Here is a 55807-nt window from a genome sequence, read left to right as displayed (position 1 = left end):
ACCACCTCGCGCGCCGCGGCATTCCGGTCCAGTTCCTGCACGGCGCCACCTCCGTGCCCCAGCGCGAGGAGATGGTGCGTCGTTTCCAGGACGGTCAGTCCCCGGTGTTCCTGCTCTCCCTGAAAGCTGCCGGCACCGGCCTCAACCTCACCCGCGCTGGGCATGTCATCCACTACGACCGGTGGTGGAACCCGGCGGTGGAGGAGCAGGCCACCGACCGCGCCTACCGCATCGGCCAGACCCACCCAGTCCAGGTGCACCGGCTCATCGCCGAGGGCACCGTCGAAGACCGCATCGCCGAACTCCTTCAGGCCAAGCGCGCACTGGCGGACGCCGTCCTCGGTGGCGGAGAAGCAGCGTTCACCGAACTGACCGACGCCGAGCTCGCCGACTTCGTCCAGCTGCGGGCGGTGCGCCGATGAATCGCACCCCCGGCAACGACCGTGACCGCCGCCGTGTCTTCCGCCCGCTGCCCCCCGCGCGCGGCCGCCGCTCCTTCGCCGACACCTGGTGGGGCAACGCCTGGGTCGATGCCCTGGAAGGCCCGAGCCGCTCCGTCACCGGACGCCTCGCCCGCGGACGCACCTACGCCCGCGCTGGAAACGTCCGCGAGATCACGATCACCCCCGGCCGTGTCACCGCACAGGTCAACGGCAGTCTCCCCACCCCCTACCGCACTTCCATGGAGATCCAGCAGCTCACCACCCCCCAGTGGGACGCACTGCTCGACGTGGCCGCAGGCAGGGCCGGGCACCTCGCTGCCCTTCTGGACCACGACATGCCCACCACCTTGGCCGAGGACGCCGCCCAGGCCGGCGTGCAGCTCCTGCCCAGCAGCCGAGAATTCGTTCCGTCCTGCTCGTGCCCCGATGACGGCTATCCCTGCAAACACGCTGCGGCCCTCTACTACCAGGTCGCCCGACTCCTCGACCAGGACCCCTTCGTTCTTCTGCTGTTGCGCGGACGCGGCGAAAGCGAGCTCATGGCCGAACTCCACCGGCGCAACGCCGCCCGGGCCGCCGCGACCACTATGCCCGCTGAGGCCGCGCCGCGCGGGGTCTCAGCCCGTCAAGTCTTCGCGGCCGCGCAAGCCGGACTCCCGCCGCTGCCCGCGCCACCGCCTGTTCTTCACCACTCGGCGCCGATAGCCCAGTGGGCGACCGTGACAGAACCCGTTCCCGGCGTGGATGCGGAGGCTCTCGAGTTCCTGGCCACCGACACGGCGGTCCGCGCGGTACAGCTGCTGCGCCAGGCCCTCCTGCCCCAGAGCGAGCCGGTGGCCCCGACCGCGCTCAGCGTCGCTGACGACGCCGCGCGGCTCGCTGCGGCCGACCCGCCCCTGGGGATCTCCCAACGTCTGGCCTGGGGCACCCGCCGCACCCCCACCGCGCTGGCCCGGGCTGCCCGGGCATGGCGGTACGGCGGTGTGGCTGCCCTCGCGGTGCTCGACGAACCGTGGGAGGCGGACCCGCTGTATCTGCGGGCCGTTCGCGAGGAGATCAGACGGGCCTGGGCCGGAGAACGCGTTCCCCGCCTGGGGGTCGACGAGTCGTGGGTCACGGTGCTCGGCCACGACGCACAACTGCGCCTGGGGCGCGACGGATACCTGTGGTACCCCTACCGGAAGAAGCACGGTGCCTGGTGGCCCGCGGGGTTCCCGCAGCGGGACGTTGGCGCCGTACTGAGCGAGCTGGTCGCGCCGGACCTTGAGTAGTAGGCCGCCGGCCCGCAGCTGGAAAGCTGTGGGGGTGGCAGCATGGCCGCCACGATCAAGACCCGGCTTCGGCACACCTTCCGGCTAGTAGTTGCCCGTCCGATCCTGTTCATCGGGTGATGGCTCGGGCTGGAGGGAGATCCTGTCCGCAGCCCTGAACGCCCGCCGGGTGGCGCTGAGTTCGGCGCTCAACGCCTCCAGGTTTGTCTGGGCGAGCGCGTGTCTGGCAGTGCTGGCGCGCAGGTCGAGCAAGGCGTCGTTCTCCGGATCGGGCTCTACCGGCCTCCGGAGTTCGCCGAACTCTCGATTCAGCGCGACGGCTTCCTCGCAGACCGTGACCAGCGCGCTCACGCGACGCTCGATGGCACCCCAAACTTCCTCAAGATCCTGGCTCCGCCCTGGCATCAGGGCTGGCCCGTTCGCGACGGACGCCTGTCCCTCGGCGTCCGGTCGTCCTCGACGCCTATCCAGCCGAGGCGTCTGCTGCTGCCGGGGGGCGCTGGTCGGGAACTCGTTGAGGTCGCGCAGTGCGACCGTGATCTCCCAGAGCTCGCGCCCCAGCCCTTCGATTCGGTCTCGTTCAACGGAATCATCTCCGGATGACACGGCCTGCTGGGCGGTGCACAGCGCGTGATCGGCTCGGCCGATCAGTGTGCGTGCGCGCTCGCCGAGACCGTCGGTGATCACGAAGTGGGCACGCGCCGCGCGCAACTGCCGGCTTTCCGCTCGCTGCTGGAAACGGTGCATGACCTGGGAAAGCGACCAGGCCGCGAGCAAAGCCGGGGCGATCGTCCAGTCCGACCACATGCCGGGTGCTCCCACGCCATCGAGGAGCGCCTTGAGCGTCAGCTCCGCGTACCTGCGTGCATCGGGCGCGAACACCAGGTAGGTCGAATAGAGCAGCAGCCCACAGCCTGTCTTGGTGGACAGTGGCGCGAGGAGCGCCTGCCAAGGGCTGGGGCCCCCAACGGATTCCGCGTGCCGCAGCACGGACGGCTCAGTCTGCTGAATCCGTCGGCGCAAGTTCGCGCTCAGGTCTGGGTCGATCACGAGCCGCGGAGCAATGACCTGCTTCGCGAGCGATGGATTCTTCTGGCTCCGCCCCGAGTGCTCGGCGCTCATGGCTGAAGCTCCTTTCTGTGGAGGGGCGTTCACTGGATGCAGTTGACGCGGAAGCGGGAGGGGCTGACCCGGCCCCGGCCCGTGGACCCGACGGCGGCGGGGGTTTCTGGGCTCGCCATTCTCGCGCGAAGGGATGAAGTGCCGCGCATCGGAGCCTGCCGCCCTGTCCCTGTCTTAAGGGGTGTGGCGCCTCAGATGTGGCATGGATCGGGCGGGGCGTGCGGGTGAAAGCTCAGGTCAGGATGCGGAGCAGGATCAGGGCGATGGCGAGGCCGATGATGTACGCCCAGATCGAGGTGTCTGTCGAGCCCGGCCCGTGGCCTTCAATCCGGTCGTCAGGGATGTCGCCGACCGTGTGCTGGCGAGCGCGGTGACGGACCCGATGATCTTTGGCATCCCGCTCGCGCTCGTACTCCTCGGAGTGAACCTTGCAACTGTCGCAGTGATAGACCCAGGGCACGGCCCTGTCCCCCTCGTAGGCGCATTGGCGTTGACCAAGCAGGTTAAGCCCACGGAGTGGTGGAGTGGGGCCGATTCCGGCCGGTGCGGGGGAGTTGGCCGGGAGATGCTGCGCGTAGACGGCCGGTAGATGCAGGGAGATGGAGCGGGAGATTCGCAGGTAGACGCGGGGGGGAGATGGCATCTACCTGCGAATCGGGTCGTTCAAGCTGCCCCTCCTGGGGAGGGGCCGGAGACAGCCCCCAGGTGCCGGGCAATCAGGGTGGTGGGCAGGGCCTCCTCCGCGGTGGTCTGCGGGCCGGCTGCGGGAGTGGTGACGGTGCCCTCCTCACCCCCCTTCCGTACCTCTTCTGCGGGGTGCGGAAGGGGGGTGTTTCGGAGGGATGCGATGGCCTCAGGGATGCCCATTTGGAGGGTGGTGGTCAGCTCGTCGTAGCGGATGCCCCAGGTGGGGTTGGACCCGTCGACTTTGACGCTGCGGTTGGTAGGAATTCCGGCACCGTCGCACCACTTGCGCAGGCGGGTGACGTCCCACTCATCGAACCCCCGGTGCTCCTCTCGCAGTTGGTCGAGGAGGTAGGCAATGTGGACCCCCTTGCGCTTCTTCTCGTGGGCATGCTGCACGCTCTGGAGGATGACGATGCACAGCTCGCGCTCGGCGCGGGCCCGCACGTCAGCCGGGTCGGCGGGCTCGGTTTCCTGCGGCCTCTCCCCCAAAATTTTTTCATGATCGTTTTGGGGTGCGGGCGTTCCCCAGGGGAGGGGCATCCGCGATCCCACGACTCCGGCCGCGATCAACCATGCGCACGGCAGCCCGTACGTGATCAGCGTGCTGTAAGGCGCAAGGATCGGCAGCAGATAGGCGATGACGCCCCCCAGCCCACCGAGGATCACGCCCGCACCGACGATGAAGGCCATCACGGCGGAGACGAACCGGTCCTGCCTGGCGTCGGCGGAGTCCTGGTCCTTCGTGCCCGCGCCGCCCGGGCTCCCTTCACCGCTCGGCGCGGCCCTGGCGCTGGCAGGTGGCCTGATCAGAGCCTGCCAGGCATCGGCGATCCCTTGCAGAGCAAGCCGGAGGACCAGGTAACCGATGATGACCGATCCCCGCAGCAGGGTCTTCAGGAGCGTCCCGAACCCATCGAACGGCGTGCGCACGGCCTTCCACGCGGAGGTGGGCTCAGTCGATTTCATGAGGCACCTGCCATGTTCAGCACACTGGTGCGGACCATCTCGGTGACGACACCGATGTAGCCGCCCGCGCTGCCTGCGGACACGCCTGCCGCGATCCCGAAGATCGCCGGAATCCACAGCTTCTTCCAGCCGGGGCCAAACCCCAGCAGCAGAAAGACCAGCGTGGCGATGCCAGTGCCCGGGTCGCCCATGGGGCCGTTGACGACGACCGACGCGGGCAGATCGTGCACACCCTTGACCAGGTCCGACCAGGACTTTCCAGCGGCCATGGCCATCATCCCGAACAGGAATGCGGTTGCGGCAACGTACTTCTTGTCGGAATTGATGAACTGAAGGTCAGTGCCTCGAATTGCGAGAATCAAGACGATGAAGATCAGCATCGCGATACCTGACGCGGTAGCGGAGCCGAGGATATGCACGGACGTGCCTTTCTATTAAGAGAGTGAGATGAGAAAAAGGTCAGGATGCGGTCGTGAACATCGCACAGGCGAGAATGGAGCTGCTCAGCAATGCGCATGCCAGCCATCGCCACAGCCAGAACTTTCGGCGGACCAGCCACATCCACCACGCCATTGGGCCGATCAGACCGATCGCATTGGCAAGCAGTTTGGTGTCGTATGGAGAGAGCCCGGCCTTCGCGGTGTGCGGGTAGACAAGAGGAAGCGCATCCGGCCCGTAAGTTGACCCGAGCCACGCGGCCAGAACGAGCAGGCCGAAGAGGGCGAAGGGACTGAACTTAGTGGCTCGGAAGATCAGGACACCGATGGTGAATGCCACGAGCGTAATAGCGTAGGCCAGCACGCCATCGACTTGGTGGATTGGGTCATTGGCCCAAGTAGAGAACCAGACGCGAATACCTGCATAACTTCCAGCCGCGGCGGCCGTTCCCCAGAACAGCAGGAACCTGCGCCACGGAGTGTCCAAGAATCCGGGGAGATACCTGCTGCCAGGAACGTCGGAACTGAAGGACCGGGGATTGCGCTTCCTCAGCGGTCGGCTCTTCCTCTGCTTCGGCTCGCGAGGCTGAGCAACGTCCACCTCCTCTTCCTCTCGGGCGTCAGGAGCGAGGTCGTCCGCCCGCGTCCTGTTCCCCGCTTCGCTCCGTCGGCCTCGGCTGACGTTCCGCCGGGAGCGATCCGCCGCGACGTCGTCGTTCGCGGGTGAGGTCACCCGGCCCGCGTCGTCCGGATCTGCCTTGGACTTGACCGGCATTGGGGCGTCCTCGGGCGCCGAAGTGTCGTCGGGCTGGCTGCCCACGAGATCCACCAGGCGCGTGCTGCTGAGGAGCTGAGCCTTCTGGGGAGGTGGACCGGACTGCGTCCTGGTCTCCACCGTGCTCAGCGCGGCCGCCTCTCCATCCCGGATGACAGCGCGCAGCGCGGCCGCAGAGATGACCCTGGTAGGCCTGATCACCCTGCCGTCCAGGGGGACCGCCACGGTCTTGCCACTCCTCCCCTGAGGGGCGACGGCTGCCCCATTTGTGCCGCTGACCTGCGTGTCTACCGCATCTCCCGTTCCATCTCCCGTCGGCTGGGCCGCGGTTCCGGTGTCGTCAGTGGTGGTCACGAGCGGCCCCCCGGGTGGACGCCCATCGCGAGCAGCTGCTCGCGGATCCGGTCCTCGGCCGGGTCGTACTCACCCAGATCCGGGACGAGGCGCAGAGGCCGCCGGCCACGGACGAAGCCGCGGGGCGGGTCTCCTTCGGGGACGCTCCTGTACGTCGTGCCGGGCTGTGCAGCTGAGCCTGGCGGGGTGGCGTGCGTGGGCATGGTGGTGCTCCCTTCTTCTCTTCGTGGATGGGACGGCACTGTTCGAGGGCGCGCCGGGCCGCTCGGCCGGGCATGAGGGCTCGGCGAGGCGCGGGCCCGTGGGCCGCAGTGGGTGCTGCGGCATGAGCCAGCGGCGGCGTGTGGTCCCGGCCCCTGCGAGGAGCCGGGATCGTGCGAGGCTCGTGAGCCTCGCACGATGATTACGGAGTGTGATGAGTCGCAGTGCTGGTGAGCATCTGCTCGAGCCTCAACTCCTCGGCTCGGTCCCGGAACTCGGCGTCGCGATCGAGTCGCTTCGATGCCTCGCGGAGGCGGTCGCCGCCCCAGGTCTCGGCTTGGCCGTAGAGGCCGCCGAAGTCTTTGGCAGTGGGCCGCCTGTCCGCGAGGATGAAGCTCGCGGCGTGCAGTTCGGCGTCCTCGCGCTGAGCCTTCCGGGCCTCGCGGCTCGGCGGCCCCCCGCCTTGCGAGGGCGCCGTCCGCGAGCCTCGCGAGGCCGTGGGGCGAGTATCGGCGAGGCCGCCGCGCGGTTCGCGAGGCTGCTCCTGACCGGTGCGCGAGGTAACAAGCACAGCCTCGCGTCGCTCCGCTTCATGAGCTTTGACCTGCTCTTTTTCCTTTCTGCGAGCCTCGTCGTGTGTGCGACGCTCAGCCTCGATGCGAGCCTCGCGTTCGAGGGCCTCGGCCTCGATACGGGCAGCTTCGCGAGCCTCGCGAACCCGGGCCTCGGACTCTGCCGCGAGCCTCGCCATTTCCTGCTCGTGCGCCTCGCGAGCCGCCTCGCGCCCGGCCTCGCGAGCCTCGCGCTGGGCGAAGTCGCGAGCCTCGCGGTCCTCGCGCTCGGCCTCGCGACGCTTTCGCTCCTCCGCTTCCTGGTCCTCGCGGTCTTGCCTCGCGCGAGCCTCACGCTTGGCCTCGCGAGCCTCAGCCGCAGCCTGCTCCGCTTCCTCCCGCTCGGTCAGTGGAGGTGCGGGGAGTAGCTCACCGTAATCAGCGAGCCTGAGCGGAAGCGCTACCTCGACGGGGGCTTTGCGCTTGGACCCGAACCGGGCCCGCAGGCGGTAGAGGTACACGAGGCGCTCCTTCTCCCGCAGAAGGGCCGTCGCATAAGAGGTGATCTCCCACAACCGCATTCGGCGCCAAAGGCCGAATGTCCGCAGCGGGTCGAGAACCCACCGAATCGTGCGGACCTTGTCCATGGAGTCGTCTTCGGCCAACTTGGCCAAGCGGAGTACCGCATGCCGGGCAGCCTCCACAATCGCGATGAACGAAAGCGGCAGCACGGAGTGCATCCCCACAGCGACCGGATCATCCCACAGTGATGGATAGGGATTCACTGTGGTGGGCTGCGGAACTCCAGCATTGGCGTTGAAATAGATTGTCGAGGCCGTGAGAACCCAAGCAGCCCGCCGCATTAGCGGCATTGGGATTCGCATTCTCGTGAGCCAGAGATCCAGAGAAAGAAGAGCCACGATTCCAGCGTCTACGCCGATGGGTAGGAAATAGGAGAATTTTCCGAATCCCTTGTGTTCTGCAAGTTCCTTGAGGGAATCGTACGAACCAGCGAATCCGATGGCGCCTACGATGGCTGCGCCTATGATGATGGCGGCCGTGAGGAATCGGAAGGCGATGACGCTTCCTCGGCCGGGGGCCTTCGTGGAATTCGCGGTGGTCACTTCTCTTTCTCCCTGGGCTTTTGGTTATTGTTGCCGGCCGGGCGACGCCGGCCAGGGGTGTCGAGGTCCTGGGCGACGTCGTTCGGCCGGTCAGTTGGGGGGTGCCTGGGCACCGCTGACGGGGGCGATGACGGGGCTGCGGTGGGTGGCGCGGTTGAGGCAGGGCTCCCAGTGCATGTGGTGCGTTGAGCCTCGAGTGGCTTCCTCGCAGTCGGTCTGGGCGCAGGACCGGGCGGTGATGCCGTCTCCCGAGCAGTCGCGGCACTCGTTGCTGAGGGCGATCTCGTAGAGGTAGATCCGGAGCCGTCCGACGAACGCGTGGGCTTGCGCGCGGCGGTAGTGGCCTGCGTTCAGCGCGAGGGTGGCGGCGTGTTCGGCGCCGTGAGCCTGGGCGAGCAACTCCGCGGCGCTGCGGTCGGATACGGGGGTGTGCTGCATGGTCGTTCCCTTCGGCCGATCAGCTCGGCCCTCGTACTGAGCAACTGGGGGATCGAGGCCGGGGCGCCGTGTGGAATGCACGGTGCCCCGGCGACCGCCGGGCCTAAGTGGCGGAGGGCGTGGAACGCGCCGCGCGGATGCGGGCCGGGGGGTCTTGTCCCTGGGCCGCCGGGCTCGACGCGCTGCCCGTGTTGAAGTAGGCGTCCCAGTTCATTTCCCGGACCAGCCGCAGGTGAGGAGTCCTGGGCGGAGTGGCCCGGTCATGGCGTTCCGGCCTCGGTCGCGCGCCGGAGTTGAAGTAGACGTCCCAGTCCCAGGCCATTAGTGGCCACCACCGGTACACGTGATCTGCTCGCTGCTGAGGCGGGGGCCCTGGGCGCTGGCGGCGGCCTTGCGGATGCGGTCGATTCGTCGGGATGCGTCGTCGGTAAGGTTCAGCACTGCTGCGTCCTCCAGGTTGGTCTGGTGGGTGCGTGGCATGCGGGCCGGTGTGTCCTCACCGATCCGCGCCGGTTGTCCGGGCGGTGTGCTTCCCTCCGGGGTGGCCTGCCGGCCCGGGCGGCCGGGACCGTGCCCGACCCCGCTTCCATCGGGGTCGGGCACGGCACCAGGCGGTCCGGGTCAGCGCGTCATCCGCCGCAGGGGATCGGGACGTTGTCCTCGGTGGTGGCGTAGGCGAAGCGGACGAAGCCTTCGTATGTGCCCCACCCGCCGTGGCCGTCGCCGCGCGAGGTCTGTACCACCCACGCCAAGGTGGGGTCGTTGGGGTGGCAGCCGAGCACGGACGCCTCGTCCTTCTCGCCCATGAGGCCCTTGATGGCACCTCCGGCGTCGCGGAAGTAGAGGCCACCGGTGCCCGGCTTCGGGTGGATGTCGACGGTGGCCCCCTCGTAGCCGACGTACGACGGGTCGGCGGAGGCCGGTGCGGCGAGCGTGACCCCCATGAGGCCGAGGGCCGCAGCGGTGCCGGTGGCGACCGCCACCCGCCGTCGGGTCCGCTGCGGCTTCGCGGTAGTGCCCTTGTCGGGCTCAGCGAAACCGAAGTAAGCGCGCACTGTCATGAGTTCGTCTCCCGGATTGGGTTGCTGGAAGCGGATGGGTGAGCAGGTGGACGGAACCGCTGCCTCGTGGCGAGGGGTTGGTTCGTCAGGGCCTGCGCTGATCGCGAGCCCCTTCGGTGCATCGCGCCTCCTCGCTCGCGAACGGGTTGAGCGAGGAAGCCAGGGCGGACCGCTCTGATGGGGGCGGCCCCCGGCTGCGCCCCCGGTAGGGGCGAGTGCCGCAGGCGGCCGCAGAGCCTTTCAGGACGATGCGTTTCGGGCTCGGTTTCGGGCGGCGCGGCGCTTCATCGCGCGGCGCTCGTCCTCGCTGAGACCGCCCCAGACGCCGGAGTCCTGGCCGGACTCGAGCGCCCACTGCAGGCACTGCTCCATGACGGGGCAGCGACGGCAGACGGCCTTGGCTTCCTCGATCTGCAGCGGCGCAGGGCCGGTGGTGCCGATGGGGAAGAACAACTCCGGGTCTTCCTCGCGGCAGACGGCGTTGTGTCGCCAGTCCATGGCGTACCTCCATAGGTTGGGCTTGGCGGGTGGTGTCCGGCGCGGTGAGGCGCCGGTCAGAGGTGAACGGGGTGGTGCGGTCGGCGGGGTGGCTGGGCCACCAGCAGCCGAGGCCGTCGGTGCACACCGAGTTGAGCGGCTCGTTGGGCATCGACGACGTTGATTGCTGGTTGGTGCACGGCGATGCCGCGCGGTGATCTCTGGACGCGAGGCCGACTTCCCCGGGGAGATCCGCCCGGGAGGGTTGAAGCGTTCGGTCGCGTCGTTCTGCTTTTTGAGCCGGTTGCACGATGCGTCGTGGGCGTGCGCCCTTTCTCGGCCGGCTGGTCCCCACTCGCCTCCGCCGGCGTGGTCACTGTCGTCGTGCTGCGGTGGGTCGCGCTCTGGAGTTGTTGATCAAGCTGATTGCGCCCGCTCCGTCGGCCCTTCGCCGGGCCGGGAAGCGGTGTTGCGCGGGGCGCTGGGCTGCAACGAATCGATCGCATGCAGAACCCGGTGCCTCGTATTCGTCTAGTCGTCTAGACGAATGCCAGTCTGCACGTGTGCCAGGTGCTCGTCAAGGGATTCGTCTAGTCGTATGCTCTTGGTGCCTCAGACACCCGCCAAGGAGCCGCCGTGGACCTCTCGACCCTTCCGCAGCACCAGAAGGCTGCGACCGTGGCCCGCATCCTGCACGCGGAGATCCTCGAAGGGCGATACGGCGCTGACGGCCAACTGCCCACCGAGCCTGAGTTGGTGAAGCGCTTCGGCGTAGCCAGGGAGACCGTTCGCCGAGCGCTGCAGCTCCTCAAGGAGTCGGGCGTGGTGATGTCCGTCCAGGGCAGCGGGACCTTCGTGCGCCGCCGGCCGCGGCGGACCACGCTGCACCGCGAGCTCCAGCCCCAGGGCGGGCCTGCGGACTGGATCGATCACGGCTCCGAGTCGTGGGTCCCGCTGGGCCCCCCCGCCTCCTGGAGCAGGGGAGAGGTGCCGGTCGAGCTCGCTGACAGCATCGGTCTTGAGGGCCAGGTAGCCATCTGGACCTGCGCGCTGGGCATCGACGCAGAACCCCGCGTGCCGCTCCGGCTGGTGCGAACGTACGTCCCCGTGGACGTCGTCGAGGGCCTGCCCAACCTCGGGTCGGCAGCTTCGGGAGGATCTGCCGTCCTGGAGCGTCTCGCACAGGCAGGGGCCGAACTGTTCTGGACCCTTTCCGATGGTGCACGCATGCCGGAGCTGAGCGAGGCCACCGCCCTGGACAGCCCGATCGGGATCCCCCTGATCCAGACCCTGCGCATTACGCGCCAGGGCGGCACCGTGATCGAGGCCACCGAGTACGTGGTGTCCTCCGAGCGTTTCTGCCTTACCTACCGCCCTGACCAGGACGCCAACGGCCTGAATCTTGACTGACCCCCGGGGTGCGCAGGGCGGGAGTCGTCCGGGCGGTACCCCGCGTCGGCCCCCGCTGCGGGAGTTGTAGGCATGCCCGGCGGGAGGACGGGGGCCCGGACTGCACCCAAAGTCCGGTCCCGTGGCCGGTCGGTGTACGTCATCCTCACCAGCTCCACGGGCCTCTCCTTTCGCTCTCGTCCTTTGGTCCGCAGTAGTAAGCAGCCTGACGAGAAGGAAGATCGCGCAACAAGGTCCACGTGAATACTCGCGGTGGGTACACCCAGCGATCGCCACCGGTGCAGGAGTGTGCCCATGCACGAGCAGGTCACGGTCCCGGAGCGAATCCTGCGTGATCCCGGCATGCAAGTCCCGTGGCTTCACAGCCTTGTTCAACATTGTGAGGCGAGCAGGGATCTATCCCTCGCAGATCGCCCGCGCATGCAAGCTGACACCCAGCCGCGTGGCCGACGGCCTCCGCCCTCATGGCCTTGGCCAGCCGACCGCTGCCCGAGGACGAACTCCCCGGGCGGACTCAACACGCGTCGAGTGGAGCCGCCGCGAGCATGCGTTCGTGAGCACTCACCGTGCAGTGTTCGAGCGAGCCTTGGTCTGACAAGCCGCGGCGTCAACGCACTGCTGCTTCATTCAGCCCTGGTGTCGGAAGCAGTTGGTTCGAAGGGGTTGAGGCGCAGCGCGACTTCGCCGTCCTGCTGGTGAGCCTGCGACGGCAGGCTCAGGGCCTTACTCATTGCCCGATTGATCTGCGGATCGCGGCCCCGGACGTAGGACTCCACCAAGGTGTATCCGCAGCGGGCGTAGAGGGCGAGCGCGGCATGGTTCCTGACGCCCGTCTCCAGAATCACCTTCGTCATGCCGTGTTGGCGCGCATCTCGTTCCAGGGCTTGCAGGAGCCGCCGCCCGAGACCCCATCCACGGGCGTCCGGAGCCACGTACATACGCTTGACCTCGGCGGTAGCTGGTCCTGCGGTTCGCCACCCGCCGCAACCCACGCCGGTTCCGTCTGTACGACCTGCGACAAGAAACACGCCGCTGGGCGGCTCGAACTCCGCGGTGTCGTTGGCTCCGGGGTCGTCGGCCCGCCCGTAGGTCGAGAACTGTTCGCGCTGAAGGGCCTGGGTCAGGGCGCGAGCGGCTGGGCAGTCGTAGGGGACGGCGGAGACTGTCCATGCTTGTGCCGCGATCGGGAGCAGTTGGCTCATACCCTGAGAGTGCCTTGTCGATGGAGTCGAGCGCATCAGTTCAGTGCGATCGGCGGCACACAGTCTCCTGACCAGGCATGCTGGGATCACGGATTCTGCGATGCTGCCTCGTGGCCGTGGACGGGCTACCGCCCCGACTCGGACCACCGGCTGTGCGGGATCTGCCCCGCCCTGCGGTACGCACGCGAATGTTTCGTGATCTATGACCGACCATGACGCGAAGTACCCACCCTTCGACCTCGTCGATGGACACCGGTACACCCAGGCAGGAGAGCCGGCCTGCGTCCACCCACACCAGATCGGCCTGACGCCAGACCGAAAGCGTACGAGTGGGCTGGGGGAGGAGGGCCGAGTGGAAGGTCCCCTCTCGCAGGACAGCCGCCCAGCGGGAAGGCGAGGCCCAAGGGCACCTCCCGGCCCCGCGTACCGAACCGGAGTACGGCGTCGTCATCCAGACCAAGGGCACTCAGAACCACTGTTTCGCCCCCGCGGTGAGCACCGACGCCATGTCGAAGCTGGAGTGCCCTGTCCCCACCACCGCCGCATCCCGCTGACCGCCGAGTATCGCAAGTACCCAGACCTGCCGATGCGCCCGACCCAGACCGTGCACAAACCCCCGGTAGGGCGGATCGCTAAGCGTCTCGAAGCTTGCCGGTTCGCGGGCTGCCTCGCCCGCGAACGGGGCCCTTCGCGGGTAATGGCGGTGGTGTAGTCGGCGAACTCGCCCTGCGCGTGGGTGCTCTATGCGTCGGCGAGGCTGGCCGGGCACGTCCGTATCGCGCATTTCGTCCGGCTTCGAACCGCCTGGTCTGGTCAGTCCGGTTCCCTCGTGCGGGCCAGGGTGAGAAGTCCGCAGCCGTAGGCCTTTCCGCGGCCGATGCCGTGGGTGAGGGCGTGGCGCAGGGCTTCGGGGTCGGTGACGTGGAGGTGGCCTTCGTAGGTGACGGTGCGGATCCGGACGTTTCTGCTGCGGTGCTCGGCGGGCGTGCGGGTGAAGTCGAGCATCTGGTTGGCGGTCAGGGTGAGCTGGGGTTGGTCGGGCTGCTCGATTCGCTGGGGGATGGTGAATCCGGCCTTGGGTGCCCGGTCGAGAAGCCATTGGACTTGCTCGGTGGGGGTGGTGAGGGCGGTGCGGACGCTTCGGCGCCGACTGGGGTGGACGACATCGCGTGTTGGGTTGGCGGTCAGGCGGAAGTACAGGCGCGTGCCGGGGCGGAGCGCTTCGAGGAGCGGGGTGTAGGGGCGGGTGTCCCAGCCGGGGTTGTCCGGGTTGGTGTGGTGGGGCCAGCCGGCCTGTTCGATGACGTGGGTGAGGTCGGGTGGCGTGGAGCTGACCATGAGGAGGGTGGACTGGCGGTGCGGGTGTCGGGTTTCGTCCAGGCGCCACAGAACCCGGTGGCCGGGGGCTGTTCCGCTCGGGGGTGGGGGGAAGGCGGAGGCGACGGCGGCGTGGAGTCGCTGGGGGGAGGCGGTCAGGTGGCGGGCGCGGGCGGGGTTGAGGGGGCAGCGGGTCAGGTGGGTCATGCGAAGTCGTCCAGGGCGTCGAAGAAGTCCAGTGGGCCGGGGCGGTCCGGGCCTGTGGCAGGGGGGAGGGTGCGGGTCGCGACCGGCCGGGTGTGGTGGCGGCGGTGGCCGGGGGTGAAGTCGGCGGGGTGGTCGGGGTGGAGGCGGGCCGCCGGATTGGCCTGATCGGTGTCGTGGTGGAGGGTCATCCGGTGGCGGGGGTGCTGGTGCTGGTACCAGTTGGCGGCCTGCCAGGGCAGGGTTTCCAGGACGGCGGCGGGGTCGGTGGCCTCGGGGTGGATGCTGTGGGCGGGGTGCCGGGCCGGAGGGCACGAGCGGCGGCCGAGGAACGGCGGGTGGGCCGGGTTGAGCAGTGCCTGGTGTACGCGGTCGATGAGGGGGGCGGGTCCGGCGAGGGCGGCGGTGAAGACGGCGTCGGCGAGGTAATACCGGTCGGACAGCGGCATCGCTTTGCCGGCGCGGGTGTGGGTGGTGTGGAAGTCGCGGATGCGGGTGCCGGGTTGGTCGGTGCGTACGGCGTAGGTGAGGGCGGCGAGTTCCGCCAGGGCGGTGGTGTCGGTGCGGGCCAGGCCGGTGGCGGAGGCGAGCATGCCGATCACGCCGGACTTGGTGGGGTGTGGGTCGGTGTCGCGGAGGGAGTGGCGGCCGCTGCTGCCCCAGGACTGCATGGGACCGGCGAGAACGAGGACGAGGACGCTCACACCTGCTCCCGGAGGGTGTTCTCCCGGGTCCGCTGGGAGAGTTCGGCCGCCGCCTGGTCGGCGAGAGCGGCGAGGCTGTCGACGCGGGTGGCTGTGGAGTGCAGGGGCGCGGTGGCGTGAGGGTTGAGGGTGAGGAGCCAGGAGCGGGCGGTGGGGTCGCCGTAGGCGGTGTCGGTGAGCATGATGTGTTCGGCCAGGCGCGCGGCGGCGGCTGTGAGGTGTCCTCCGGCCTCGGTCTCGATCGGGGTTTCGAACGCGCCGACGTGGTTGAGAGGGTTGCCGGTGACGGTGGCGATGAGGACGTCGGGCCGGGTGGTGTGGGCGTAGGAGGTGATGTGCCCGGAGGGGACGGCCTCCGCGAACACACGGATGAACGCGGTGGTCACCTGCCGTACGTCCATGGCTCCGGCGTAGTCGGAGAGGTTGGCGGCGAGGTCGGGGCCGGTGAGGACGGCGTGCCGGTAGAGGGTGGGGGATAGGAACTCCCGCTGCCCGACCATGCCCGCGCTGTTGTCGTCGGCGGCGGCGAGGTCGTCGACGGCGGTGAAGAAGTCGACCTCGGTGGGGGTGCGGTGTACCGCGAGGGCGTGGGCGACCTGGACGGAGGCGTCCAGGGTGAGGTCGTCGCCGGTGGCGATCATGCGTCCGAACAGGGCGAGGTCGACCGCGTCGCGGGAGGCCGCGGCGTCCTTGACCGCGGTTGCATTGGCCTTCTTCTTCAGGAACGCGGCGATGTCGTCGGCACCTTCGGCGGCCAGTTCGGCGAGCCGGTCGATCTGGCGGAGCCCGAGGAAGAGGATCTCCCGGGTGACCGGCGCGTTGGCGACGGTGGTCTTACGGCGGGCGGAGGCGGTGTCGGCGCTGGCGCCGGTGGCGAAGGTCAGGACCGTTTCGGCGAGTTCGGCCGCCTGGCCACCGTCCAGGCCGGGGCAGCGCTCGGCGATCGCCGTGGCCAGCTGGCCGATGCCCTGCCGGGTGCGGGCCGACAGGTCCTGGGCCGGGATCAGGTCTGCGGTGGAGAAGCGGGTGCGCATCGCCCGCTTCCAGGACTGGGAGGAGACCCGGGCCCGGGGCACCCCGCCGTAGAGGGCGGTCTTAGGTGAGCCGAGCTCGTCCCGGTTGACGTTGCTGGGCGGCAGGGTGTGCAGGGCGTGGAGGGCGAGGTGGATGGTCATGCCGGATCGGCCTTTCCGTGGGCGGGGAGCGGGGTGGTGCGGCGGGTGCGGGCCTTGGCCTGGGTGAAGGCGTGCGCCCACCTCTGGCCGACGGTGAGAGATCCGCCGGGGGACTGGAGGGCGTAGAAGTCGCAGGCCAGCAGGGCGTAGTCGAGGCTGAGCGTTTCGTTGCGGCCTTGGTGGAGAAGGGACCGTAGGCGGGGGAGTACCTCGTCGAGGGTGTGGGACCGCAGGATGCGGGCGAAATCCCGCTCGGTGGCGGGGCGGGTGCGGGCCAGCCGGGCGGCGAGGGCTCCCAGGCTGTTGTGCCGGTCCGCGGAGCTCTTGCGGTGGACGATGCCGGTGCGGGCCCACAGCTGCGCGGCGGCGGTGGTCGCTGTCGCGGCCCGGACGTACGTCGGTGCGTCGAGGCCGTCACCGTGCGGGTGGAGGCTGCTGAGGTCGAGGGTCAGCCACAGGGCTGGGTCGTCCGGTGGGGTGTTGCGGCGCAGTGCGGCCGGAAGGTGACGGTCCACACCGTGCGGCAGGCGGCTCTGCAGGCTGGCCAGCACGGTGTTGGCCACGGTCTGGACCTGGGCTGCAACCGGGTCCCGGGGCCGGGGGGTCTGGGTCATGGGCGGGCTTCTTCCGTTGCGGGGCCAGGGACAGGGAGGCCGGGGCGGGGCAGCGCGCGCAGAGCCGCGCTGCGGATACGGGCGGCGGCCATCAGATCGTTTCCGGCGCAGCCCGCGACCTGTTCCACAGCTGTGGCCAGGGCCTCGGCCCACCGGTCGGCGCCCTGGTCCGGGTCCTGGCTGAACTCTTCCCAGGCGTGGCCCAGGTGGGCGGCGAGGGAGAGGCCCGGACGTGTGGGGGCGGCCGTCGGCATCAGGGACAGGGTTTCGGCGGCGGTGCGGCTGACCTGCCGCTGCAGTTCCCAGGGCAGACCCGCCGCCGCGACGAACGCGGCCCGCCGGCCCGGATCCGCGAGAACGCCGACCGGGCCCAGTGCGGCGCGGACCGGGAGGATTCCCGACAGGGCGGCCCGGTGCGCGGTGGTGTGCTCGGCCCGCAGGACCACCGTCTCCATCCGGGTCTCGGGCGGCAGGACGCCGCGCTCTGCGGCGGCGAGAAGATGGCCGAGGACCGCGCAACTGCCTGTCTCCGGTCCACCGTCGAGGAGCCGCGCGGGCGCCCAGGGCAGCAGATGCCGTGCGGCGTCCACGGTCGCCAGCCGGGTGCCGCGCCCGTTCGTCGCGGCGCCCGGGTCCCATCGGGCCGCGGCCGCGCCGGGGTCGGCTGCGCGGTCGCCGTCGTGCAGTGCGACGGCGCTCACGTGACCGGACTCGTCCTGCAGGAGCCGAATTCGGCGTGTCGGCCACGTCCACACATCCAGGACACCCGCCGGCTCGCGGAGCAGCATCGGCGCAGGAGGGGAGCCGCGCTCCCACACCGGCCGGTCCTGCGGGGTGCGGGTGCCGGGCGGGCAGTTCAGCAGCAACTCGTCCTTCAGGCATGCCCCGGTGATCCTCAGGTGCGTCACCGTGCTGAGCGGGGCGGGTTTGCCGCCGTAGACCTTGCCGCTCCGGGTGGCCGGGTCGGCCGGGTGCCCGCTCTGGATTCCTCCGGGATGCCAGGACTGGAGCAGGACCAGGCGTACGGCGGCGTCCGCCGGGTCCATCGGCTCCGGCGGCATCAGCAGGTGGGCCGCGAACTGCGCGGTGCCGGAGCCCCAGGACTCGATCTCCAGCACATCGACCCCCCGGTTCGCCGCGGTCACATCGGCGGACTGCCAGAACGGGTGCGTGGCACAGAAGAGGTCGAAGCGGTCGGCGTGGGCATCGAGATAGCCACCGATCCTGCGCGTATCCAGTGCGGACGAGCGCCAGGCCGCGTCCCACTGGTCGGCATCGGCCGGTCGGGCCGCCGCCGCGTACACCGCGAGCAGCAGGCGCAGCAGCGCCGTGTGTTCTTCCGGCCGCCCGGCGAGGCTCACCTCGTGGGCGTCATCCAGCGCGTTGCGCAGCGATATCCGGCTCTGGCCGTCCCGGGTCAGGACGGGCAGCCAGGGCCGGTCGAGCAGATTGAACGACACCACCACACCTCCTCAGCGGCGCCTGTCACGCCGCGGTACGCAATTGGGTCCGAATACCGTGGCACGCCAAAAATCAAATCGCAACTCAAACCGGTTGCGATTTGATTTGCGGGATGGTTGGCTCCCGTGGAAGGCCCTATCGACGTAGCAGGAGGTCCCCGCGTTGCACCGTCTTCGTCATCCGTCCGTGTCCCGGCGGCCGGTCTCCGGGCGGGCGGTCACCGTCCTGTGTGCGGGACAGCGGTACCATCGGCCCGACCGCCGCCGATCCCAGTCAGGGCCCATGACCAGCCGCGAGACCCTCCCCGAGCTCATCCATCGCCTCGTTGAGGCGAAGGGCCGCGTCTGGGTGGAACGGGAACTCGACTACGGCCCGGACGTGATCGACCACCACCTCGGCGCGTTCGCACGTGCCAGCAGGGCACCCCGGCCGGGGCCCGCCGATCCGCCCTCCCAGGTCACCCGCGAACCCGTGCCTCAGCTGCTCATCGCCTACCACCTCAAAATTCGGCGCGAGACCCTGTCGCGGGCCCTGCGCAACGACCCCTCGGCCCCCGCCCCCGTCCCGGCCCCCGATGCGGACGGCAAACGCTGGCTCTACGCCGAGGTCCATGCCTGGTGGCCCAACCGCCGTAAGCGCGGCAGCTACCCGCGCCCCTCCCGCCAGGCGTCCGCGCCCCGACCCCCGGGCGAGGAACCCGCATGACCGCCTCCCGCACGACAGCCGCCGTCACGCCGACGCACGCGCGGATCACCGTCCCCGACCTCGCGCACGGCACAGCGAACGGATGGCGGCGCCTGATCACCGCCATACCCGCCGACGCCGCCGGCACCCCCGGCCTCGACGGCCCCTGGCTGCCCCCCCGCGCCGTCGTCGAGGTGCCCATCGGCGCCCTCGTCCTGGCCGTCGACCACCACCGCGCCGCCCAGCGGTGGGAAATCACCGCCCTGCTGGCCACCACCACCGGCCTTCAGGACACCGGCCGCTGGAGCCGGCGCAGCCCGCTCGGCCCCCGCGAAATCCGCCGCCTGCGTACCCTGCTGGCCGACAGCGCGCACCAGCACACCGCCCGCGTCCTGATCACACCGAACCGCGCCGACGCTTCCTGCCTGCGCTGCAGCCGCGACCTGGCCGCCGGCGAAGGCATGGTGCACCACACCGTCGACGGCCGCCTCCTGGTCTGCCAGACATGCCCGCCCCGGCCCGCAGAGTTGCCCACCAACCCCCGCGCCGGCCGGTGCGCCGTCTGCCAGGGCTGGGTCGCCACCGCAGAGGGCACCGCAACTCTGCTCGGCGGCCACGGGGACACAGGCCGCTACCGGCCCATCCACCGCGCCTGTCCTGAGCAGCCTCTCCCCGGGCCGCCGCTTGCCGCCGACGCCTGGTGTCTGGACTGCCGCACCACCGTTCCGGCCGGCACCGGCTACTGGAGGCGGGGCGCCCATCACGCCCCCGGCACCTGCGCCGCGCCCTCCGACGGGCTGCCCCGCTGGATCGTGGCCGCACCCGCCCGCGAGAACAGCCCCTGGCAGAGAGGCGCCGTACGGCGGATCCACTACACTCCCCGCCACGGCGAACCCCAGCTACCGGCCGGCCTCCCCGGCGGCCGGATCCTCTCCGACACCGGCCACATGAGCGTTCTCGCCTACATCCTCGGCACCCGCACCACCGGCTCCGGCCGGACACTGGCCCTTACCCGGGCCGCGACCTGGACGGAGGCCGCACCCGTCCTGGCCGCCGAGCTCGACGCCGCCCTCGCTACCCGCCCCGACGGCGGCACCTTCCTCGCCCGCGAAGTCATCGAACGGATCCACGGCGACAAGGGCTGGGTCGCCGAGCTGACCGGCCACGACCCACGCCACGGACTCGCCCGCACTTTCCTGCGCCCCCAGACCGACTACGACCAGGCCGACGCCCGCGGACACCGCGGCGTCCTGGACGCCTGGACCCTGCGCCCTCGCAGGGTCTACGAGGTCTCCCGCCCTCTCAACCCCCCAGTGCCCAACTGGCGCACGGTGCGCCGCACCCTGGGGCCCCGGGCCCGCGTCACCGGCGAGCAGCGGGCATACGTACGCGTCACCGCCGAAGGCGACATCATCGAGATCACCCGCGAGGAGGTGGACGCATGGCTCGGCACGGCCTTGGAATGGATGTACTGACCGCGGCCCGTCAGCGGATCGCCCGGATCTTCACCGACTTCCCCAACGTCTACGTCTCTTTTTCCGGCGGCAAGGACTCCGGGGTCCTGCTCGAACTCGCGGCGAACGAGGCCCGCGCCCGCGGCCGCCGGCTCGGCGTGCTGATCGTCGACCTGGAGGCCCAGTACCAGCTCACCGAGGACTACCTGCGCCTCATGCTGAAGCGGCACGCCGACGTGATCGACGCCTACTGGGTCGCCCTCCCGCTCAACCTGCGCAACGCCGTCTCCGCCTTCGAACCGCAGTGGATGTGCTGGGAGCCCGGAAAGGAAGACGCCTGGGTCCGCCCCCGCCCCGAAGAAGCCATCGGTGATGAGGTCTACTTCGACTTCTTCGAGCGCGGCATGGAATTCGAAGACTTCGTCCCGAAGTTCGGCGACTGGTACGCGCAGCAGAACGGCGGCCGGATGACCGCCTGCCTCGTCGGCATCCGCACCCAGGAATCCCTCAACCGCTACCGGACCATCGCCAGCACCCGCAAGACCCGTCACGACGGCCTCGCGTGGACCACGATGATCACCGCCAGAACATTCAACGCCTACCCGATCTACGACTGGCGCGTCGAGGACATCTGGATTTTCAACGGCCGCGACAATGTCCCCTACAACGTCGTCTACGACCGGATGCACCAAGCTGGCCTGACCCTGCACCAGATGCGGCTGTGCCAGCCCTACGGCGACGACCAGAAACGCGGACTGTGGCTCTACCAGCTGATCGAACCCCACACCTGGGGCAAGGTCGCCGCCCGCGTTCAGGGCGCCGAGTTCGGCGCCCGCACCGCCCGCGAGGTCGGTAACGTCTCGGGCCGGATCAAGGTCACCAAACCAGACACCATCACCTGGGAGCAGTTCGCCCAGAACCTCCTGGAGTCCATGCCCCCGCAGACCGGGGAGCACTTCCGCATCAAGATCGCCGTGTTCATCCGGTGGCACCAGAAGAACAACGGCTACACCGACGGTGTCATCCCCGACGACGGGCCCTTCGACAAGCAGACCCCGTCCTGGAAACGGATCGTCAAGATGATGCTGTCGTACGACTACTGGTGCAAGGAGTTCTCGATGGCGCCGCCGAAGAACAAGAACTCCTACGAGGCCTACAAGAAGCGCATGCAGATCAAGAGGCAGGAGTGGGGGCTCCGTGGCACCGTCTGACCAGCACGACACCTCAGCGACGTACCCGGCGGTGACCGACGACGGACCGTTCGCACCTGGGCAGACATCCGGAAGCGAGCAGACCGCCCTCGACATCCCCTTCACCTCCACCCAGGCGTCCGCGTCCGCACGCACGACAGCACCGCGTCGCCGTACCCCGCCGCCCCCTGAAACCGGCACGGGCGCGCAGATCGTGGACGCAGCACGGCCCCTGATCGACGCGCTGGCCGGCCTGCCGCTCGACGAGCGCGTCACCACACTCAACGCATTGCGCGGCCTCCTTCACGAGCAGAGCCCCTTCCAGGGCGAGCCCGTCGACCTGGTCCTTTGGGAAAAGGCCGAGAGCGTGGAGGGTAACTCCTACAACCCCAACGCGGTCGCTCCCCGGCAGATGGAGCTCCTGGAGCACTCCATCACCGCGGACGGCTTCACCCAGCCAATCGTGGCCTGGCGCCCCCAGCACGACGGCTCCACCGTGAACGACACCGCGGCGCCGATCGAAGTGGTCGACGGATTTCACCGCCATCTCATCGGCAAGCACGCCTCCGCGGTCTCCGCGCGCCTGCACGGCTACCTCCCCATCACCGTGATCAACACCGACCGTGAAGCCCTGGAGGACCGCCAGGCCGCGACCATCCGCCACAACGCCGCACGCGGAGTTCACACCATTGAGGGCCTGTCGGAGATGGTTCTGCAACTGCGCAGAGAGAGGAAGCCCTTCGCGTGGTTCGAGAAGAACCTCGGAATGCAGCCCGACGAGGTCACCCGCCTCTCCCAGGTCAGCGGGCTCGCCGAGGCCTTCGCCACAGCCGAGTTCTCCGAGGCGTGGGAGGCCGACACCGACCCCTTCACCACCAGTAGCGACACCTAAGTCCCAACACGTCCCGGGACCACCACGGCACGGCGGCGCCGGCAAGGCCCTGCGAGGACCCGGGACCCTGTGATCGGAGACCCCATGGCCACCCAGCCCGAGCCCGTACTCCTCACCAACGGTGATCCCGGCTTCTACCCCGCCCTCGGCCCCTTCCTCGCCAGCCACGAAGTCCACCGCTTCATCGACGGCGTCCCTTGGGACGAGGACACCAAGATCTGGTTCGTCCTCAAGGACACTGCTGGGCAGCTGCGCGGATTCTGCGCCGTCAACCAGACCGCCAGCCGCACCCGCCGCACCCTGCTGGAAAGCCTCTACGTCCTCCCCGCACAGGAGCAGGAGGAGGCTCTCGACACTCTCGTCCAGGCCGCCGTCCACGAGTTCGGCCACGACCGTGACCTCCACGCCACCGTCCGGCACCACATCGCCACCGCGCACAAGAAGGCCGGCTTCCGCGAGGTGAAGACCACCAAGAACATGACCTTCCTGGTACGCCCAGCGGACATCCGGAGCGACCGCTGAGTTGTTGTACCAGTGACGACCCCGGATCCTCCCCTGCGAAGGTGGAAGACGAGTTCGGGAATGAGGCGCTCACGTTCGCAACCCGTGACCGATGATGATCAGAGATCAGTCGGCGGCCATGGTGCTGACAGCTGGATCACGCGAGGGTGCCCCTCCTGGGCCAACTCCGGCAGCGCCGCTGCGATGGCCATGTCCTGACGCGTCACGTTCGCCACCGGGATAGGCCAGTCTCGACGGGCCTGCCGCTCCAGACGGACCGCAAGCAACACCCGCAGAACCAGACCTCCGCCCGCGCGGACTCCAGCGCTTGGTCGCCCACGCGGCTCCCCTCGCCGGCCCGTGAGGCGTTCTTGGTGTGCGTCGTACGAGACGACTACCACGTCGGCAGCAGATGAGGCCATGGCCCGTGCCAAGGTCGACTTGCCGGATCCGCTTGCGCCCATCATGAGCACGCACCAGCCCGGCGTGAGCACTTCGGAGAGGGGCGTCGCCTCCGGTGCAAGTTGGTACACGCCGGAGTCCTCCTGCGGGGCGCGCATGGTCGGTCGTAGCCCTGCCTTGGGACTGGTCGGATCAGCGCTCGTCGTCGGCATCCGGATCGAGCCGGGCCTGGCTGAGGGCGTCCATGAGCCAGTCGGCGTTCGTCGCATCAGGGGCGTCACCTAGTGCGTGCGCGGCGTCGATGACCTCTTGCCGGGCTGCGGGGTCGGCGTCCCGCCAGCGGGCGGACAGCTGGTCCAGTCGGGCGGTGTCCCCGGGCAGCGGAACGGGGAACTCGTCGTCACGGTCATGGGTCATGGCCACGGTGTCCGTTCGGCAGCGGGTCTCATACGGTGTCGGCTCTGGTACGGGCCGCGAACCAGCCCAACCCGGGACGCTGAGGTGTTCGGCGGCTGAGTGAGATCAAGCGCCGCCACATAAACGATCAGCCGGTAGCGACCCACAGCCAACGAACTCACCCTACCCACGCTGCCCTCGCGCAGTCAGGCAGCTGACAGATGTGATTTTGCCTTGCCGCAGGACTGAGCCGAGCTGTTGTCTGACGGCCCGATTCGATGTGCAGCCACTTCCAGTCCCATGCGCTCCGATAGCGTGTAGCGATGGGACGTCGGAAAGCCAACAAGCAGCGTCGGGTGCGCCCGCAGCAGGAGCATGCAGCTCGAGCGGATCCGTACGAGGACCGTAATCGAAGGGCGCTGTGCCAAATCTGCGGCGGTGACCTGATCCGCGCCAAGAACATCCGCCAAGGCGTTGCCACGGAGACGTTGATCAGACACCTCGATGCCGACCGCGACGAGGGCCATCGGCCCGACCTTGTGTGGGTGTGGGATGAGGTTCAGTGCGACTTCTGCGGCGGGCGAGGAGTCGTATGGTCCTATCAGGTGGCCCCGCTCGCAGCGGCACGCCCCGTCTGGATCTCCCCGGAGGGCAATCGGGTGCTGGACACAGACGGCGCTGCGAACGAAACGCCTTGGACCGCCTGTGGCGGGTGCGCGGATCTGATCGAGGCCGGGAAGTGGGAGGACCTGGTCCAGGCTTTCACCACCCGGCACCTGAAGGAGACCGGCGAGTCTATCGATCCCGCTGGTGCAGCGACGATCAGGGCCACACAGCACCAGTTCGTGGCCATGCGGACCGGTGCCCGGGTCCTGTATGCCACTTCCGCTTAGGCCGCGCACGGAGAGCCTCTTCATCAGGCGCGCAGATGACGTACCCCGCCGCTCGACAGCGTCGGATCAGCACGCGTCCGCGCAGGGGAACCAGCCAGGCCTGGCGGAGAACGGCCATGAGCTATTGGACGTTCGTCACGCAGCCCATGCGCAGCTTCGATTGCCTCTTGTCCCACTGCGGGGGTTGCATCCCGCAGTGGGTGGAGAGGTGGTCCACCGGGCGGTGGCCACGGTAAGCGGATCGAGCATCTCGTCGTCACATCATGCGTCATTGCCAGGGTGCTCTGTGCAGAGCTGCACCGCATTGCCGACTGGGGCACGTAGCTGTGCGCCGACGTCAGGTTGGAGAACCAGGTCGTCAGGGCGGGAGGGGTAGTGGCGGGGTTCGGTCAGCGCCGTCGCGGTCGAGGAACACGGCCTCGCTCTGAAGGCGGGCGGTGCCGAGCAGGAGGGGTAACGCGGGGGCGAGCGCCTGTATGTGCGTGTGGCCGGCAGGGTCACGAGCCAGCTCCCTCAAGATCACGAAGCAGGCGGAAGCGGTGGGCCGGGGCGACCGGCCGGTATCTGGCGAACATCGGCCCGTACGCGGCCAGCGCGGCGTCGCGCTCCAGGAGGGTGTAGTCCAGGAGATTTTCGACGATGCGGTGCTCGGCGAGGAGATGCTCGGCCTGCTGGAGCAGGACGGTGTCGCCGAGCGCGGTCAGGTGGACACCGTCGCTCCACAGGCCGACCGGGTCGCCGGTGAGCCGGGCGGCGGTTGTGAACGGGTTCCATACGTCCAGGAACAGCGCGCTGTGCGCGTCGGCGGCCTGGGCGGTTGCCGTGTTGTAGCGGGCGAGTTCCGCGTTCATGGCGGTGACGGTCTCGGGGTCCTCGATCGGTCCGAACGGGGTCTCGGAGACGACGACGATACTGCGCGGTGAGGTCTGGGACGCCTGGCACGCAGCTCACACACCGGCGGAAGCCGTCAGCTGACCGTGCACGTGGATCAGCTGAACCGACCGCTCTTGGGCGGCTGAGCCGCGACGACCGCACGAAATGACCGACGTCGGCACATGGTGCGTATCGGTTAGCGCTCACACGGCGTCCGGTGATCACTTCGGGCCAAGAAGCCGGGTCAGCCTCCGAGCGGGATCTCAGCGATGGGCTCCCACGACATGTGCCAGCCGCCGGAATCGGCCGCGATGTCGTAGCGGACATCGAGCAGGTGGAGGGTGTCGACCCGCAGGGGAGCCCGGCGCGGGGTGAGGGCTCGCAGTGCACTGTTGAGCCGGTCGGAGTTCGCCGTGTCCCAGCTGTAGCCCAGCGAGCAGTGGATCCGGCCGCCGTTGTGCTGCAGCGCGGCATCCCCTCGAGTCGCTCGGATCGCGGCGCGGACCCGGTCCTGCAGGGCCACCGCTTGGTCGTCGGGCCACACGTCGAGCACTGCACCGGCGATATTCCCGATGGGCGGCCCGACCTCGGTCACGAACGGGGACACCCCGGCCAGCTCGTGGTGCAGCGCCTTGACCAGGTCCGCGCGCTCGCTGGCGCTGATGTCGGCGGCGGGGGCGTCGGCGACCATTTCGATGGTCAGGTGCAGCGTCCCGGGGTCACCGGCCTCGGGCGGGCAGGCCAGGTCGATCGGGTAGTCCAGGAGCGCGGGGCGACAGGCGTGCGCGAGGGAGATCAGCTCGTCGTCGACGCCGACCCGAGGCAATACGTACGCGTGAACGACCCCCATTCCCTCAGTCCATGGCCCACCCTGGAATTTCGGGTTGAAACGCTCCACCGGAAGTACCTCCTCAAGCCAGGGCGTCACCACCCTGCAGCGACCGGATCGGCCCTGATGCCGCCCACGGGGGTGGGGCCACATCAGGGCCGTCAATGAGGGACATTAGCTGTCAACCTGACTGAGGACACGGCGAATTGGCAAGGTCATGCTTGCCGCCAACGGGGACCGGCCGACAGCCAGGGGTTGCAGAGTCAGCCGCGGCGGAGTTCGCCGCGGAGGATGCCGCCGATGAAGGCGTCGTATTCCGCGTCGGTGAACAGGTGTGGCGGGACCGTGCCGATGTTCTTGGAGTCGCGCAGTGCCACGATGCCGTCGTCGAGGAAGGCGATCTGGACGCAGGTCGTGCCGCCGCTGCTGCTGGTTTGCCACTGGGCGTCGCGCAGCTGGGACTCGACCCAGGAGGGGTCGAGGTCGTTCTTGTTCATGCAAGGTCCTTGGCGATGGTGGTGAGTAGTGGAACAGACGCCTTCTGGGAGAGAGCGTCGCCTTTGAGCAGGTCACTGGTGGTGCGGTAGACCTCTACCGCCTCCGGCTCGTTCAGGTGGAGCAGGGCCCGCATGGACTCGATGCACACGAGGTCGCGCCCGGTGGGGAAGGACATGAGCATGAACGACCCGTCCATCCCGGCGTGGGCGCCAGCCCGGAACGGCAGTACCTGGATGGTGATGCTGGGGTTGGTGCCGGCGAGGTTGATGAGGTGCTCTATCTGGGCGCGCATCACGGTGCGTCCGCCGACTTCCTGTCGCAGGAGCCCTTCCGGCAGGACAGCCCAGATCTTGAGCTCGGGTTCGCGCTCCAGCATGTTGGTCTGGTGCTCCTGGCGCATGGCCACGAAGCGGTCGGTGGCGTCGGGGGTCTTCCAGGCCCGACTGCCCCTGGTCACGGCCTCGGCGTATTCGGGGGTCTGGAGCAGGCCGTGGATGGCGACGGGGTTGAAGACGAACAGGCTGCTGGCGCTCTCCACCAGGGAGAGGTAGTCCCCGAGCGGGTCGTCGACCGCGCCCTCGTACCGCTGCCACCAGTCCGCTTCCCCGGCCCTGCGGACGAGGCTGCGGAGTTCTTCGCGCAGGGGGTTGTCGGTGATCCCGTATACCTCGAAGAAGTGCGGCAGTTGCTGGATCTTGAGCCCCTGGACCCCCTTCTCGATCTTGCTGACCGTCGAGAAGGAGCGGTAGCCGAGGCGCTTGGCCGCTTCTTCCTGCGTCCATCCGAGTGCCTCACGGATGCGCCGGAGTTCCGCGCCCAGGCGGCGGCGTCGCGGGGTTGGCTCGACGGGCATACCCACCTCCATGTGTTGCGCGAAAGAGTAGCGCCTTCGCCAGTTCGGGAATATGCCAGTTCCCCGAGAGGAAAGACTTTCCTCAAGGACTGCTTGCTTACAGGGTAGTTGGCGGTCCATTATCGAGGCTCGCCTATCGGACGGTGGCGTATCGGTTACACCGTGCCACCGCGTTCGAGTGCACGTCCGCGCCGTTTGGAGGGCCAGTGCCTGGGATGGTGATCAACCTGGTGCGGCAGCACCACATGGTGCTGCCGGGGATCGGCCCCGATGCGATGGAGCCGGTGCGCGAGATCGTGCGGGTCCTCCTGCGGATGTGGTGCAAGAGCGACCTGAGCTTCGTGGCCGAACTCGGCGTCACCGAGCTGCTGACGAACGTGTGGAAGCACACGCCGGGCGACTGCGAGCTCCTGATCCGCGAGATGCCCGACGGCGTCCTGGTCGGCGTCACCGACTTCAACAAGGCGCTCCCCGCGGTGAAAGAGCCGGCGGACGACGCCGAGTGCGGCCGGGGACTGTTCCTGCTGGCCGCGCTCGCCGAGGAACTGCAGACTCAGCCGCTCCTCACCGGGAAGCAGGTGTGGTTTCGCCTCGGCCTCACCCTCGCCGACAGCGAAGAAGGAGCGGGCCATTGCTGACCGATCGCGAAGGACCCGCTCGTCAGCAGCGGTCCCTCGTTGCCAGGAGTACATGTATGCACGCTGTTCCCGCCGTCCGGGCCGACCTTCCCGCGTGGCTGCGCCTCGCGAGCGAGGTCGAGGATCTGTTCGGCCCCATGGTCGACGATCCGCAGTTTCGGGCGGCCGTGGAACGCAACATGGAGCGCGGCACCGCCCTGTGCGTGCGCGCCGCAGGGGGCGAGCCCGGCGAGCTCGCCGGCGGACTGCTGATGTCGGTCCAGCCCCCTCGATACGAGATCAGCTGGCTGGCGGTCGGCCGCGCCTGGCGGGGCCGGGGCATCGGCGAACTCCTGGTCCGCACCGCCCTGCGCGACCTCACTGTTGCTCCGGGCACGGTCGAGGTGACGACGTTCGGGCCGGACCACCCTGGCCGCGGCGCCAGGGGCTTCTACGAACACCTCGGCTTCGCACCGGCTTCGCACCTGTCCGCGGACGGCACACGCCAGACCTACCGACTCCGCCTGCCGGATGTGTGACGTCCGTTCCCAGCCATGTTCCGCAGACCCGCCGTCTTCGTCAGCGCAAGAAGAGACCATGCCGATCATCCATCGTTTTCCGGCAGCTGCGCTGGGCGGCTACAGGCGCCGACAGAGTTCCGGCCGTGCGAGGAGGAGAGTGCCGTGAGGAACACCAGAGCCCATACCGCCGCCCCGGTGGTGATCGTGGGCGCGGGTCCGTGCGGGCTGGCATGCGCTCACGAACTCCAGCGCCTCGGTCACCGCGAGTGGGTACTGCTGGAGGCCGCCACGACAGTCGGGGGCTTGGGGTCCTCGGTCGTCGACGAGGCCGGCTTCACCTGGGATCTCGGCGGTCACGTGGTGTTCTCCACGATGAAGAGCTTCGACGCGTTACTGGAGGGGCTGTTCGCGCCCCATGAACTGCTGCACCACGAGCGCTCCTCATTCGTCCGGCACAGCGGGCGATGGGTGCCCTACCCCTTCCAGCAGCACCTTGACCACCTTCCCCGGGCACGGGCCCAGAAGTGCCTGGAGGGCCTCGTCGCGGCTCAGGCCCATGGGCCTGGCCCCGCGGGAGCGGACTTCGGTGCGTGGCTGGAAGCCACTTACGGCACGGCCCTGGTGGAGGAGTTCTTCGCCCCGTACAACCGCAAGATCTGGGCTACCGCCCTGAGCGAGATGTCCGCCTCGTGGATAGCGGAGCGGGTCGCCCCCGCAGACAGCGGTGCGCTGCGCCAGCGGCTGGTGTCGCCAACCGCGCCGACGAGACGGTGGGGCCCCAACGCACAGTTCGCCTTCCCTGCGTCGGGTGGTACCGGCGCGATCTGGAAGCGGCTGGCCTCCCGTCTGGAGGGAGATGTTCGGACCGGTCAGGCCGTCCTGCACATCGATGAAGTGACGAAGACCCTGCTGACCTCCGACGGCAGCGTCCTGTCCTACGGGAGCCTGGTGGCCACCGGCGCCCTCGACAAGCTCGTCGCGATGACGTCCGGCGCGCCCGCGCAGGTGCGCCAGGCCGCCACGGTCCTGAAACACACCACGGTGGTCATGGTGGGCATCGGCTACGAGTCGCCGACCACCGACGGGCGTTCGTGGCTGTACTTTCCCGGCCGCGAGACGCCGTTCTACCGGGCGACGAACTTCTCCCGGTACGCGCCGGCCAATGTCCCGGGTTCCGACCCGGGCCGGTACTCGGCCTGGATGACCGAGACGTCGCTGCCCGCCGGAACCCTCCTCGATGGGGCGGCCCTGGTCGAGGAGTGCGATACAGCCCTGCGGCGCTGCGGTCTGGTTCCCGATGGCGCCCGGCGCGTCAGCGGCCACCTGGAGCTGATCCCGTATGCCTACCCGATACCGACCACCGGCCGGGACGCGGCCCTGGGGCTCATCCAGCCCTGGCTGGAGAGCCACGAGATCTACGCGCGCGGACGCTTCGGCACCTGGCGCTACGAGATCGGCAACATGGACCACGCCGTCACCATGGGCCAGGACATCGCCCGGCGGCTCGTCCACGGCACCACCGAGAGGATCTACACCGCTCCCCGCCCGACGGCCCGCTCAGCGACGCGGGAGGCGGTCCATGGGGGATGAACTCCGCCTCGACGCCCATTCGGTGACGAACTGGCTTCTGCTCGGCGCCGCACCCGAGAGCACCCTCGCCGTGGACGAGCTCCTCGACCGGGGCGTCACGCACGTCCTGGACTGCCGGACACCGCGCCGGGTGCCGCCGCCCGCGGCCATCCGCCCTGGCCTGGTGTGGTGCTCGGCGCCCACCGCGGACGACGGCGCCTCGCGCGGCACCGACTGGTACACCGCCTGCGTGAGCTTCGCAGCACTGGCGGCACGCGAGAACAGCGCCCGGCTGTACGTGCACTGCGCGGCCGGCGTCAACCGCTCACCGGCTGCCGCGTACACGATTCTGCGTTCGCGCGGATGGGCAGCGTCCGCCGCGCGGGCCCGCATCCTGACCAGCCGCGTCCAGGCCCGCCCCCGTTACTTCGAGGACGCCGAACTGTGCCTGGCCGAGCTGGGCCTCGCCGAACAGGAGAGACCGTGATTCGTGTCAGCCGGCTGCTCGCCGCCGCCTACACCGCCCGCGCCCTCTATATGACGGCCTCCCTGGCCCTGTCCTACCGGTCTATGCGCGTCGAGGCCGACCGTCCCGAGGAGGAACTCCCCGAGGAGACGCCGGGCTTGACGGTGATCATTCCTGCGCTGCGGGAGCAGGCGGTGATGCCCCGCTCGCTTGAGCATTTCGCCGCGCTCGCCGCCCGCTGGCCCACGTTGAGGGTCCTCATCGTCTCCGCGGCACGCGAGGCCAGCGAAACCCCCAGCGGCACGTTGACCACGGAGGACGTCTGTCGGCGCCTTGCCGACCAGCACAACACCACGCTGGGCGGGGAGGTCTTCAGCGTCGTGTCCTACCCGGGAGGGGGCCGTCGGGCATCCCAGCTCAACTACGCCGTAGCGGCGCTGGACGACCTGTTCCCGCCCGCGGACGACTACGTTGCGGTGTTCGACGCCGACGCGGTCCCCGATGCCCGCCTCGCCTCCCAGTTCGCCCGCGCCGCGCATGGTCGGCCCGCGATGATCCAGCAGCCGATGCTGCCCGCCTTCCCCGGCAGTAGCAGCGGGCGGCGCTCGGCGGTGATGTCCGGCCAGGATCTTGCCGCGTTCCGCCGAACCCTGGGCATCGAGTACCGCCGTATCCAGGTGGCCCGCTGGTGTGGTCCGGGCCGGCGCCCGCGGCTGCTGGCCGCGCTCGCGCGCCCGATGGTCTACGGGGTGGGCTCCGGGCTCATCGTGCGCCGCGACAAGATCGAGGACATCGGGTACTTCCAGGAACCGCACGACGACCTCGCCGTCGGTCACCGCCTGAGCATGGCCGGCGAGCCGATCGCGGTCCTGCCCTCGGTCAACATCGTCGAGCCGTACCAGAGCGTGGGTGCCATGGCGCGCGCGTTCAGCAGCGTGGCCTTCGCGAACGCCGCGACCCGCCACGACTACCGCTTCGCCGCCGCGCACCCCACCCGGCTCTCCGCTACCGGGCAGCGGTTGCTGGCGGCCCGCGCCCTGGCCGATGGGGTGGCCTGGGCGCTGGGACCGGCGGTGATGGGGGCCGCCGCCGCCCACCTGGTGGTGAAACGGCAGTTCAAACCGTTGGTGGCCGCCGCTGTGGCAGCGGGCCTGCTCGAGCCGGTCGTGGCCTACCGGCTGCGCGGACGTGTCCTCGACGACTTCCGGGCGAGCGGGCCTGCCGGCGGCACCTGGCGGCAGCCGGCACCGGCTGCGGCCATCGCCACCTACATGCTGCAGCCCGCGGTGAGCGCGCTGGGTCCATGGCTGCTGGGCGTGCGCGCCTGTGCCGCCCGGCTCACCGGACGGGACCTGAGGTTCACCAAGACCGAGCACCTGGGCGAGATCGCCCCCGACACCCGAGGAGGCACCGTTCATGGGTGATCTGGATATCGGCTGGGCCGTGCCCACCGCGTTCCCCGAAACCGGCTGGAGCCGTGCGTCGATCGACGAGCACCTCGCGCAGGCCCGGGGCGAGATACCGGCCTGGGACGATCCCGAGCAGACCCGGCTCGGCTTCGCGATGGCCGCTCCGCATCCGGAGGCGGTCCGTGTCCTGGGCGACTGGTCGGCGGTCAACACGAACAACGTCGGCACCCACACCCGCTTCGGCGAGGGCAAGGCAGGCACCCGGCGGCTGGAGAAGGAATCCCTGGCAGTCCTCGCCGGCCTCTATCAGGGCGGTGCCCTCGACGGACACCTGACCAGCGGCGCCAGCGAAGCGACCCTCGCCGCCCTGCGCATCGCCCGCAATCTACTGCGCGCCGACGGCCACCAAGTCCGCGTGATCACCTCCGACCTGTGCCACGCCTCCGTCGGCAAGGCCGCCGAGATCCTCGACCTCGACCTGGTACGCCTGCCCGCCGGACCGGCCTGGACCCTGAACCGGGAGCAGGTCCGCCAGGCCGCCCACGAGGCGATGGCGGACGGGATCACCGGCATCATCGTGGTGGCCACCGCCGGCTACTACAACAGCGGCTTCGCCGACCCCGTCGACGAGCTCGCCGCTGAGCTGCGCGACCTCGCTTTCCAGCGCCCCGGACACACTCGCTGCTTCCTGCACGTCGACGCCGCGCACGGCGGCTTCATCTTCCCCTTCACCGCCCCGGAGCTGCCCTTCGACTTCCGCAGCCCCGGAGTGCACTCCATGGCCGTCGACCCCCACAAGGCCGGCCTCATGCCGTACGCATGCGGGGCCCTGCTCGTACGCAAGGGACTGCTCGAACACGTCACCCGCATCGACCCACACACCCGGATCCCTGACGACACCGTCCTGGGCTCCCGCCCCGGCGCCACCGCGGCAGCCCTGTGGGCCACGCTGCACACGCTGGGCCGCACCGGCTACACCGCCCTCACCACCCGCTGCCTCGAACGCCGCGACCAGCTCACCGCCGCCGTACGGGCCGCCGACCCCGACGCCTTGCTGGTGCCCGCGCCGCAGGCGCCCGTCGTCTCCGCCGCCTTCAGCCACCCCGGCGGGCGGCTGCCGACGGAGTTGTGCGACCGCTACCGGCTGGTCCCTCTCAGCCTCCCGGACCCGCACGGGGGCGGGACACGCCTCTTCTACCACTTCTACGCCTCCGGCTCCCTGACCGATGCCCAGATCACCGCGTTCACCGGGCACCTGGCCGATGCCACCGCCCAAGCCCGCACGACGGCTCCCGACGTGCGCGGCAGTGGCCGGAGCATCACCTCCGAGGTCGTCGCGGACACCCGCACCCACACCGACTGCTTCCGTCACTTCGTCGTCCACCCCGACGGACGGCGTGACCCGCAGGTGCCGGGCTACTCCTTCCACACCTTCGCCCACCGCCGTGCCACCGGCGAGCAGATGCAGGACCTGCGCTGGGGACAGGCACGGGCCGGCGGCGACCTGTGGGTCTACGCCCCCGACCTGAAGAATCCCTTCGCCCACGAGCTGATGGGCGTACGCACCGGGCACTACTTCCTCGAAGTCCTCGACCTCCACCAGCAGCAGCTGTCCCTGGTCGGCTCGATCCACGCCACGATGCTGCTGCCGGGCTCCCTGCGCGTCCTGCTGAACTTCGAAGCGGACGGCACCTTCCGCTCGGCCGAGTACAAGGCCCTCGGTGAGCACGGAGCCGACGAGCTGCAGATCTTCCCCGACGCCATCACCGCCAAGATCGGCAAGGACGCGGCGGGATTCCTCCGCCCCCACAGCGACGACTACTCCTTCTCCATCGACACCTCGGCCGAGATCCGCGTGCACCGCACGGACGGCGCCGCCGCGCCCGCCGTCCGGATGGCCCGCCACAACGCCGATGTGCTGCTGCCGCGCCGCCGGCACCTTCGGCGCGAGCAGTTCCGGCGCTTCCCGAACCGGTTCTTCGACACCGAACTGGAGATCGGCGTCGGCCAGACCTGGACGGGCACCGCCTACCTGGCCGAACTTCTCGCCCCCACCCCCATCGGCACGGTACTGGCGGCCCGCTCCGCGACCGCGGGACTGTGCACCGTGGACGGCCGGGTCACCGAAGGCGGCCTGCACCTGGCGCTCACCGCGCTGTCCGAGCCCAGAACCGACGCCGTCGAACTCGCCGCGCCCTTCGATCTCGGCCGCCAGCTGCACGACGCACTGCCCCGCCTGGACGTCCGCGACCCGGAGCAACTCGGCATGCAGCAGGTCATCGACTTCGCCGAGGACGTCCACGAGGCATTCACCCGCAGCGGACTGCCCACCGGCCTCCTCATCGCGGGAGCCGGCCGATGACCACAGCCACCCTCGACCGCACGGCCCTGGACCGCATCCTGCCCGGCTCCGGAACCCTCAGCGCCCGCCCGTTGCCCCACGGACGCTTCAACACCTGCTGGCACGTGGCCGACGCCGTCTCCGCCCATGCCTACCTCCTGAAGCTCAACGATCGTGAGGGCGAAGCACATCTGCAGCAGATGGCCGCGGCCATGCGGAGCGCGCGGGCAGGTGGGGTCGCGGTCCCGGAGGTCCTGCGCGTGGGATCCGACCCGGGCCTGGGCCCCTTCCTGCTCCAGGAATGGCTCGATGGCCGCACCTTCGCCGAAGCCCGCCAGGACCACGCCATCGAGGCGGACCTGTGGCCGCGGCTCGGACACCAGATCGCCCTGTTGCACTCCATCCGGCCGCCGCGTTCTCTCGTGGCGACACCGGCTTCCCGTGCCCGGCAGCTCTCCGACCTCATCGATGCCCTCATCCGGCACCGCCTGATTCCCGCCGCTCTCGCCGAGGCGGCCCACCGACATGGTCTGCTGCTGGCCGAACAGCTGGGCGACCTGGCCTGCGTGAATACCCATCAGGACATCCACCCCGATAACATCCTTATCCGTCCCGGCGGCACGATCGCCCTGCTCGACTTCGACCACGCCAACACCGCGGAATACGCCAGCGACTTCGTCAAACCCGACCGCTGGTGTCTGTCCTCCGCCGACGACCGGCAACGGATGCTGGACGCCTACTGGCAGCAACGCGGGGAACCGGCCGACCCGTTGTTCGAGCGGCGCCTCGCCTTTCACCGCCTGGTCATCACCCTGTCGTACTTCCTGTACTGGCACGGCCGTGACCCCACCCAGCTCCCCGGGTGCACCGCGGCCCTGCGAACCGAACTGGAGCGAACATGACCACCAACGAAACCGCCACCGCTGTCCCGGCTCCCGCACCGGTCACCGGGCCCGGCGTCCAGGTCGTAGCCGCGCTGCTGCGCCGCGGCGAGAACATCGTCCTGGTCCAGGAACAGCGCGACGGCCAGGAGATCTGGTCCATCCCCGGCGGCGGCGTCGAGCGCGGCGAACTCCTCACCGAGGCCCTGGTCCGCGAGGTCAGGGAAGAGACGGGTCTGAACCTGACGGCGGTGGGTCCGCTGGCCTACCTGGTCAACACCACGACCGACCGCTACCCCTCCACCGTCGTGCTGACCTTCGACTGCGCCGAGTGGGACGGCGAGATCGCCGTGCACGACCCGGACGGCAAAGTCACCGGCGCGGTCCTGCTGCCGCTGGACCAGGCCAGGGCCGTCCTGTCGTCTTCCACCGCGACCCGGCCCGAGATCGAACCCCTGCTGGACTACCTCGACCACCTTAGCGCCGGCCGCGTGTGGTCCTACCGGGACGACCTGCCCATCGAATGACCGCGCTCCCGGGGCCCCGGGAGCTGGGAGAGGACCTATGACGCTCACCCGTGACCTCGACTCGACCACGGCCGCGCTCGACCCGCTCGGCGCCGACGCGGTGATGAGGGCCCTGCCTCAGGCCAACATCGCGGCCGACACCGCCTGGCTGCGTACCCGAGCCGAACACCTCTCCCGCAACGCCGCCTCGATCCGTGACGTCGCCCCCGCCCGGGCGGCGTTACGGGACCTGGGCATGATCACCGCCTCCCTCGCCCGCCACACCGGGTGCCCGGTCCCGCCGCCCGCCGTCGAAGCGGCCATGCTCCACCTGGGCGCCACGGCCGACGAGGTCCCCCGGGAGACGGTGTACTCCTACGCGACCCGCAACCCCCGCGGTCCCCGCAGGCGTTCCTTCACCGACACCCCGGGCGAGCACGTATTCATCGACGAGGTCACCGCCGCCAGCCACGCCCTCGACGACGCGATCCGGCACTGCACCGGCCTGCCCGCCGCTGCCGGCCGGGAGGCGGCCGATGCGCTCGCCGCGGTCGTCCATGAGCGGCTGCGGGACTTCGCCGCCCATCTGCTGACGGTCAAACGCACGCTGACACCCCAGTACTTCACCGGTCTTTTGCGTCCGTACTACCCGCCTCTGGACATCGACGGGACCACGTACTTCGCGCCGGGCGGCGCCCAGATGCCGCTGCTCGTGCTCGACGTGATGCTTCTCAGCCAGGCGGCCACCGGCAACCTCGCCGCCTGGTACGAGAAGTACCTCACCGACAACGTCCTCTACCTGCCGCCGCACCACCGCGCCATGGTCGAGGACGCCCGCCGGACTCCGGGCCTGGCCCGCCTCGCCCGCCGCCAGCCGCACCTGCGGCCCGCCGTCGCTCTCCTCATCGACGACCTGCTGCGGTTCCGCCTGCCCCACCGCCAGCTCGCCCGAGACAACATGACCGTCCGTGATGACGGATCCCTCGGCAGCGGCGGCTACACCACCAGCGCCCTCGACCGTCTGCTCGGCGTCACCGACAGCGCCCGCGCCCTCCTCAGCCCCGGGAGCCCTCTATGAGCACCTCCATCGACAGCGACTTCCCCCCTTTCCCGCTCGGCGCCCCACGCTCCCCGCTCGCGCTCGACCCCATACCCAGCAACCCGCCACAGCCGGTTGCGGATCAGATACGCCTGGACTACCCCAGCCGCATCAACGCCATGGCCCTGGACTCCAGCAAGATCGTCCCCAGCCACGGTGCCTACCTCGCGGGCGAGCTCCTCTTCGCCTGTGACCTCATGCGCCGCGTCGAAGTCGAGATCGTCGGCGACGGACCAGCCGTCCAGACCACCCCCGACTGCGACCACCCGGTCCTGGCCCGGCACGCCGCGCTGCTGATGCGCACGGCCCTGGGTACCCGCGAGCGGCTGCGGGTGCGGGTGAGCGCCCCGGACCTGCCCGCGCACCTCGGGCTCGGCTCGAGCAGCGGGCAGATCGCTGCCGTGGCCGCTGCCGTCAACGAGCTCTACGGACGTCCCGTCCCCGCCCGCCGGCTCGTCAAGTTCCTGGCGCTCAACCACGGGGAGGAGATCGACCACGAGGACGGTCACCTTCTGCCAGTCCAGTGTCTGGGCGGGTCCGCGACGGCCGGGCTCATACCCGGCGCGGTCCAAGTGATCGCCGGCGCGCACGTGCCGCTGCTGCAGGCCGCCCTGCCAGAAGAGATGCACCTCGTGCTCGGCATGCCCCGCGAACCGGTGATCTGGGACGCCCGGGACAGCCTCGCCGCCGAGGCCCGCCACTTCGACGCCTTCGCCACCACCGGCCGCACGTACGGCCCCGAGATCGCCTACCGGCTCCTGCACGACGCCTGGCCCGCCCTCCTCGACGGCGACCTCCGGCCGCTCGGCAGCCTGCTGTTCGACTACCGCTTCCGGATGGGGAGCCTCACCAACTGCGCCTTCTCGCACCCCGATTTGCTGGCCACCGGCGAGAAGGTCGAGCACATCTTCACCGAGCACCTCGCCGAGATCCTCACCCTTTCCTCCGTCGGCCCCACCTTCGCCGCCCTCACCCGCACCCCCGAACGGTGCGAGCAGGCGTTCGCCGATGCGGGACTACGGACCGTGCGCTGCCGGCCGTGGAACAGCGGCTACACGCTCCACAGCCAGGAGGAACGGTGACCCACCCCGGACCGGCCCCCACCGGCACCTACTGGAACGACCGCGCCACGGTCGCCGCATTCGCCGAGCTGCCCGCACCGCCCTACCTGACGGAGCTGCTCGCCGCCCCAGTGCCCGAAGCCGTCCTCGCGCTCGACGCGGGGTGCGGCGCCGGCCGGAACCTGCCCGCCCTGGCCGCCGCGGGCTACCGAGTCCTCGCGATCGACCGGCACCCCGGCATGCTCGAAGCGGCCCGCCGCCACACCGGACCCCGGACCGTATGCGTCGAAGCCGACGTCACCAGCCTCCCGCTGGGCGACCGGCGCGCCTCCCTCGTCGTGTGCCACGGGGTCCTGCACAACCTCCACCACCGCGACGCTCTCGCTACGGCGCTGCGCGAGCTGTACCGGGTCCTTCTCCCCGGCGGAACACTGTCGCTGAACCTCTTCACCGCCGGCCACCTCGACCCGTGCCTCGCTCCCTTCGGCGACGACCGGTACACGCTGCCGAACGGCCAGCACATGACGCTCCTTCCCCCCGATGATCTGCTCGGCTTCATCCATGACTCAGGACTCGTCCCGAGCGGGGAACCCGTGCAGTATCTCCGCCCGGGAGACCCGGGGCAGCGCTCGGTATGGCGGGCCATTCTCACCCGGCCGTAGCACCTCCGAAGGGACCACTCGTGCTTCTCGTCGCGGCCACCACCGATTCGCCGACCGACCCGGGCGTCTCCTATGCCCACCTCAGCGCCCCGGTGTCCGGCACTGCCCTCGTCCTTGACGGGCCGACCCTGCGCCGTCAGATGTGGCACGGGCTCGACGGCGGTCGCCCCAAACCGGCCGTCCCCGGGGCGGTCCACGTCCCCTTGTGGGCCTGCCATATCGACGAATCCACCGGTGCGGCCGTCTTCTTCGTCACCGCGCAGTGGCGCCCAGACGCCGTCGTCCTGGCAGCCTTCCACCGCACCACCGTGCCCGCCGACGCATCCGGAGACATCACGGCGTGGGCCCGCGGCATCGCCGATGAGCGTGCTGCGGTGAACTTCCCGCTGCCCCGCACCGGCCATCGTTCCGGACAGGGCCCGGAGACCGAGGAGAAGATCACGCTCACCGTCCCGGCCAACTCTCCCGCTGTCGTACGTCTGTTGCGCGATCATCTGCCCGACACCGGTGTGGCGGTCTTCGGCCCCACCATCCACCGGCGGATCCTGCGCTCGGACATCTATCTGCCGCCCGGCTCAGGGCGGCGCGAGTACGCCGCCCTCACCCCCCGTTCCGATGGAACATGGTGGGCCAAGACCAAAGTCCTCAAGGACGGCCGTCTCCACAAGAGCATCCGCCCCGCCGCCACCCGTGACGAGGCCCTGGCCCAGGTGTCACAAGTCCTCGGCCACCCGCGCCTCGTTCATACCGGCACCCTCCACCGCGCCACCTGGGACCTACCCTCGCCGGCCGACGCGGACGGCCACTGGTCCACCGTCACCGTCGACACCACCACCCTCGCTCCGCACCCCGGCACCCTCCAGCAGGTCGAGATCGAGTACGGGGCCTGCTTCACCGCCACCCCCGTCACCGCGAGCGCCGCCCAGATCCGCCGGTCCGTGGCCGAGACCGCCGACTCGGTCGCCGCCGTCCTGACGGCTCACCACATCCCGCACGCCCGCAATGGCCAGAGCAAGATCGAACACTTCCTCGCCACCGGAGACGCCGATGCCCGCGCCTGATCAGCTCATACCCGTGCTCGACGCCTTCCTCGACGGCGACATCAACGCGGCCTCCCTCGACGCGTGGTGCCCCGAGAAGATCACCGTCCAGCTCGGCGGTCTCACGATCGAGGTCCTCGCGTCGACTGCCGCGCCAACGACATACGTACAGCGCCTGTTCACGCCGCCCAGCGAACTGTGGAACGTCGTCCACCCCGGCGCCCCAGCCACCGGCGTCACCGCGACGATGCGCTGTCTCGCCCTGCCCCGCGCCCGCGTCGCGGCCCTCGCCGAGCATGTCCGCTCACGGTGCACCGGAGCACCACGCCACGTCCGGATGCACGTCGGCGCCCCGGCAACATGGCACCAGATGCCCGGCGGCCCGGTGCTCCTGACCGATCCCGATGCCGGGATCGCGCCGCAAATCATCGCCCGACACCCAGGCGGCTTCACCGTCATCACCTGCGACGACACCGACGCCGCGATGAACACCGCCCGGCATCTGCGGGAGATCGGCTACCGCCTGGCCGAGGACGACGGCTGGGTGTGCCTGCACGCCTCGGCCGCCACCATGGAAGGCCGCGGCATCCTGGTCGTCGGCGACTCCGGCGCCGGCAAGTCCACCCTCGCACTCGCCCTGGCCTCAACCCCAACGGGCGCCTTCCTCTCCAACGACCGCACCATGATCACCGCCACCCCGGGCGAGGCTCCCCGGGCTGTCGCCATGCCCGGCCCGATCCGGCTCAACGGCGGCACCCTGCAAGCACTCGGCTACGCCAGCGCCGACCAGTGGGACCTCACCCGCCCCCAGCCCACGAACGACACCGACTGGCAGAGCTTCCACGGCGCCAACAAACTGCACATCCTCCCCTCCGAATGGCACGAGCGCACCGGCACCCCACTGGCAACGACCGCACCCGTGGACCTCATCGTCTTCCCGAAGGTCATCCAGGACTCCCGGGAACTCCATCTCCAGACGACGCACCCGGGGCCGGCGCACGAACTGCTGAGCACCCAGTGCATGTCGCCGGGCGACAACGTCTACGTCAGCGACTGGCTCGACATCCGCACACGCAGCGCCGACGACCTGACGGGCAACGGAGCCCGCGTCCTTGACGCCCTCTGCGATCTGCCAGCCGTAAGCCTGCGCTTCGGCACCCGCACCCCGTACACCGCCGTCACCGAGACCCTGCGCGCGGCCCTCGCCAGCCCCGCCTCACCTATATGAGCGCCCCAGCGATCCCCCCGACCAACCGGCTTCTCCACCTGACCGGCGCAGTGGTGAAGATCTACCGCGAACCGTGGCGCGCGCAGACCGAGAGAGCCGCTCTCCAGCGGCTGTCCGAAGCCGGTGTCCGAGCCCCGTCCGTACTCGCGGGCGGTTCCCTCCGGGGCCGCCAGATGCTGATCCTGCGACGTCTGCACGGCACAGCGCCGGGCGGTGGCGAGGAAGCGATGCGGCGCGTCATCCCCTACCTGCACCGCGTCCACCAGATCACCGGTCCCGGCTTCGGCCGGCTCTTCGCCCCGGCGTCCGCCACCTGGGGTGAGTACCTACGCAAGCGGCTGGTCGCCTACCAGGCCGCGCTCGCCCGCCACGGATACCACGAAGCCGCCGCGACAGCCGAGGCACTGACGGGTGCCCCCCTGCCCGAGCCGGACGCACCCTGCCTCCTGCACAACGATCCGGAGCCCGGGAACTTCCTGTTCGGGCCAGCCGCTACCGCGGGCCTCGACTGGGAGCTCGCGATCTACGGGGTTCCGGTCCTCGACTACGCGCGGGCCGCTCACGCCTTCTCAGTCCAGCCGGTCCGGATGAGCCGACTCCTTACCCGCCACGGCATCCCGCACTCCGAGGAGACCTTGGGCACCTACCGCTCCGTGCACCTGCTCGGACGTCTCATGTCAGCAGTCACCGCAACCCCGCCCGACCCCGTGGCTGCCCGACGCCACGAACGAGACCTGATCACGAAAACCACCTGACGACGGTAGCGAGGCCAACATGCAGGCACGTCACCCCCAGATCGACGCTCCGGCCGACCAGCACTCGGCCACCTCATCACGGGAACGAGGCCCTCGGGGAGGCGCTTCACCTCCCGACGCCAAATGCCCGGCACCCGGCGCCTGCGACCACCGGAGTCCTCCGGACCCGGACCGCTACGACGCAGTGCTCTTCGACTGGGACGGAACGCTCGCAAACAGCCATCCGCTCAACTTCCGCGGCCTCTCTCGCGCCTGCGCCAGCTGGGGCCTCACCATGGACGAGTCGTTCTACACGGCCAGGATCGGAACCTCCGGGGCAGAACTGATCACTGAACTGGCAGCCGCCTCGGGCACCCACGTGCCGGTCGACGAGGTCGTCGCCCAGTGCCTCGACCTGATCCTCGACGGGATCGCCGAACTGCAGACATACCGGCCGGTGGTTCACCTTGCCGAGACGCTGCACGGCCGCCTGCCCCTGGCCATCGCCTCGGGCGGTGCACGCCGAGCCGTCCACGCCGGCCTCCACGCCACCGGGCTACGCCCTCTGTTCACCGACGTCATCACCGGTGAAGACTCCCCTCGGGGTAAACCGGACCCCGGGCTGTTCCTCCTCGCCTCGGCCCGTCTCACCGTGGCACCAGCCCGCTGCCTGGTCTACGAAGACTCGACCGAGGGCGTGCAAGCGGCCAAGGCCGCCGGAATGGATGTCGTGGACGTGCGTTGTTTCCGCACGTAACGCAGCCGAACCTCAAAGAGCGCATGGGGCCGTGAAGGACGCCGTGTTGCGGATGGCCGGCGAGCAGATGGCCGCACCGTTGCGGTCCATGCCGCCCTGCACACCCAGGCGCCAGCCCCGCTCCTACACGGCCACAATCTCAGTGGAGGCGCTAATGACGTTGTCCCGAAGGGTGACGAGGCTTTGGAGATGCTCCTCGTGTTCCGCGGCCTCCAGCGTTCCGTCAGCCGGCAAAGCACGGGTCGCCGTATCTACCGCCTCCAACGCACGCTCAAAGAGAACGGTCGCTGCACCCGGATTACGTCCGGCCAGCTCCCACCGGGCGCAGCTGTGCAGTGCGCCAGCCAGCCTGCGGTAGCGGTCCATCTATTCCAGTTCGGGCTGGAGCGATCGATAGACTTCAGACATATCGGTCCTTTGCTATTCGCGGTCTGCTCCGACCCTCCCTGATCCGCAAATCCACCGGGCCGAGCAGGGGGATCAGGGTGATTGCGCGAGCAGATGCCAGGCCCGGCGCCAAGAATCGCACCGAACGACGCTGAGCGCAGCATCCGCCCGCCCTGAAGGGACAAGATCGTGAGACAAAGGTGCCATGTCCCTCAAATGAGACGGCCGGAAAGACCCAGGTCGTCACGACGGAACGGGACATTCCGATTGCGGGCCTACAGCAGGCGTCCGCGCAGCGACCGCGGGCGATCCGCTCACGCACGTCGGTATCGAGTGGTTTCACATCACGCTCTACCAGCTGAGCCAGAAGCCCGCCTCCGAGATCCCCGAGGAAGAACGGCAGGCCCTCGTCGCCGAACTCGCCCGGCAGATGCGGGCCATCGCCCCCTTCAGCGTCACGGTCGGCAGCCCCCTCCCGTACGGTACGGGGCTAATTTTTGATCTTGGACCGGACGAGCCGCTGAACGCGCTGCGCACAGCCGCCACCCGCGCCTTCGAGATCGTCCGAGGACGCGACGCCACCACGTACGACACTGGGGTCCTGCACCTGACCGAGTCCTACGCCACCGCCGAGGTCACCCTGGAGCATTTCCACCAGATCCACCGACGCGTCCGCCGAGTTCGTCCCAGCCACGCCCCTCTTCACATCGACTCAATCGAACTGGTCGACGTCTTCGCTGACCCCCAAGCCAAGACGATCACGTGGGATCACGTCGCGACGATCCCGCTCGGCGCCGGCCGCTGAGGTCGTCGCGGGGTTCAGTCCGCGGCGTGTCCGCTGCTTCGTACTTCTGCGTCCACCGCCATGTCCTGGCGGTAGGCGTGGCGGACGTACTCGCGGGGGTGGTCGTACCAGCGGGCGTGCTGGCAGTCGCCTTGTGGCGCGTCGGGCTGGGTGCGGTCCCATTCCAGCAGGTGCCTTGCGGACTGGTCGGCGGGGACGGCGAGTTCCCCCGGGGCCGGGTCCGGCCACAGCAGCGCGACGCGGTCGTCGAGGGCGGCACGGTGCAGCCGGTAGGTCCGCTCCTGGCGGGCCGGTCCGGTGGAGCCGGACTGCCGGTGGTGCAGGAGCGCGGCGGCGAGCAGGTCGACGTGCTCGCTCTGGTCGGCCAGGGGCCGGGCGTCGCGGTAGGGGCCGTGGGCGGGGCGGTGGTGCCACATCGTGCGGGTGACCTCCCACTGGGCGAGGGCCGGGAGGCGGTCGCCAAGCACGGCTCCCTCGTCAGCGTGGACGGCGAGCACCTGGCGGGCGACCCCGGCGGTGAACAGCGCGGCGGCCTGATGGTCGGCGTCCCCGGCGGCGAGGGCGCTGAGGTGCTGCGCGGTCTCGATGTAATGCGCCAGGGTGTCCGCGCTCCGGGTGAGCGCGGCCAGCGCGGTGCGCAGGTCGGTGAGGCGGGAGGCCAGCCGGTCCAGCCCCAGGCCAAGGAGGGCGCACGGCGCCAGGGCCGCGTCGCCGCGCTGCCAGCGTCCGGTCCGTGGATGGAGTGACTACCCGGGAGCCAGCGCCGAAGCGTCCGCCCTCGCGGCGGCTCCTCGGCGTGGGCACCCGGCCGGACCGTCGGGCGATCCTCCGGTCCGGCCCGGACGAACGGGCTCCGGACGAAGCCGGATGCCGTACGCCTCGAAGACATCGGCGGCGAGTTGCCGGAGTACGGCGATGAAGGCAGTCGCTGTGGCACCGTCACGGGCGGTCAACGTCAGGGTCCGGGCGGTGGAGCAGTACACCCCTGGCCCGATACGGCCTCCGGGACGGTAGCCGCATCGCTCCAGCAGCCACCCGGCGCTGGCGCGTGGGGATCCGTTCTGGTCACGGTGGACCGGGCCGCTGGCGCGGCGTACGGCGGCTTCCTGGGCGGGGGTGATGAGCGGGTTGAGGAGGACGGAACCCGCCTGCCGGGCATCGGGGCCGGAACCCGGCAGGGCGAGACCGCGCTGCTCCCGGTCGGTGATCACGGCCTGGGCGGCCTCGGCGAGCGGTGGCCGGGTCCCCAGGCGTACCGCCAAAGCGTCGGCGAGGTGCCGGTAGGCGACTGGGGCCGCGGATGTACTGCGGGCGAGAGACAAGGTGATGTCGAGGATCGTCCAGCGTCCGGGCTGGGACTTGAAGGCGCTGGCGCGGTAGCCGAAGCCGTAGTCGGTGGCGCGGAGTTCGACGATGCGTTCGAGGTGCCAGCTGACCGACGAGGCCGCCGCCATCGCCGAGGAACTCGGCGGCGTCACCCTGCTTCGCGACCACGGCGGGGGCTTCAGCTCCCTCACTGTGCAGCTCCACCGGATCAGCGCCGAGAACCATGCGGGTGATCCTCTCGCCGCGCTTGCTGCCGCCCGCACGATCTCGCTGAAGGCGCTGCCCAGCGTCGAGCGTCGCTCTCGCGCTCTCGGCGACATCGCCGTCACGTACGACCGCCTCGGCCGCCGCAGCGACTGCGTCCGAACCCTTCTGGCGGCAGAGCGCTGCGCTCCCGAGGAAACCCACGCCCGCCCGGCGACGAAGTCGCTGATCTCCAGCCTGCTGGTTTCCGGGCCAACATCGACCGAGTTCCGCGGCCTCGCCGAGCGCAGCGGCGTTCTCCTCTGAGAGATGTCTGGGCGAGGACCTTCATTGCGAAGGCCCTCGCCCGCGGCGGGCGATGAAGCGCCGAACCGGAGCCGCATGTCCGCTCCGAGGGATTTTCGTGGCGGCAGATAGAGTCCAGCGCCATGCCGATACCCAACGACTCTCCGCCGCCGCTGCTCGAGATCCGGACCGACGTCATCGCGCCGAGCCGAGGCGAACTGGAATGGGCCTGCGCCGATCCTCTGGATCCCGCCGCGCCCGCCGCTCTGCCCGCGGCGTCGGGCGTGTACTGCTGGGCCGCTCGCCGCAACGGCGGCATCTACTACACCGGCCGGGCGACCGGAAAGTACGGCCTGTGGGGGCGGCTGGGGCGCGACGAGATGCGTTGGGTCCGCACCGGTACCCGCTCTGTCCAGGAAGAAGGCACGGACGCCACCCACATGGCGGACAATTGGGAGAGCTTCAGCCGGGTCATGGTCACCGTGGATGCCGTGGTGTGGTGGGCGGCCGCCTCCAGCGTGGACGAAGCCAAGGCATGGGAGCAACGACTTCTCCAACAGGCGATCCGGTTGACGGGCGTCGTGCCAGCGGTCAATGGCGGCGCATGGTGGAACCGGTCGCAGGCTTGGGTGAACGCACGCAGGTGGGCCCACCAGGCGGACGGAGTAGTCCAGTTCGGGCCGGGCATCAACTACTTGCCCGGGACGACGGCAGCGATCGCGTAGCCGCGTCGGCATCCTGGACCGTCGGGTAAGACGCCGTCCCCGCCCCTGCGGGAGCAGCCCCGAGATGCCGCACGGTCACCGGTGTCCGGCTACGCGTTCTGCGGGTCGAGGTCGCCTGCCCGGACGATCACGCGCTCGCCGTGCGGCCCCAGGGACTCCACCCTGATCTCGCCGTCCAAGGTGGGCACCACCGCCCGCCGTACCCCGCCGCCATGGCCAGGAACCACGAGAACAACCTCGTAGCCCGGCGGTGGCCCCGGCAGCACGGTGCGGTGCTCGTCGTCCATCAACCAGGCCGGACGGACTACCTCGCCTTCTCGTCCCTCGTCCTCACCGCCGACCACCAGTACCCGTGTACGCGGCAGCAGGCCCGTCGGCCGCTCGGCAGCAAGTGCGTCCTGCGCCGCAGCGGCGGCCCAATGCGTAATCACGTCGACCGCGGGCTCCGACGAACCGCGCGCGATCCCTCGGGGCATCCCGTCGCTATTGGCCAGAGAAGGCGCGTTCGGCCAGCGGCGGATCAACCAGGCCCACCCGGACGCCGCTTCGGTCGGCTGCACGCCCTCGGCCGACAGCCCCAGCGTCTCCGCGAGCTCGCGCACCATCGCCGGTCCTTGATCGAGGTGCCACACGACGCTGCCGATGTCCACCTCTGCAGCGGGCAGTCCCTGCTGCTCGGCCAGACCCGCGAGCGTCACAGCGAGGACCCCGCGAGTCGCCCTCCCGTCCCACGTGTCCGCTGGGTGGAGGCTCAGGACCGCGATCTGATCGGAGCGCTCCACCGACTGAGCCCACTCGACCGGATGTCCTTCGGTCATATCGCGAGCCCCCAGGTCTCGAACGAGTAACGCTTGTCGGCGAAATCTGAGACACCCATGGGCCCAGCACGTCGTACGCCGCCTGAGCCGGGATCGGTGCCATCGTGAGACAGCAAGGGCCCTGAGGCACCCGAACTGTTCCTAAGAACTGCGGGATCGGGCAGTCTGCGGCCGATGCCCCGGCTCATGCCGCCCCACCGGGGCTCCGGTGCGTCCGGCACCCAGCTGTCCCGGGAGCCGTGAGAGAGGGCGGGTTGGACGAAACCCGACTTCACGGGGGCGTTCGGGTCCCAGGTCCGCGTCGGCCACCGCCAGCACTCGGTCACCGGGTAGCCGGGCGCCGCGGTGCGGGCCAGGTCGTGGTCGGCGCGAGGCAGGACGGCGGTGACCAGCTCGGTGACCCGTACGTCGTCGCGCAGCTGCCACAGCACCGACGGCGAGCCGATCGCATCGACCGGCTGGCGCTCAAGCAGGTGCAGGGCAAGAGGACCATGGCGACGATGGAGCGCATCGCCACGTCGTCCCAGCACTGCTCGTCCATCCCGCCGGGGCGGTCGGCCGCGGTGGCATCGGTGGCGCGCCGAACAGCGTCGTCCCAGGCGTTGGGCGCCACGGGCGCTGCTGCGGTCACCAGGTACTCCGATCTCGGTGAGCCGTTCTGCCGGAGACCTTCAAGACCGTGGTCGGCTCGGCTCCGGAGGGCCAGCACTACGTGTCTCTCGCCCAGCTCACAGGGTAGGGGTACGACGTGTCCTTGGCTTCGACAGGCCACACCACGCCGAAGCGCAGCATGATCGTCCCGATCCCAGTTCGGGTGGGCGACGAACTGCTCTGTCAGGACGACTGGTTGACCAGGCTAGGCTGCATGAAAGGGATGTCCCCGCACGACGAGGGTCGCACTGCTGCGGCGGCGACAGGTGGCGGTTCTCGGCGATGGTAGGACGTGCACTCGGTGGATACCGCGCCTCGGCGAGTTGATGAGGGGCAGGAGGCGTCGCGTGCAGATGGCACATCAAAGTGATCGGCCGTGGGGTGGCTTCGTTCGTATTGACGCCCGCGCCACCGTCGGCACCGAACCGGGATCGGTGCTGGTCGTCTGTCTGAGTCGGCACGATCCAGGGCCAGAGCCCGAACCCAGCGAGACGCTGTTGACGATGTTCCTCACCGCCGTTGACGCCAGCCCGTTCGAGGATTCGGGTGGGAAAGCCGCGTATCTGCGCGGTTCGCAGACATCGCCGGCTGTCGCAGCGTGGGTGCAAAAGGATGAGGCGCCGGAACTCGTCGTGGACAAGATCATGTCGAACCTGGTCGTGGTGAACACCGCAGGTGCCCTGATCGACGACCGGACGTGCCGTGTGGGGCTGCGATCGACATTCGAGCAGGTGGACAACAGGGACGGCGTGCTGCTGACCATGACGAGTGAGACGGCCGACGCTCCGGTGGAGCTGTTTCCAGCGCTCCTGTACTGCTGGCTCTCATGGTGGCGCCAGCAGGACCTCGCGCTGCGCGGCGGCTCGGAAGCACCGCCTCCGACCACCGGCAACGTGGAAGCCGACGCCGGACAACTCGCCGCGTGGATCCTCCGGGCCGCGGAGTTGCACCGTCGGCGTCCTCCCCAGCGGGTAAATGTCCCACTACCGCCAGAGCGCCTCGACTTGATCGAGAACGGACGTCGCTTCACCGTACGGCTGAGCGACTTCGAGTTCACCACTTGGCCAGATCTGCCGCCCAGGAGGAACCGTGACCGCTACTCCGACGACCCGGACATGTAGCAGGCAACTTGCGGCCGCCGGGACCCGTGGGCTCTCCGCGGCCCTCTGTTGAGCGCGTGCTTCAACCAGAGAGAATACGGTCCGATACAGGTTCTATTTCGTGTTCATACTTCGGCTTGTGGGTGGGGATGGCGTCAGGCGAGTTGTGGCCACATCAGGCCGAGGCGGTCGAATCGGTGACCCAGGCCATCGGCCGCGGGGGACGCACGAGTCTGATCGCCGCGTGCGGCACGGGCAAAACCCGGATCGGCCGGGCGGCCGCGGCCCGCCTCGGCGCCGTTCGGCGGGTGCTGGTTGTACTGCCCACGATCGAGCTACTGGTCCAGACGCTGCGGGCATACCGTGACGCCGGCGACGGTGCTCTCGGCACGGTGGCCGCCATCTGCTCGGACCCCAGCGTCGCGGAGCTGGAACTCCTCCACGGCGAACCCGACATCGTCGTCACGACAACCCCGGCGGTGCTGGCGGATTCCCTCCGCGACGAGAAGTGCGTCACCGCTCTGTCGACCTACGCCTCGTTGCCGGTGATCACGGAAGCGCACAGCCGCCACGACCTCCCCGGCTGGGACCTCGCCGTCATCGACGAGGCACACCGGACCACCGGCCGGGCGGACGGCCCGTGGAAAGCAGTGCACCGCGACGAGCAGGTGCCCGCGCGACGCCGTCTGTACATGACGGCCACCCCCCGGATCTCGGAACACGGGGGAGACTCCGTGGTGTCGATGCACGACACCACCATCTTCGGAGAGGTCTCCTACCGGCTGCCGTTCTCCAAGGCGATCGAGATGGGGCTGCTCGCCGACTACCGTGTCGTGGTCCCGGTCGTGACAGACGAAGAAGTGCACCGGCTCGCCGCCGACGAGACGCTCGCGATGACCCTGGGCGGCGCCAAACTGTCTCCGGGCACGCTAGCCGGACAGATCGCGGTCCTGCGCACCATGAAGGAATTCGGGGTACGGCGGGCCATCTCGTACCACCATCGCGTCGCCGAAGCGAAGAAGTGGGCGCAGACGCTGCCGGCTGCGGCAGCCCTGCTACCGGGCGGGATCGACCTGTGGGCCGGTCACGTCTCCGGGATGCAGGCGCCGCACCTGAGGCGCCGCGTCATCGAACGGCTGGCCGACCCGGGCGGGGACACTGTGATGGTCTCCAACGCCAGGGTTCTCGGCGAGGGCGTCGACGTCCCGGCCGTCGACGCCGTGGTCTTCACCCGGCCCCGCGGCTCCGCCGTGGACACGGTCCAGGCCGTCGGGCGGGCGCTGCGCACCGGCGGACGCAGCGACAAGATCGCCACCATCGTCGTTCCGCTGTTGCTGGCCGCCGCGGAGTCCCCCGAGGCAGCCCTGGAAGGCAGCGCCTGGGAGCCGGTGTGGCAGGTGATCCGGGCGCTGCGTGATCACGACGACCGGCTGGAGGACTTCCTTCGCCTCAACCGCGTCCAGCTCGGCGAAGGCACCTTGTTCGATGAGGGGGGACCGCGCGAGGCGAAACTGCCGCCCTGGCTGCACGTTCGCGGGGTGGACGTGCCGCCGGAGTTCGCCCAGGCCATCACCATCCGCGCGCTGCGGGCCAGTTCCCCGAGCTGGGACGAGTACTACGGGGCCGCTCGCGCATACGCGTATCTCCACGGGCATGTCAACGTTCCCAGCAAGTGGGTCAGCCCCGGCGGCTTGAAGGTCGGACAATGGATCGGTGACCAGCGCAAGGCGCGACGGGACGGCCGGCTGAGCGTCGAGCGCGAGACCGCGCTCGAGGCCTTCCAGATCGTGTGGAACACCAAGGACGACGGCTGGGCCAGCGCGCTGGAGCACGCGAAGAAGTTCCACGCCAAGCACGGTCACCTCGACATCTACCAGGATGCGCGCGCCGAGGACGGCTACCGGATCGGTCAGTGGATCGGCTGGCAGCGCGTGGCCTACCACCAGGGCAAGTTGACCGCCGACCGCATCGCCGCCCTCGACCAGTTGGGCATGATCTGGAACAAGGCCCTGACCGCCTGGCAGCGCAACTTCAGCGAAGCCCAGGCGTACTCCGAGGAACACGGCGACCTCCTCGTTCCGCACTCGCACACCACGTCGTCCGGGTGCAGCCTCGGGACCTGGATCGGGAAGCAGCGCAAGGAGCACGAGGCCGGCAAACTGTCTGCGGAGCAGATCGTTCTGCTCGACGAGATCGGCATGGTCTGGCGGCCCCTGGACGAGGCCTGGCAGCAGGCCTACCGGCACGCCTGCGCGTTCCGGGAACGCAACGGCCACCTCGACGTGCCCACCGTGTACGTCACCTCCGACGAGTTCCGGCTGGGCACCTGGATCGGCAACCAGCGCAAGGCCTGGCGGGAAGAGCGACTGTCGCAGGACAAGATCCGCGCCCTGGAGGACCTGGGCATCGTCTGGGACCCGCTGGAGGCTAAGTGGGAGCGCGGCCTGGCTGAGGCCCGCATGTACAAGGGCCGGTACATGGACCTGCGCGTCCACGCCAAGTACGTGTCCCCGTCTGGATACAAGCTCGGCGGCTGGATCGCCGACCAGCGCAAGGCCCGGGCTCGGAGCCGGCTGCCGGAGCGGCGCGTCGAAAAGCTGGATGCGCTCGGAATGGCCTGGGCCGTCCCGGACGACACGTGGAAGGTCGCCTACCGCGAACTGTGCGTGTATCGAGAGGAGTACGGAAACCTGGACCTGCCGCAGGACTTCATCTCGTCCTCGGCCATCAACCTCTACACATGGGCGGGGACCCAGCGGAGCGTGCGGGCCACCGGAAAGCTCTCCGAGGAACGGCAGCGGCTTCTCGACCGCATCGGCTTCCCGTGGGATCTGGAACGAGACCGGTGGATGCGCCGCTACCAGGAAGTGTCCGCAGCGATGGGGGAGGCCAAGAGCCCCCGGAGTCTTCCGGTCGGCTCTCCCGAGCGGATCTGGCTCGACAATCAAGCGGTGGCCTACCGAAAGAATCGACTGGACCCTGAGCGCAGAGAATTGCTCGAGGCCCTGGGAATCACGTCCGATCAGGTCTGGACGATGTGGCGCAATGCCTACGACGAAATCGCCGCATTCCATCGAGAGGAGGGAAACTTCCAGGTACCTGAGGAATACCGCACTATCGACGGGACGCTGCTGGCGACCTGGAAAAGCAATCAACGGACCGCGCGTAACCAGGGGAAGCTGTCTGAAGAGAAAGTCACGCTTCTCGATAAGATCGGATTCCCGTGGGACCCCTACGCTGAGAGCTGGAACGACCGGTACGACGAGGCGGTCGCTTTCAAGGAGCGCAATGGTCATCTCCGGCCTCCGCCTGGATCCAGGCTCGGCAAGTGGCTGGTGCGGCAACACCGCAACCGCGAACGCGGAATTCTCAACCGTACCCATCTCGGCTTGCTCGAGCGGTTGGACGCCGAGTGGGGCGCGGCGGCTACCGACACCGGTGACCCGAGTCCCGAATAGTCCGTGTGGTTACCTGAGGGAATCGACACTGACGGATAGTGCGTGACCGGTGGGCAGCAAGGCGCGGTAGCGGCGGCCCGGCTGGTGCCAGATCGAGTCGGTGTCGGGTACCAGGCCTTCCATCAGGCTCTGGGCGGCGTCATCGTCGGTGACGGTGGCGTGCACCGCGTGCGCCCGACTGTGGTCTCTGACCACCAGCTCGTCCATGTGCTGCTGTAGCTGCGGTGCCCATGCGGTCAGTGACCGCAGCAGGTCTGCCGTCTCAAGGGTGGTCGTCGTGCGCCGCGGTAGCTCGGGCATCCCGGGCAGGTGCGGGGCGGCGTTCGTGACGGCGACGATGAGAGTGTCCGCCCACCGTCCACGGACCGAGGCTCCGTAGCGACCCGTCAGTACCTCCCCGACCTTGGGCACGGACTGGATCCGGGTCGCGATCTGGTCGACCGCTAGGCGTTGGTCAGCCAGTTCCAGTTGATGCGGAGTGGCGACGATGACATACGGGCCGTCGTCCGGGTCGTGGGTAAAAGTGATCTCAAGCGGCGGCAGCGGCCCGACGTCGTCCAAGAGCCGAGCCACATCGCCGAGTTGCCGCATCAGGTTCCGCATGTGGGACAGCATGCCGCAACCATTGCTGATTGCCGCTGAGCGGGGTCGGCCCTCAGGCCTGCGGAGCACGGACTGGGTTCCCGAATCACGCCCCGTGTCTCCCGTGCGAAGGCGGGCGGCCCAGCAGGGAGCAGGTCCTGCCGGAGCGAACAGCAGAGGATCAAGCGGATCGAGCGCGGGCACGTAGTCGACCAGGCGGCATCGGCCCGCGGTCGAGGAGCTCCTCTCACCTACGCAACCCGTCGGCACCAAGCCAGCGGACACATGCCGGTCTGCCTTCGGCCGGATCGTGAAGGAACAGGCCCGATCGAGCGACAGACGTGCTACTGGGTGCCCGCCGACAGGGTAGTTGGCGTCCGGGCTCGAGGCGGAGCCGGCGGTGAACGTGTGCCCGTACCCGGCGTGCCTGTCGGCGCGCTTATGTCCGAGCTCGTCCGGGGGTGGGTGCCGCCGTCTCGACGGCGGCACCCACCCCCGGACGTCAGCGGTTCACAGACGCAGCCCGGAGACGCGGGTGAAGGTGGAGTTGCCGTGCTTCACGCCGACGTCTCCGCATCCGTACGGTCAAGACGGCGGCTGGCTCAGGGATGCCTGGTCGGACGATTCTGCCGCCCACCGGGGATTCATCAGGTAGGCCATCGCATGCCGATCTTTGTGAGGTCCTTGATGCGCCCCATGGAGAGCTTGCCCTTTTTGAAGTCAGCTCGCTGTCGGCTGATCCAGGCGCCGAGGCGCAATTCTTCTGGCGGCTTGGTGACGTATTTGAACGGGATCATCAGATGGCGGTGGGTGCGGTAGTACGCTTTGGCCGCAGCGAAATGATCAAGCCATGCGGCTTCGTTTACATCCCAGATCATTCCGAGCTTGTCCAGCTCTGTTATTCGATCGGCTGCCAATGTTCCGCGAATGCGACGGTCCCGTGTCTTTGATATCCAGGCCCCGAGTTTGAATTCCTCGCCGTCGGCGTCGGTGATCGTCTGCCGTGCTTGAACGTTGAGGTTGCCGAATTTCTTGTGATAGAGGCGTGCAAAGGTGAGGGCATGCTGCCAGGCCCGTTCGTGTGCTCGGATCAGCTTCACGCCCAGGCTTTCCAGTGCCGCACTGCGTTCGGCGCTGAGTGTGCCTGCTTCTATTTCAGCGTGTTGCCGATACAGCCACGCTCCAAGGTCAACCTCGCCCTCGGGAAGCTGCTCGATGTAGCGCGCCGGCATATCGAGATTGCCGTGGCGGGCGTGGTACGCCTGAGCTGCTTCGAAATTACGGCGCCAGGTGTCCTCGTACGGCCTCCAGGCAATTCCCAACGCGTCGAGTTCGGCGATCCTCTCCGGAGTCATCTTCTTGCGCTGTTCGCGCTTTCCTGCCAGCCACAGGCCCAGGGTGAAGCCCTCTGAACCGTCTGTGGATTCTTCGACGTGATCGCGAGGTACCCGGAGATGACCGTGCTGTTGCCGGTATGCGCGGGCCGCGTCGATGCCCTGCTTCCAGTCCTCCGCGAAGACGGCCCAGACCATGCCCAGCTCGTCCAACGCCTCCCGCTGCCGGGAGGACAGCTGCTCTCGCCGGGACCGGAGGCCGTTGATCCACGCGCCGAGGCGAAATGGGTCGGGCCCAGCGGTGACGTAGCTGCGTGGGACGCGCAAGTTGCCTTGCTCGGCACGGTATTTGGCCGCGATTTCGAGGCGCCGCGCGAAGTTCTCGTCGAGGACATCCCAGACCATGCCGATCTCTTCGAGCTGGGCATGCCGGGCAGGCGACAGGTTGCCGTCGTTGTGGAGTTGGCGGGCCCAGCGGATCCACTGGCCCAGGGCGAGCCCGGAGTCGGTGACGAAGTCGGTCCGGACCAGCAGGTCGCCGTGTTCGTCAGCGTAGGAGGCGGCAGCCCCGAGGTGCTCTTCCCATGAAGCGGTGGTGGAACGGACCGCCTGTACTGTGATCGCCTCAGCGAACCGGTGGGGTACCGGCACGCCGTTGATCTGGAGCCACTCCGGCAGTTCCGTGAGGGTCTCCCCGGAGGGTAAATAGCTTCTGCCCAACGCGCGGCGCCGGGCCTCCAGATCCGCTCCGAGGGCTTCGTCATGAGCGGCCAAGGCGCTCACCACCTGCCAGACCGGGGCGTACGCGGAGCCCTGGAGGGCACTGACGGGATCCTGGCCGGGCTCCATCAAGACCGGGACGAGGATGTAGGCAGTCTTGTCCTTCTGGCCGCCCAGGCGCAGGGCCCGGCCGACCGCCTGAACGGTGTCGATCGTGGACTTCCGGGCGTCGATGAAGGCGACACCGTCGACAGCCGGCGCGTCGTAGCCTTCCGAGAGGACCCGCGCGTTGGAGATGACCACCCGGCCCAGGCGGTCGTCCGACAGCTTCGCGAGTTCCTTGCGCCGCTGCACTCGCCGTTGAGAACCGTGGACGAAGCCGGTCGTCAACGTGTCCGCCAGCCCGAGCAACGCGTCCGCCCCGGGCAGCGTCTGGGAGAACCAGCGTGCGTCTGTCACCCGACGGTGATAGGTGAGCATGCGCTGAACCTTGAACTCGCGGGCCGCCCGCAGGACCGCGACCTGACGGGCCAGCATGGGTGCGGACACCGCGGACGGCCCGAGCTGAAGGAAAGTGCTGCTGTCACGCTCGGTGGCCAGCCGGTGCATCTCCTCGTCCGTGACCACCGAGACGATGACGCGGTAGTCGGCCAGGAGCTTACGCTCCCGGGCCTTCGCGAAACTCAGCCGGTGGGCGACGCGGCCGAACACCTTTTCGTCATCCATGCTGACAACCTCGGACAGATCGCCTTCACGCACGCTCACCAGGCGTGGCGTCGCCGTCATATAGAGGCGCTTGGAGGCGGGCACCAGCACATCGTCGTGGATCACTGACCACTGCCGGTCCTTGAGCCCGGCCGATCGGTGAGCTTCGTCGACAATGACCAGCTTCCACGGCTGCACACCCCTGATCCGGTGGGCTGCGACGAGCTTCGGCAGGCTCTGGTACGTGATGGCCACGGTACTGCGCCCCCGCCGCGTGCGCAGCAACTCCGCCAGCCGGTCGGAGTCGGAAGTGACCTCGATATGAAGGGCGGTCAGGTCTTCGGCTGCGTCGCGATC

At 69.3% G+C, this 55807-nt stretch carries 59 protein-coding genes (2 of these 59 cut by a window edge); 30 read left to right on the top strand and 29 right to left on the bottom strand.

From position 1 onward, the window contains the following. Together OG413_RS41015 and OG413_RS41010 are read left to right on the top strand one after the other, a co-directional pair. Positions 1 to 422, top strand: the 3' portion of a protein-coding gene (locus tag OG413_RS41015; protein WP_266814793.1) for a DEAD/DEAH box helicase. It extends 2497 nt beyond the left edge of the window; only the last 422 of its 2919 coding nucleotides appear in the window; the start codon falls outside the window, past its left edge; its stop codon occupies positions 420 to 422. Then, positions 419 to 1714, top strand: a complete 1296-nt coding sequence (locus OG413_RS41010; protein WP_266814792.1) for an SWIM zinc finger family protein — start codon at positions 419 to 421, stop codon at positions 1712 to 1714. Before OG413_RS41015 ends, OG413_RS41010 begins: the two co-directional genes overlap by 4 nt. 84 nt (positions 1715 to 1798) lie before the next feature. On the opposite strand, the gene OG413_RS41005 is transcribed toward OG413_RS41010, so the two are convergent. The 11 genes from OG413_RS41005 to OG413_RS40955 all read right to left on the bottom strand — a co-directional run bounded on the left by OG413_RS41005 (position 1799) and on the right by OG413_RS40955 (position 9928). Continuing rightward, complete coding sequence (locus OG413_RS41005) at positions 1799 to 2836, bottom strand: hypothetical protein (protein WP_266814791.1); 1038 nt, start codon at positions 2834 to 2836, stop codon at positions 1799 to 1801. 232 nt (positions 2837 to 3068) lie between these two features. Beyond that, on the bottom strand, positions 3069 to 3296 hold the full coding sequence (locus OG413_RS41000; protein ID WP_266814790.1) for a hypothetical protein: 228 nt from the start codon (positions 3294 to 3296) through the stop codon (positions 3069 to 3071). Between the two features lie 203 nt (positions 3297 to 3499). Continuing rightward, a complete protein-coding gene (locus OG413_RS40995; RefSeq protein ID WP_266814789.1) occupies positions 3500 to 4489 on the bottom strand; it encodes a hypothetical protein in 990 nt (329 codons plus the stop codon). After that, positions 4486 to 4869, bottom strand: a complete 384-nt coding sequence (locus tag OG413_RS40990; RefSeq protein WP_266814788.1) for a hypothetical protein — start codon at positions 4867 to 4869, stop codon at positions 4486 to 4488. Before OG413_RS40990 ends, OG413_RS40995 begins: the two co-directional genes overlap by 4 nt. Positions 4870 to 4948: 79 nt before the next feature. Then, complete coding sequence (locus OG413_RS40985) at positions 4949 to 6055, bottom strand: hypothetical protein (protein ID WP_266814787.1); 1107 nt, start codon at positions 6053 to 6055, stop codon at positions 4949 to 4951. Continuing rightward, on the bottom strand, positions 6052 to 6258 hold the full coding sequence (locus tag OG413_RS40980) for a hypothetical protein (protein WP_266814786.1): 207 nt from the start codon (positions 6256 to 6258) through the stop codon (positions 6052 to 6054). Before OG413_RS40980 ends, OG413_RS40985 begins: the two co-directional genes overlap by 4 nt. A gap of 200 nt (positions 6259 to 6458) precedes the next feature. Then, positions 6459 to 7931 carry a DUF2637 domain-containing protein gene (locus tag OG413_RS40975; protein ID WP_266814785.1) on the bottom strand — a complete coding sequence of 491 codons (1473 nt, stop codon included), beginning with the start codon at positions 7929 to 7931 and terminating at the stop codon, positions 6459 to 6461. Positions 7932 to 8021: 90 nt separating this feature from the next. Next, positions 8022 to 8369 (bottom strand): hypothetical protein, encoded by a 348-nt coding sequence (locus OG413_RS40970; protein WP_266814784.1) that lies wholly within the window; start codon positions 8367 to 8369, stop codon positions 8022 to 8024. A 321-nt stretch (positions 8370 to 8690) separates the two neighbouring features. Then, positions 8691 to 8849, bottom strand: a complete 159-nt coding sequence (locus OG413_RS40965) for a hypothetical protein (RefSeq protein WP_266814783.1) — start codon at positions 8847 to 8849, stop codon at positions 8691 to 8693. A 149-nt stretch (positions 8850 to 8998) separates the two neighbouring features. After that, positions 8999 to 9430 carry a hypothetical protein gene (locus tag OG413_RS40960; RefSeq protein ID WP_266814782.1) on the bottom strand — a complete coding sequence of 144 codons (432 nt, stop codon included), beginning with the start codon at positions 9428 to 9430 and terminating at the stop codon, positions 8999 to 9001. A 240-nt stretch (positions 9431 to 9670) separates the two neighbouring features. Next, a complete protein-coding gene (locus OG413_RS40955; protein WP_266814781.1) occupies positions 9671 to 9928 on the bottom strand; it encodes a WhiB family transcriptional regulator in 258 nt (85 codons plus the stop codon). Positions 9929 to 10543: 615 nt separating this feature from the next. Between OG413_RS40955 and OG413_RS40950 the strand changes: the two genes are divergently transcribed. Then, positions 10544 to 11317, top strand: coding sequence for a GntR family transcriptional regulator (locus tag OG413_RS40950; RefSeq protein WP_266814780.1), 774 nt, complete (start codon positions 10544 to 10546; stop codon positions 11315 to 11317). A gap of 623 nt (positions 11318 to 11940) precedes the next feature. On the opposite strand, the gene OG413_RS40945 is transcribed toward OG413_RS40950, so the two are convergent. The 6 genes from OG413_RS40945 to casA form a co-directional block, all read right to left on the bottom strand. Next, a complete protein-coding gene (locus OG413_RS40945) occupies positions 11941 to 12519 on the bottom strand; it encodes a GNAT family N-acetyltransferase (RefSeq protein WP_266814779.1) in 579 nt (192 codons plus the stop codon). A gap of 813 nt (positions 12520 to 13332) precedes the next feature. Further along, entirely contained in the window at positions 13333 to 14043 is a 711-nt protein-coding gene (gene cas6e / locus OG413_RS40940; protein ID WP_266814778.1) for a type I-E CRISPR-associated protein Cas6/Cse3/CasE, read from the bottom strand. Beyond that, positions 14040 to 14744 carry a type I-E CRISPR-associated protein Cas5/CasD gene (gene cas5e, locus OG413_RS40935; RefSeq protein ID WP_266814777.1) on the bottom strand — a complete coding sequence of 235 codons (705 nt, stop codon included), beginning with the start codon at positions 14742 to 14744 and terminating at the stop codon, positions 14040 to 14042. The genes cas6e and cas5e overlap by 4 nt, the downstream gene beginning before the upstream one ends. Next, on the bottom strand, positions 14741 to 15919 hold the full coding sequence (gene cas7e / locus OG413_RS40930) for a type I-E CRISPR-associated protein Cas7/Cse4/CasC (protein ID WP_266814776.1): 1179 nt from the start codon (positions 15917 to 15919) through the stop codon (positions 14741 to 14743). Before cas7e ends, cas5e begins: the two co-directional genes overlap by 4 nt. Beyond that, on the bottom strand, positions 15916 to 16533 hold the full coding sequence (gene casB, locus OG413_RS40925) for a type I-E CRISPR-associated protein Cse2/CasB (RefSeq protein WP_266814775.1): 618 nt from the start codon (positions 16531 to 16533) through the stop codon (positions 15916 to 15918). The genes cas7e and casB overlap by 4 nt, the downstream gene beginning before the upstream one ends. Continuing rightward, positions 16530 to 17993, bottom strand: a complete 1464-nt coding sequence (gene casA / locus OG413_RS40920) for a type I-E CRISPR-associated protein Cse1/CasA (RefSeq protein ID WP_266814774.1) — start codon at positions 17991 to 17993, stop codon at positions 16530 to 16532. The genes casB and casA overlap by 4 nt, the downstream gene beginning before the upstream one ends. A gap of 283 nt (positions 17994 to 18276) precedes the next feature. Between casA and OG413_RS40915 the strand changes: the two genes are divergently transcribed. The 5 genes from OG413_RS40915 (at position 18277) to OG413_RS40895 (ending at position 22736) form a co-directional block, all read left to right on the top strand. Next, on the top strand, positions 18277 to 18699 hold the full coding sequence (locus tag OG413_RS40915; protein ID WP_266814773.1) for a hypothetical protein: 423 nt from the start codon (positions 18277 to 18279) through the stop codon (positions 18697 to 18699). Then, positions 18696 to 20153: a hypothetical protein gene (locus OG413_RS40910; protein WP_266814772.1), complete on the top strand. Its 1458-nt coding sequence runs from the start codon at positions 18696 to 18698 to the stop codon at positions 20151 to 20153. The genes OG413_RS40915 and OG413_RS40910 overlap by 4 nt, the downstream gene beginning before the upstream one ends. Next, complete coding sequence (locus OG413_RS40905; protein ID WP_266814771.1) at positions 20141 to 21343, top strand: DUF3440 domain-containing protein; 1203 nt, start codon at positions 20141 to 20143, stop codon at positions 21341 to 21343. The genes OG413_RS40910 and OG413_RS40905 overlap by 13 nt, the downstream gene beginning before the upstream one ends. Further along, positions 21330 to 22214, top strand: coding sequence for a ParB N-terminal domain-containing protein (locus OG413_RS40900; protein ID WP_266814770.1), 885 nt, complete (start codon positions 21330 to 21332; stop codon positions 22212 to 22214). The genes OG413_RS40905 and OG413_RS40900 overlap by 14 nt, the downstream gene beginning before the upstream one ends. Positions 22215 to 22298: 84 nt before the next feature. Beyond that, the gene (locus tag OG413_RS40895) at positions 22299 to 22736 is read left to right on the top strand and encodes a hypothetical protein (RefSeq protein ID WP_266814769.1); all 438 of its coding nucleotides are present in this window, start codon (positions 22299 to 22301) and stop codon (positions 22734 to 22736) included. Positions 22737 to 22834: 98 nt separating this feature from the next. Here OG413_RS40895 and OG413_RS47185 read toward each other — a convergent pair whose 3' ends face one another. Continuing rightward, entirely contained in the window at positions 22835 to 23179 is a 345-nt protein-coding gene (locus OG413_RS47185; protein ID WP_353962297.1) for an AAA family ATPase, read from the bottom strand. A 130-nt stretch (positions 23180 to 23309) separates the two neighbouring features. Beyond that, a complete protein-coding gene (locus OG413_RS40890) occupies positions 23310 to 23534 on the bottom strand; it encodes a hypothetical protein (protein WP_266814768.1) in 225 nt (74 codons plus the stop codon). Between the two features lie 302 nt (positions 23535 to 23836). Here OG413_RS40890 and OG413_RS40885 point away from each other — a divergent pair, with 302 nt between their 5' ends. Then, positions 23837 to 24406: a hypothetical protein gene (locus OG413_RS40885; RefSeq protein ID WP_266814766.1), complete on the top strand. Its 570-nt coding sequence runs from the start codon at positions 23837 to 23839 to the stop codon at positions 24404 to 24406. Positions 24407 to 24903: 497 nt separating this feature from the next. Here the strand turns inward: OG413_RS40885 and OG413_RS40880 are convergent, their stop codons facing one another. The 4 genes from OG413_RS40880 to OG413_RS40865 all read right to left on the bottom strand — a co-directional run bounded on the left by OG413_RS40880 (position 24904) and on the right by OG413_RS40865 (position 27459). Beyond that, a complete protein-coding gene (locus OG413_RS40880; protein WP_266814764.1) occupies positions 24904 to 25257 on the bottom strand; it encodes an SGNH/GDSL hydrolase family protein in 354 nt (117 codons plus the stop codon). Between the two features lie 266 nt (positions 25258 to 25523). Next, on the bottom strand, positions 25524 to 26129 hold the full coding sequence (locus OG413_RS40875; RefSeq protein WP_266814762.1) for a hypothetical protein: 606 nt from the start codon (positions 26127 to 26129) through the stop codon (positions 25524 to 25526). A 242-nt stretch (positions 26130 to 26371) separates the two neighbouring features. Then, positions 26372 to 26605: a DUF397 domain-containing protein gene (locus OG413_RS40870; protein ID WP_266814760.1), complete on the bottom strand. Its 234-nt coding sequence runs from the start codon at positions 26603 to 26605 to the stop codon at positions 26372 to 26374. Beyond that, positions 26602 to 27459, bottom strand: coding sequence for a helix-turn-helix transcriptional regulator (locus OG413_RS40865; RefSeq protein WP_266814758.1), 858 nt, complete (start codon positions 27457 to 27459; stop codon positions 26602 to 26604). Before OG413_RS40865 ends, OG413_RS40870 begins: the two co-directional genes overlap by 4 nt. Before the next feature lie 215 nt (positions 27460 to 27674). Here OG413_RS40865 and OG413_RS40860 point away from each other — a divergent pair, with 215 nt between their 5' ends. From OG413_RS40860 to OG413_RS40785, 16 genes are all read left to right on the top strand, one after another. Continuing rightward, a complete protein-coding gene (locus tag OG413_RS40860; RefSeq protein WP_266814756.1) occupies positions 27675 to 28097 on the top strand; it encodes an ATP-binding protein in 423 nt (140 codons plus the stop codon). A gap of 56 nt (positions 28098 to 28153) precedes the next feature. Next, on the top strand, positions 28154 to 28615 hold the full coding sequence (locus OG413_RS40855) for a GNAT family N-acetyltransferase (RefSeq protein WP_266814754.1): 462 nt from the start codon (positions 28154 to 28156) through the stop codon (positions 28613 to 28615). A 144-nt stretch (positions 28616 to 28759) separates the two neighbouring features. Then, a complete protein-coding gene (locus OG413_RS40850) occupies positions 28760 to 30187 on the top strand; it encodes an NAD(P)/FAD-dependent oxidoreductase (RefSeq protein ID WP_266814752.1) in 1428 nt (475 codons plus the stop codon). After that, positions 30177 to 30653: a hypothetical protein gene (locus OG413_RS40845; protein ID WP_266814750.1), complete on the top strand. Its 477-nt coding sequence runs from the start codon at positions 30177 to 30179 to the stop codon at positions 30651 to 30653. Before OG413_RS40850 ends, OG413_RS40845 begins: the two co-directional genes overlap by 11 nt. Further along, positions 30650 to 32056 carry a glycosyltransferase gene (locus tag OG413_RS40840; RefSeq protein WP_266814748.1) on the top strand — a complete coding sequence of 469 codons (1407 nt, stop codon included), beginning with the start codon at positions 30650 to 30652 and terminating at the stop codon, positions 32054 to 32056. The genes OG413_RS40845 and OG413_RS40840 overlap by 4 nt, the downstream gene beginning before the upstream one ends. Further along, positions 32049 to 34403: a pyridoxal-dependent decarboxylase gene (locus OG413_RS40835; protein WP_266814746.1), complete on the top strand. Its 2355-nt coding sequence runs from the start codon at positions 32049 to 32051 to the stop codon at positions 34401 to 34403. The genes OG413_RS40840 and OG413_RS40835 overlap by 8 nt, the downstream gene beginning before the upstream one ends. Next, positions 34400 to 35284: a phosphotransferase family protein gene (locus OG413_RS40830; RefSeq protein ID WP_266814744.1), complete on the top strand. Its 885-nt coding sequence runs from the start codon at positions 34400 to 34402 to the stop codon at positions 35282 to 35284. The genes OG413_RS40835 and OG413_RS40830 overlap by 4 nt, the downstream gene beginning before the upstream one ends. Next, complete coding sequence (locus OG413_RS40825) at positions 35281 to 35790, top strand: NUDIX domain-containing protein (RefSeq protein WP_266814742.1); 510 nt, start codon at positions 35281 to 35283, stop codon at positions 35788 to 35790. Before OG413_RS40830 ends, OG413_RS40825 begins: the two co-directional genes overlap by 4 nt. Positions 35791 to 35827: 37 nt before the next feature. Then, positions 35828 to 36847, top strand: coding sequence for a monodechloroaminopyrrolnitrin synthase PrnB family protein (locus tag OG413_RS40820; protein WP_266814740.1), 1020 nt, complete (start codon positions 35828 to 35830; stop codon positions 36845 to 36847). Then, on the top strand, positions 36844 to 37950 hold the full coding sequence (locus tag OG413_RS40815) for a hypothetical protein (protein WP_266814738.1): 1107 nt from the start codon (positions 36844 to 36846) through the stop codon (positions 37948 to 37950). The genes OG413_RS40820 and OG413_RS40815 overlap by 4 nt, the downstream gene beginning before the upstream one ends. Then, positions 37947 to 38591, top strand: coding sequence for a bifunctional 2-polyprenyl-6-hydroxyphenol methylase/3-demethylubiquinol 3-O-methyltransferase UbiG (locus OG413_RS40810; protein WP_266814736.1), 645 nt, complete (start codon positions 37947 to 37949; stop codon positions 38589 to 38591). The genes OG413_RS40815 and OG413_RS40810 overlap by 4 nt, the downstream gene beginning before the upstream one ends. A gap of 20 nt (positions 38592 to 38611) precedes the next feature. After that, positions 38612 to 39652 carry a hypothetical protein gene (locus tag OG413_RS40805; protein WP_266814735.1) on the top strand — a complete coding sequence of 347 codons (1041 nt, stop codon included), beginning with the start codon at positions 38612 to 38614 and terminating at the stop codon, positions 39650 to 39652. Then, positions 39639 to 40859: a hypothetical protein gene (locus tag OG413_RS40800; protein WP_266814734.1), complete on the top strand. Its 1221-nt coding sequence runs from the start codon at positions 39639 to 39641 to the stop codon at positions 40857 to 40859. The genes OG413_RS40805 and OG413_RS40800 overlap by 14 nt, the downstream gene beginning before the upstream one ends. Next, on the top strand, positions 40856 to 41614 hold the full coding sequence (locus OG413_RS40795) for a phosphotransferase (RefSeq protein ID WP_266814733.1): 759 nt from the start codon (positions 40856 to 40858) through the stop codon (positions 41612 to 41614). Before OG413_RS40800 ends, OG413_RS40795 begins: the two co-directional genes overlap by 4 nt. A 19-nt stretch (positions 41615 to 41633) precedes the next feature. Then, positions 41634 to 42350 (top strand): HAD family phosphatase, encoded by a 717-nt coding sequence (locus OG413_RS40790; protein ID WP_266814732.1) that lies wholly within the window; start codon positions 41634 to 41636, stop codon positions 42348 to 42350. A 715-nt stretch (positions 42351 to 43065) separates the two neighbouring features. Beyond that, complete coding sequence (locus tag OG413_RS40785) at positions 43066 to 43542, top strand: 2'-5' RNA ligase family protein (protein ID WP_323138029.1); 477 nt, start codon at positions 43066 to 43068, stop codon at positions 43540 to 43542. A 14-nt stretch (positions 43543 to 43556) separates the two neighbouring features. Here OG413_RS40785 and OG413_RS40780 read toward each other — a convergent pair whose 3' ends face one another. Further along, on the bottom strand, positions 43557 to 44009 hold the full coding sequence (locus OG413_RS40780; RefSeq protein WP_266814730.1) for a hypothetical protein: 453 nt from the start codon (positions 44007 to 44009) through the stop codon (positions 43557 to 43559). Between the two features lie 15 nt (positions 44010 to 44024). Here OG413_RS40780 and OG413_RS40775 point away from each other — a divergent pair, with 15 nt between their 5' ends. Continuing rightward, positions 44025 to 44288 (top strand): hypothetical protein, encoded by a 264-nt coding sequence (locus OG413_RS40775; RefSeq protein ID WP_266814728.1) that lies wholly within the window; start codon positions 44025 to 44027, stop codon positions 44286 to 44288. On the opposite strand, the gene OG413_RS40770 is transcribed toward OG413_RS40775, so the two are convergent. Next, positions 44289 to 44996 (bottom strand): hypothetical protein, encoded by a 708-nt coding sequence (locus OG413_RS40770; protein WP_266814726.1) that lies wholly within the window; start codon positions 44994 to 44996, stop codon positions 44289 to 44291. Between OG413_RS40770 and OG413_RS40765 the strand changes: the two genes are divergently transcribed. Next, positions 44956 to 45378 (top strand): hypothetical protein, encoded by a 423-nt coding sequence (locus OG413_RS40765; RefSeq protein WP_266814724.1) that lies wholly within the window; start codon positions 44956 to 44958, stop codon positions 45376 to 45378. The two genes, OG413_RS40770 and OG413_RS40765, sit on opposite strands and share 41 nt — an antisense overlap. 122 nt (positions 45379 to 45500) lie before the next feature. After that, the gene (locus OG413_RS40760; protein WP_266814722.1) at positions 45501 to 46082 is read left to right on the top strand and encodes a hypothetical protein; all 582 of its coding nucleotides are present in this window, start codon (positions 45501 to 45503) and stop codon (positions 46080 to 46082) included. An 89-nt stretch (positions 46083 to 46171) separates the two neighbouring features. Here OG413_RS40760 and OG413_RS40755 read toward each other — a convergent pair whose 3' ends face one another. Both OG413_RS40755 and OG413_RS40750 read right to left on the bottom strand, forming a co-directional pair. Further along, the gene (locus OG413_RS40755) at positions 46172 to 46780 is read right to left on the bottom strand and encodes a hypothetical protein (protein ID WP_266814720.1); all 609 of its coding nucleotides are present in this window, start codon (positions 46778 to 46780) and stop codon (positions 46172 to 46174) included. 116 nt (positions 46781 to 46896) lie between these two features. Beyond that, on the bottom strand, positions 46897 to 47430 hold the full coding sequence (locus OG413_RS40750) for a hypothetical protein (protein WP_266814718.1): 534 nt from the start codon (positions 47428 to 47430) through the stop codon (positions 46897 to 46899). A 468-nt stretch (positions 47431 to 47898) separates the two neighbouring features. Between OG413_RS40750 and OG413_RS40745 the strand changes: the two genes are divergently transcribed. Together OG413_RS40745 and OG413_RS40740 are read left to right on the top strand one after the other, a co-directional pair. After that, positions 47899 to 48672, top strand: a complete 774-nt coding sequence (locus OG413_RS40745; RefSeq protein ID WP_266814716.1) for a hypothetical protein — start codon at positions 47899 to 47901, stop codon at positions 48670 to 48672. Positions 48673 to 48800: 128 nt separating this feature from the next. Beyond that, the gene (locus OG413_RS40740) at positions 48801 to 52109 is read left to right on the top strand and encodes a DEAD/DEAH box helicase (RefSeq protein WP_266814714.1); all 3309 of its coding nucleotides are present in this window, start codon (positions 48801 to 48803) and stop codon (positions 52107 to 52109) included. A gap of 9 nt (positions 52110 to 52118) precedes the next feature. Here the strand turns inward: OG413_RS40740 and OG413_RS40735 are convergent, their stop codons facing one another. Further along, entirely contained in the window at positions 52119 to 52724 is a 606-nt protein-coding gene (locus OG413_RS40735) for a hypothetical protein (protein WP_266814712.1), read from the bottom strand. A gap of 614 nt (positions 52725 to 53338) precedes the next feature. Next, on the bottom strand, positions 53339 to 55807 hold the 3' portion of the coding sequence (locus OG413_RS40730; RefSeq protein WP_266814710.1) for a DEAD/DEAH box helicase. Its footprint extends 285 nt past the window's final position; the window shows 2469 of its 2754 coding nt (coding positions 286-2754); its start codon lies off the right edge, out of view; it ends in the stop codon at positions 53339 to 53341.

This window comes from Streptomyces sp. NBC_01433 (assembly GCF_026340105.1).
Taxonomy (GTDB): Bacteria; Actinomycetota; Actinomycetes; order Streptomycetales; family Streptomycetaceae; genus Streptomyces.
The sequence above is the reverse complement of the archived record's forward strand: the minus strand, read 5'-3'. Positions and strand labels throughout refer to the sequence as shown.

Coding starts and splice junctions, on each gene's coding strand:
- OG413_RS41010 (WP_266814792.1), top strand. CDS start 419: ATGAATCGCACCCCCGGCAACGACCGTGACCGCCGCCGTGTCTTCCGC.
- OG413_RS41005 (WP_266814791.1), bottom strand. CDS start 2,836: ATGAGCGCCGAGCACTCGGGGCGGAGCCAGAAGAATCCATCGCTCGCG.
- OG413_RS40995 (WP_266814789.1), bottom strand. CDS start 4,489: ATGAAATCGACTGAGCCCACCTCCGCGTGGAAGGCCGTGCGCACGCCG.
- OG413_RS40990 (WP_266814788.1), bottom strand. CDS start 4,869: ATGCTGATCTTCATCGTCTTGATTCTCGCAATTCGAGGCACTGACCTT.
- OG413_RS40980 (WP_266814786.1), bottom strand. CDS start 6,258: ATGCCCACGCACGCCACCCCGCCAGGCTCAGCTGCACAGCCCGGCACG.
- OG413_RS40970 (WP_266814784.1), bottom strand. CDS start 8,369: ATGCAGCACACCCCCGTATCCGACCGCAGCGCCGCGGAGTTGCTCGCC.
- OG413_RS40965 (WP_266814783.1), bottom strand. CDS start 8,849: ATGCCACGCACCCACCAGACCAACCTGGAGGACGCAGCAGTGCTGAAC.
- OG413_RS40960 (WP_266814782.1), bottom strand. CDS start 9,430: ATGACAGTGCGCGCTTACTTCGGTTTCGCTGAGCCCGACAAGGGCACT.
- OG413_RS40955 (WP_266814781.1), bottom strand. CDS start 9,928: ATGGACTGGCGACACAACGCCGTCTGCCGCGAGGAAGACCCGGAGTTG.
- OG413_RS40945 (WP_266814779.1), bottom strand. CDS start 12,519: ATGAGCCAACTGCTCCCGATCGCGGCACAAGCATGGACAGTCTCCGCC.
- cas6e (WP_266814778.1), bottom strand. CDS start 14,043: ATGACCCACCTGACCCGCTGCCCCCTCAACCCCGCCCGCGCCCGCCAC.
- cas7e (WP_266814776.1), bottom strand. CDS start 15,919: ATGACCATCCACCTCGCCCTCCACGCCCTGCACACCCTGCCGCCCAGC.
- casB (WP_266814775.1), bottom strand. CDS start 16,533: ATGACCCAGACCCCCCGGCCCCGGGACCCGGTTGCAGCCCAGGTCCAG.
- OG413_RS40915 (WP_266814773.1), top strand. CDS start 18,277: ATGACCAGCCGCGAGACCCTCCCCGAGCTCATCCATCGCCTCGTTGAG.
- OG413_RS40910 (WP_266814772.1), top strand. CDS start 18,696: ATGACCGCCTCCCGCACGACAGCCGCCGTCACGCCGACGCACGCGCGG.
- OG413_RS40905 (WP_266814771.1), top strand. CDS start 20,141: ATGGATGTACTGACCGCGGCCCGTCAGCGGATCGCCCGGATCTTCACC.
- OG413_RS40895 (WP_266814769.1), top strand. CDS start 22,299: ATGGCCACCCAGCCCGAGCCCGTACTCCTCACCAACGGTGATCCCGGC.
- OG413_RS47185 (WP_353962297.1), bottom strand. CDS start 23,179: ATGGGCGCAAGCGGATCCGGCAAGTCGACCTTGGCACGGGCCATGGCC.
- OG413_RS40890 (WP_266814768.1), bottom strand. CDS start 23,534: ATGACCCATGACCGTGACGACGAGTTCCCCGTTCCGCTGCCCGGGGAC.
- OG413_RS40885 (WP_266814766.1), top strand. CDS start 23,837: ATGGGACGTCGGAAAGCCAACAAGCAGCGTCGGGTGCGCCCGCAGCAG.
- OG413_RS40880 (WP_266814764.1), bottom strand. CDS start 25,257: ATGAACGCGGAACTCGCCCGCTACAACACGGCAACCGCCCAGGCCGCC.
- OG413_RS40875 (WP_266814762.1), bottom strand. CDS start 26,129: ATGGGGGTCGTTCACGCGTACGTATTGCCTCGGGTCGGCGTCGACGAC.
- OG413_RS40870 (WP_266814760.1), bottom strand. CDS start 26,605: ATGAACAAGAACGACCTCGACCCCTCCTGGGTCGAGTCCCAGCTGCGC.
- OG413_RS40865 (WP_266814758.1), bottom strand. CDS start 27,459: ATGCCCGTCGAGCCAACCCCGCGACGCCGCCGCCTGGGCGCGGAACTC.
- OG413_RS40860 (WP_266814756.1), top strand. CDS start 27,675: ATGGTGATCAACCTGGTGCGGCAGCACCACATGGTGCTGCCGGGGATC.
- OG413_RS40855 (WP_266814754.1), top strand. CDS start 28,154: ATGCACGCTGTTCCCGCCGTCCGGGCCGACCTTCCCGCGTGGCTGCGC.
- OG413_RS40845 (WP_266814750.1), top strand. CDS start 30,177: ATGGGGGATGAACTCCGCCTCGACGCCCATTCGGTGACGAACTGGCTT.
- OG413_RS40835 (WP_266814746.1), top strand. CDS start 32,049: ATGGGTGATCTGGATATCGGCTGGGCCGTGCCCACCGCGTTCCCCGAA.
- OG413_RS40830 (WP_266814744.1), top strand. CDS start 34,400: ATGACCACAGCCACCCTCGACCGCACGGCCCTGGACCGCATCCTGCCC.
- OG413_RS40825 (WP_266814742.1), top strand. CDS start 35,281: ATGACCACCAACGAAACCGCCACCGCTGTCCCGGCTCCCGCACCGGTC.
- OG413_RS40820 (WP_266814740.1), top strand. CDS start 35,828: ATGACGCTCACCCGTGACCTCGACTCGACCACGGCCGCGCTCGACCCG.
- OG413_RS40815 (WP_266814738.1), top strand. CDS start 36,844: ATGAGCACCTCCATCGACAGCGACTTCCCCCCTTTCCCGCTCGGCGCC.
- OG413_RS40800 (WP_266814734.1), top strand. CDS start 39,639: ATGCCCGCGCCTGATCAGCTCATACCCGTGCTCGACGCCTTCCTCGAC.
- OG413_RS40795 (WP_266814733.1), top strand. CDS start 40,856: ATGAGCGCCCCAGCGATCCCCCCGACCAACCGGCTTCTCCACCTGACC.
- OG413_RS40790 (WP_266814732.1), top strand. CDS start 41,634: ATGCAGGCACGTCACCCCCAGATCGACGCTCCGGCCGACCAGCACTCG.
- OG413_RS40765 (WP_266814724.1), top strand. CDS start 44,956: ATGCGTTCGAGGTGCCAGCTGACCGACGAGGCCGCCGCCATCGCCGAG.
- OG413_RS40770 (WP_266814726.1), bottom strand. CDS start 44,996: ATGGCGGCGGCCTCGTCGGTCAGCTGGCACCTCGAACGCATCGTCGAA.
- OG413_RS40760 (WP_266814722.1), top strand. CDS start 45,501: ATGCCGATACCCAACGACTCTCCGCCGCCGCTGCTCGAGATCCGGACC.
- OG413_RS40740 (WP_266814714.1), top strand. CDS start 48,801: ATGGCGTCAGGCGAGTTGTGGCCACATCAGGCCGAGGCGGTCGAATCG.
- OG413_RS40735 (WP_266814712.1), bottom strand. CDS start 52,724: ATGCTGTCCCACATGCGGAACCTGATGCGGCAACTCGGCGATGTGGCT.